Here is a 42,470-nt window from a genome sequence, read left to right on the forward strand (position 1 = left end):
ACCAAAATGGTCTGACTTGCTGAAAGAACGAACGATAATCGGATACGCTCGATTACAAAGACTGAATCAATAAAGACGCAATACAGAATTAAGATCTCGATTGGCATCGATCTACAACTTTTTTGCTTGACGACAATAGCGTGTAGGAACCACCTGACTCCTTTCCGAACTCAGAAGTGAAACTGCTCAGCGCCGATGGTAGTGTGGGGTCTCCCCATGTGAGAGTAGGACATCGTCAAGCGCTTATTCTAAAAGCCCGTCTCTTCGAGACGGGCTTTTTTTATGCCTGGGATTATTTGAAGGGATAGTAAGATAAAAACCTGATACCAGTTCAATACTAGAATCAGGCTATAGCATAGGAAGATAGAAAGGGAAGGCTTATGTTATCGGTTTTTAACAAGGCACCCATTTTCTAATAATTTGCACTGATGTTCAGCTAAAGTCATCCAGAACTCTTTGTCAGGCTTAATCCCCATCGTTACTTCTAAATTTGGTGCCATTAAGAAAGGCTGATTCATTAAGCTTAAAAGGCTGATATGCAGCATTTTAGGGTCTAACTCTGGATTCAAGACGCCATTCTCCTGCATCTTTCTCAACATAGCCTCCATCGGGCGGCACTTTTCTCGAAAGCGCTGCTGGATAAAATCATCCTCCAACGGGCCATCTTCAAAGAGTAGACACTTTAGAATCACAATAATAAAGCCTGGGTACTCCGACATTAGAGAGTAATATTGCTGGAAAAAATCTGAGAAGCTCTCAGGAGGGTTTTCAACACCCTTTATGACTAGCTGATGAAGGGGTTCAAATGTTTCAATAAACATTGCCTGAAATAACCCTTCTTTATTACCAAAGTAATAGTGAATCATCGCCATTGTCGACTGAGCTCGTGATGCAATCTCACGGGTGGTTACTTGTTGATAATTTTTTTCAATAAAGCATGAGCGGGCCGCTGAAATTAGGTTTTCACGCACATTACGTGCACTCTTACTGGTCGGTCGTCCACGTTTCTTAGGTTTTACGGGCTTGAATTCTGCATTCATGAGTAAGTATCTTTTAATCAGTTGATTAAAAACTAGAGTAGAGTATTTGGACTAAAATGCAAAGGGGGTAAAATCCGTTATTATCGAACAATTTGATTGATTTAATCGACCAATCAATCAAGGGGTTAATTATAGGCATTATTGTTGGTATGGAATAATGAGATATAGAAAGAAAGCATAAAAAAACCGCACCCAAAGCAGTTAGTCAAACTGTTCGAGTACGGTTTTCAAATGAAGTTCCTAAAACGGCCTTCATTATTGATTAAGGTTAAACATCCAAGAAGTCTAAGATACCTTCAGCTGCTTTACGGCCTTCATCGATAGCAGTAACAACAAGATCCGATCCTCGAACCATATCACCACCGGCAAAAACCTTTGGGTTAGATGTTTGGTAAGGGAAGCGAGCTTCAGCCTTTGCTATAACACGACCACTGCTATCTATTTCAATGTTACTCTTCTCGAACCAATCGGCAGGACTTGGACGGAAGCCAAATGCGATAAGAATAACATCAGCAGGTATGATCTCTTCCGACCCAGGAATAATTTCTGCACTACGGCGGCCATTAGCATCGGGTTCACCCATACGGGTGCTGACCATTTTGATGCCTTCAACTTTATCTTCCCCAACGATAGCAACTGGTTGGCTGTTAAATAAGAACTTAACACCTTCTTCCTTGGCATTTTTAACTTCTCGTTTAGAGCCGGGCATGTTGGCTTCATCTCGACGGTAAGCACAGGTCACTGATTTGGCTTTCTGACGAATTGATGTGCGGTTACAGTCCATTGCTGTATCACCGCCGCCTAGAATGATGACACGTTTGCCTTCCATGCTGACATAGTCTTCAGGGGATTTTTCATAACCTAGGCAGTGATTCACATTAGAGATCAGGAAGTCCAGAGCAGCATGAACACCAGGAAGTTCTTCACCTGGTAAACCGCCGTTCATGTAGGTGTAGGTACCCATACCCATAAATACAGCATCATAGTCTGACATCAATTTTTCGATGGTAATATCGGTACCGACATTGGTATTGAGTTTGAACTGAACACCCATATCGGTGAAAACTTCACGACGGCGAACCATAACGTGTTTTTCTAGTTTGAACTCAGGGATACCGAATGTCAGCAGGCCGCCAATTTCAGGGTTCTTATCGAATACCACAGGCTTAACGCCGTTGCGTACAAGAATATCTGCACAGGCAAGGCCAGCAGGGCCTGCACCAATAATCGCCACTTTTTTATCTGTCCAAACAACTTTGGACATATCTGGACGCCAACCCATAGCAAATGCTGTGTCGGTAATATACTTCTCAACCGAGCCGATAGTGACGGCTCCAAAGCCACCTTCTCCAAGCGTACAGGAGCCTTCGCACAGGCGATCCTGAGGGCAAACACGGCCACAAACTTCTGGTAGCGAGTTAGTGCTGTGACACAGTTCCACCGCTTCCATGATGTTGCCTTCGGTGGCTAGTTTTAACCAGTTTGGAATGAAGTTATGCACAGGGCACTTCCATTCACAGTACGGGTTGCCACATTCTAAGCAGCGATGCGCTTGGGTTGATGCATCTATCGGCTTAAAGGGAGCATAGATCTCTTTAAACTGATTTTTGCGCACGCCTGCGGCGGTTTTTTTCGGGTCTTTACGACCCACGTCGATAAACTGGAAATCGTTGTTCAGTTGTTCAGCCATAGCAGCCTCACCTCATTCAAAGCCTAAATTCACAAAATCTGCGTTGTTGAAACCTTGGTGCACTGAATCGTTAGAACCCTGATTACTCAGGGCGCTGGCGAGTGCTATCGAGTAGGCTACCTAGGCTAGCTGCTTTAGGTTTAACCAGCCAGATATGACGGTAGTAGTCAGAGAAGTTCGTTAACATCTCTTGACCCCACTTACTGCCGGTTTCTTCAACAAACTCAGCGATTACGCTGCGCAGATGGTTACGGTAGGCTTCCATCGGTTCGGAGTTGATACGGTGAATGTCGACCAACTCATGGTTATATTTATCAACAAAGGTTCGATCCATATCAAGAACATAGGCAAAACCACCGGTCATACCTGCACCGAAGTTATAGCCTGTCTCGCCTAAAACCGTAACCAGACCGCCTGTCATGTATTCACAGCAATGGTCGCCCGCGCCTTCAATAACCGCATGAGCACCTGAGTTACGTACGGCAAAGCGTTCACCAGCCTGACCCGCTGCAAAAAGCTTGCCGCCGGTTGCGCCATAGAGGCAGGTGTTGCCGATAATTGAGGTCTTGTTTGATTCGAATGGGCTGCCTTTTGGTGGCGTTAGAATAATCTTGCCACCGTTCATGCCTTTACCAACGTAATCGTTGGCATCGCCTTCGATATAAAGGTTTAAGCCTTTTGCATTCCACACACCGAAACTTTGACCTGCTACACCAGACAGTTTCAAGGTAAGAGGGTGGCTCGCTAGACCTTTATCACCCCAGCGTTTGGCAATTTCACCGGATAGGCGGGCACCGATTGAGCGGTCACAGTTAGTGACTTTAAAGGAGAACTCACCGCCTTTACCGCTTTCTATGCAGCTCAGGGTTTCAGAAACCATACGCTCAGCCAAAGAGCCTTTATCAAACGGTTCATTACGGGCAACTTGACATGTTTGCGGCGCACCTTCAGGTACAAAATCGTTGTGTAACAAATTGCTAAGATTCAGATTTTGAATCTTAGCCGGTGCCTCTTCATCGCTGATAGCGGTCAGTAAGTCGGTGCGACCAATGAGATCTTCGAATTTACGAATGCCCATTTCTGCCATGATTTCACGTACTTCTTCAGCCACAAATCGGAAGTAGTTTTTAACCATTTCGACGGTACCGATGAAATATTCTTCACGCAACTGTTCGTTCTGAGTGGCAACACCGGTGGCACAGTTATTCAGGTGGCAAATACGCAGGTACTTACAACCCAGTGCGACCATTGGGATGGTGCCGAAGCCAAAGCTTTCTGCGCCAAGAATAGCGCCCTTGATCACATCCAAACCTGTTTTTAGGCCGCCATCAGTCTGAAGGCGAACTTTATCGCGCAGATTGTTGATTCGTAGCGCCTGATGAACCTCAGGTAAGCCCAATTCCCACGGAGACCCCGCGTGTTTGATTGACGTTAATGGGCTGGCCGCTGTGCCTCCATCGTAACCTGATACCGTGATGAGATCCGCATAGGCTTTGGCTACGCCTGTGGCGATAGTGCCAATACCCGGCTCAGATACCAGTTTTACCGAGATCAAGGCGTCAGGGTTAACTTGCTTCAAATCGAAGATTAGCTGGGCTAAATCTTCAATAGAATAGATATCATGGTGTGGCGGCGGAGAGATCAGAGTGACACCCGGTACGGAGTGACGCAGGCGTGCAATAAGAGCATTGACCTTACCACCTGGTAGCTGACCACCTTCACCGGGTTTAGCCCCTTGAGCGACTTTAATCTGCAAGACTTCCGCATTTACCAGATAGTGTGGTGTCACACCAAATCGGCCAGATGCGATCTGTTTGATCTTAGAGTTCTTCAGGGTGCCAAAGCGAACGGCATCTTCACCGCCTTCACCGGAGTTTGAGCGACCACCCAGTTCATTCATTGCCTGAGCTAGCGCTTCATGAGCTTCCGGTGATAAGGCGCCTAGAGACATAGCCGCAGAGTCAAAGCGACGTAAAATTGACTCTGCAGGTTCAACTTGGCTTAAGTCGATAGGATTTGAAATTTTGTTGATGCTTAACAGGTCACGTATGGTTGCTGCTGGACGTTCATTCACCAGTTTGGAAAAACGTTTAAAAGCATCATAGCTGCCGGTTTGAACCGCTTCCTGTACCGCCTTCACCACATCTGGGTTGTAGGCATGATATTCACCGCCGTGAACATACTTTAGCAAACCGCCTTGACCAATTTTCTTACGTGGGTTCCATGCAAGAGTTGATAGCATCTCTTGTTGCATCTGGAAGTGAGCAAAGCCCGCGCCCTGAATACGTGATGCTACGCCCTTAAAGCAAAGGTCGCAGACTTCATCGGATAGGCCAACGGCTTCAAAGAGCTGCGCACCACGATAAGATGCAATCGTTGAAATGCCCATTTTGGATAGAATCTTAAGCAGGCCCTTTTGAATGCCGCGACGGTAGTTCTCACGGATATCAACAGGATCGCCTTGTAATTCGCCGGTACGCTGTAGATCTGCCATTACGTTGTAGCTTAGGTATGGATAAACAGCAGTTGCACCAAAGCCAAACAGAACAGCCATCTGGTGAGAGTCGCGAGCCAGACCGGTTTCAACGATTAAGTTAGAGTTACAACGTAAGCCTTTAGATCCCAAGTGCTGGTGTACGGCACCTGTTGCCATCAACGAATCGATTGGCAGCTTGCCTTTTTCGATCTCACGGTCAGATAGCACCAAAATCACTTTACCAGAACGAACCGCTTCTTCAGCTTGCTCACAAATAGTGATGATGGCTTGCTTTAAGCCGGTGTCTTCAGGGTTGTACTGCAAGCTAAGGAAGTGAGATGGAAAGCCTTTCTCATCCAAGTGTTGCAGGGTTTTGAATTTGCGTGGAGACAGAACGGGTGTTGTTAATACAATACGGTTAGCGTGATCAATGCTGTCTTCAAAAACATTTAGCTCGGTGCCTAGACAGGTTTCCAAGGACATGACGATCGCTTCACGAAGAGGGTCGATAGGCGGGTTGGTTACCTGAGCAAACTTCTGGCGGAAGTAATCGGTTGTTAAGCGGTTTTTACGGGATAATACGGCCATAGGGGTATCATCACCCATGGAGCCAACCGCTTCTTGTCCTTGTTCTGCAAGAGGGCGTAGCACTTGATCGCGTTCTTCAAAGCTAACCTGATACATCTTCATGTGAGCTTGAAGGCTTTCTTGAGACATCGGCTCAAAGTTAGGGCCTTGAATCTCACCTAAGGTTGATTCTAAGAAGGTTGCTTTCTCACGCATCCACTGTTTGTAAGGATGGGCTGATTTTAGACGATTATCGATATCATCACGGTGCATTACTTCGCCGGTTTGGGTATCAACAACCAACATATGGCCCGGTGCAACACGGCCTTTGGCGACAACATCTTCTGGCTGGTAGTCATAAACACCAATTTCAGATGCCAGAGTGATGTAACCGTTTTTGGTGATAACCCAGCGAGCAGGACGTAAACCATTACGGTCAAGCATACATACCGCATGGCGACCATCGGTAAGTACAAGACCGGCTGGGCCATCCCAAGGTTCCATGTGCATGGAACTGTACTCGTAGAATGCGCGTAAATCTGCATCCATGGTGTCGTTGTTCTGCCATGCGGGCGGAATCATCAGACGAACAGCTTTGAATAGATCCATGCCGCCTGTGAGCAATACTTCTAACATGTTATCCATACTGGATGAGTCCGAACCTGTGGTGTTAACCACTTGGTCGATCTCATCAAGATTTAGGGTTTCACTGTTGAAGTTGCTTTTACGAGCATTAGCCCAGCTACGGTTGGCTTCAATCGTGTTGATTTCACCATTGTGAGCAAGGTAGCGGAACGGCTGAGCCAGAGGCCATTTCGGAGCGGTATTGGTAGAAAAGCGCTGGTGGAAAACACAAATAGCGGTTTCTAAGCGTTCATCGTCTAAGTCCTTGTAGAACTTAGGCAGATCGGCTGGCATAACCAAGCCTTTATAGGAAATTACTTGCGAGGAAAGACTGGCAACATAGAATTCGCTGTCATCTTTCAGAGCCATTTCAGCTTTACGGCGTGCGATAAATAACTTAACAGCCAGTTGCTGGGGGTTGAGTCCCGGAGCATCAATAAAAACTTGTTCAAACTGCGGAAGGCAATCTAAGGCCATTGGGCCGCAGACCGAGGTATCAATAGGAACTTGACGCCACCCAATGACGCTGAGGCCTTGAGCCTTGATTTCGTTATTCAGAGCGATGCGGGCATTGTCAGCCTTCGCTTCGTTCTGAGATAGAAAGACCATACCCACGCCAAAGTGTTCAGAAAGATCAGCTGAAAACTGCTCTTTTGCAATGGTACGTAAGAAGGCATCGGGTTTTTTCAGCAGCAAACCACAGCCATCACCTGTTTTACCATCAGCCGCGATACCACCACGGTGAGTCATACAGGTTAGTGCTTCGATCGCTGTCTGCAATAAGTCATGGCTTGCGTCGCCATTCATGTGCGCGATTAAGCCAAAACCACAGTTATCCCTAAATTCATCAGGATGATACAGACCAGTTCTCATAAAGCTAACTCTCGCTAGTACAAAAAATCGTTGTTGTCCGCCTCTGAAACTTCTAGTTTTGTCTTTTAATTTATTGAGTAAGCATCTTCCGTTAGACAGGGTTTCTTAGAGGCAAAGGGATAGGGATTCTACACAGCTAAAGGGATAATCTCAAATATAAGACAGGTTTAGGGGTGAGATATGGTGCTGAATTGCGGTGAAAAGGCGGGGAATATGCGTCTAAAGTCTAAAATAAAAGACCGCTTTAGGCACCTTTGAAAGTACATTTAAAGCGATCTTTTGTTCTGCTGATTTACGTTTAAAGCGACCTTACTTTTTCCGAATATCGGATTGAACGCTTGCCATGCTTCTAGCCCATGGTTTGCGGTCTTTAAGCGGTTTGGCTAGCGCTGGAATACTTGCAATAGCGGCGTCTCGATTATCAAATTTGCCATAGATAACCACAAACCAAGGCTTGTTCTGATAAATGGTTTCAAAGTAATGCACATCTTTTTTACTACTTAATCCATCAATAAAACGAATGGCATTGGCTTCAATATGACTGCCGAGTAGTTGAAGGGTATATAAATTGCTTTTTAGGGCGAGAAGTTCATTTTCTTGCTTGTAGGGGCTGCTAGGTTTTGCAGGCGCTGTTTTTTCTTTTGCTATCGGTGTTTCTTTAACCGGAGGTTTCTCTTTGACAGCAGGCTTCTCAGTAGGTTTTTCAGGTGTTGAGGCGGCAGCGGTTTCTTTTGTAGGTTCCGCTTTAGGTGTCGTGGTTTTTTCCGCTGATTCGGGCTTATCTGGGGCTTGCGTCGTTTCAGGCACTGCAACCGTTTTAGCTGGAGCTGTATCCATGCCAAGAAGTGCTGCATCAGCGTCACGTTTGCTCTGATCATCGCTAACAGGTTCGTCGTCTGGATAGACCGGCTTGATGATGGTGATCGCCTGTTCTTCTTCTGATTCCGCTATCTTAGCTGCGGCCTCTTCTGCCTCGGCCAGTGTTTCTTCTGTTGGGCGAGATAGGCGATTGAGATCCGTCAGTGGCGTGTTCTCTGCAATCTCAGGCTCTGATTGCATACTCATTAGTTCATCTTGGTAAAGATAAGCCGCACCGAGTAACGCTGCGACAATGGATAACGCAGCAACATGCCAGAGAGGAATCGAAGCCCGTTTAGCTTTTGCAGGCTTATCCGCCGCATTAGCTGCCGCTTTTCTCTGTGCTCTTGGTGATGGTTTTTTATCGGCTTTAGGCTGAGCTGATGCCTTAGGCGAAATGCTGGCGACTTTCTTTAAACCCGCAGGATCGCTTAGAGCAAGATTCGCCATGGCGTTGATTTGCCCCGGTACACCACCGCCAGCACGAATAATATCCGCTTTTTGGTGCTCACTAATTTGATCCAGTAATCCCGCTGCACTTAAGCGGTATTCAAGATAAGACCATGACTCTTCCGTTGTTAGCGGTTGAAGGGCGAGATGGTGGCCAATAGCATTAAAGCGCTCTTTAAGGCGAGAGCCTTGCAGTACCTCTATGAGGGAGGTTTCGCCGAGCAATAAAATATGGGGACGCTTTTGATCATCGTCATCGGATAGAAGGATGACCATTAACTCAAGGGTTTCAGGGCTTAGTAAGTGAGCGTCATCAACAATGATTAGGCTGCTATTGCCTTCACGATGCAGTTGGCCGAAGTGCTGCTTGAGGCGTAATAAATATTGGTTCAGATCGCTATTGCTATCAAGGCCCAAGTCTAAGCTTTGGTTGAGCGCCTGCATAAAGGGTTGGGGCTGAATGACCTGTTCGGTGTTGAGTTCACTGATCTGAACCCCTGCATCCATGCCCTCAAGCACCTTACGCTTGATAAGACTCTTACCTGAACCTTGTGGGCCAGTGATTGTGAGCAAAAGGCTACTATAACGGCTCAAGTGACCAATGAGTTCAATAACCTGAGCGTGTTGCTGAGAGGGAAAAAACAGAGACTCCTCTACCACACCATCGGTGACTGAAGGGGTGATATTTGTAAAGGAGAAATTATCCCCAGGCATACCGGAATCCTTATCGTTTCTGTTTTTTCCAAACATAGGTTTTTAATCCCACTTTTCTCATTCAAAGGTTCGACTAAAAGGTATCAAATAGAATTGCTTAGCTAACCCTGAACCCTTGATAATAGGCGGTTATAAATGGGACTGGAAGCCTAAAATATTAAAAAATACCAAGTTTTTTTCCTGCTGTTAGGGTTTGTTGCAAATTTTCCTTGGAAAATGAGCTTGTAACACAGGCTGACCCTAAAGAATTGAGTAATACAAGGCGCAAATTACCATCAAGCACTTTTTTATCCACTAGCATGTGGCTAATAAAAGTTTTAGCGGACATATTCTCAGGAGGAACAACGGGAAGATCAAAGGCCTGTAAAAGCTGCTTTGTGCGCTGATTGTCTTCGGCGCTAATCCAGCCTTCTCTATAAGATAAATCGGTGGCCATCAATAAGCCTGTAGCGACAGCTTCACCGTGAAGCCAGTTACCATAGCCTTGCTCTGTTTCAATGGCGTGACCAAAGGTATGACCAAGATTTAGTGTGGCTCTAATGCCACCTTCTAGCTCATCTTGAGCGACCACATCGGCTTTATTTTGGCATGAACGATAAATGGCTTCCTTGAGTGCGCTGGCTTCTTTTTGTTTTAAAGGCGTGACATTACTTTCTAGCCAGCTGAAAAACTCAGGGTCACGGATTAAACCGTATTTGATAACTTCTGCAATACCTGCAGCTAGCTCACGGTCTGGTAGGGTTTGTAGTGTATCGGTATCCGCTAAAACCAATTGTGGCTGCCAGAACGCGCCAATCATATTTTTACCCAGAGGGTGATTGACGCCTGTTTTTCCGCCGACAGAGGAATCAACTTGGGATAATAGCGTGGTGGGAACTTGAATAAAATTAACACCTCGCTGATAACTGGCCGCCGCAAACCCTGTCATATCACCAATAACACCGCCACCTAGAGCGATAAGCGTACAAGTGCGGTTAAAACGTTGCTCTAAAAGGGCATCAAAAATGGTATTAACGTGATCAAGAGTTTTATAAGCCTCGCCATCGGGAAGGATGACCTCGGCGACTTGAAAATCATCGGCAAGGGTGTTTTTTAATGCCTCTAAATAAAGCGGGGCGACCGTTGTATTACTAACGATCATCACCTGATGACCATGAATATGAGGTGCGATAATATCTAATTTTTGAATTAGCTGGCTACCAATATGGATGGGATAGCTGCGGTTGCCTAGGTCAACATTCAAGGTTTTCATGATTTAACACTCACAAATCTTTTAGCTTTTTAATGATTAGGCGGACAACACTCTTAGGCGATTGCCTGTCGGTTTTGATGATGATATCCGCCGCTTCACGATACAGAGGGTCACGTATTGAGAACAGGTTGGTTAAGACCGCTTTAGGGTTATCATTTTGCAGTAAAGGGCGGTTTTTATCTTTTGCCGTTCGCTGCAACTGCTGTTCTATCGTGGTATGCAAGTAAATAACAGTACTGGCTTGGCTAATGGTTAGTCGGTTTTTAGCGCGCATAATGGCGCCGCCGCCCGTTGCTAATACCATAGGGCCTTGCTCTTGTAGAAGCTCTATAATGGTGTGTGTTTCACGTCGACGAAAGCCTTCTTCACCCTCAACATCAAATATCCACGGGATGTTGGCACCGCTGCGATCTTCAATCTCTCGGTCGGAGTCGAAAAATGGCAGGCCAAGCTCTGCCGCAAGCAGTCGGCCAATGGTGCTTTTACCGGCGCCCATTGGGCCGACCAATACAATGTTATGGTTATAATGGTTATGGTTATAGTGCATCGCGTTATGTGCTGAATGAATCGAGTCAGTTCAGGCTGATGTTATTCTCGATCAGCCTGGGCGTAATAAAGATCAGTAATTCTACTTTTTCCTGTGACTTTTCGGAACGACGGAATAGAGCCCCTAAAAGTGGTATATCCCCAAGCACAGGTACCTTAAAATTCTGATCAAAGGTTTCAGAGGTGTAAATGCCACCTAAAACAATGGTTTCTCCATTGTTGACTAAAACCTGAGTTTCGATGGCGTTGGTATCAATAGCCGGTGCGCCATCATACTCTTGATTGCCCAAGGCATCCTGTGTAATTTTGAGATCCATGATGATGTGTTCATCTGGAGTGATCTGTGGCGTTACTTCAAGCGCTAAAAGAGCATCTTTAAACGCAATTTTTGTTCCGCCAGATGATGACTCCTCTCGATATGGAATCTGCTTACCTGATTTTATCAGGGCTTTGCGTTTATTAGCCGTAATTACTTTCGGTTGAGAGATAATCTCTCCTTTTCCTTCACTGGCTAAGGCCGCTAACTCTAGATCAACTAAAATACTGGCGTCAGCATAGCCAAGTGCAAAGGTACCTGTACCAGGATTTATATTGGTATAGGCTCCAGAGCCTGCTGTCAAATCTACGGCTAAACCGTTGCTTCCAATTGCAGCCGTACCGGCGCTAAGAGACGCATTGCTACTACCTGTCCAGCGAACCCCAAGCTCACGGCTTAAATTGCTTCTTGCAATCACAATACGGGCTTCAATGAGTACCTGCTGCATAGGAATATCGAGCTTATCGATCAATGCCTTTATGGCCTGTAAGGAGCTTGGCACATCTTGCAATAAAAGCGTATTGGTTCGCTCATCAACGAGGGCACGGCCTCGCTTAGACAGTAAGCTGTGATGGCCTTCTCTACCATTAATGATGGCGGCAATATCATGGGCTTTGGCGTATTTAACTTGAATAAATACGGAGTTAAGGCTGGCAAGGTCACGGCGTTCCTGCTCAGCCATAAGCATTTTTCGTTCACGCTCTGCTAGCTCATCGACTGGAGCCACCATTAAAACACTATCCAGCTGGCGGCTTGCAAGTCCTTTGCTTTCTATCACCAGATGTAAGGCTTGATCCCAAGGTACATGCTTTAATCGTAGTGTTATCGTACCTGTAACGCTGTCACTTGCCACAAGGTTGAGTCCAGCGGTGTCTGCAATAATTTGGAGCACGGTACGAGTATCAATATTTTGAAAATTCAGGGAGAGTTTTTTACCCGTATAAGGATAGGGTGATGAAGAAGGAGTAGACGACGGAGACAGCGATAGAGGTGGAAGAGGCGGAGAGTCTACTCCTTGTGGTGTTTGAGTCGCCAGTGATGGGCTTGCTGCGATAATAATATTTACGGTTGAGCCTGTTACGTGAGTTTGAAAAGAAACTGGATTTTTCAGCGTGATAACCAAACGGGTGCGGTTTCCAGCTTGCACTCCGATAATACCTTGTATTTGAGGGTGATTGTACGGGACTCTATTTTTAGGCAAATGACTTTTTGTATTAAACAGGTCAACGATGATGCGTGCGGGATGACCTGTTTGATAGCTCTGAACGTTTGATGCTGGATGGCTTAATTGAAGAGTGATTTTTGTTTGATGGTCTTCCGTGCTCTGTATTTCTACGTGTTCTAAGCTAGATTGACCCTCAGAAGCGGTCTGAGCCAGAGTCTGGGAAGAGAAAGATAGCACCGTGAGGATAGCTGCGAAAAAAAGGCTAAAGATCGGCGACTGCTGATAGAGGGGCGCAGGGTAGCCCTGTGTATTATTTATCTGTGATTTCATCCTTGATCACCATTAATTTAAGCTGTTTTGGGCGCTTAATCCAAACGCCTTGTTCATCCTGAACGCTCTCTTCGATAAAGACTGTATCGCTTTGTATCTTCGTTACTCTACCAAAGTTCTGCCCTAGATATTGGCCTACAATGACTGTCTTGATATCACCTTGCCCGCTGTCAATGAGCGCGGTAGGGGACGCTTCGTCAAAATACTGTAGCGTGCCCACTAATATCAGTGTTTCTAACGGTTGATTTTCTAGTGATGTTTTTTCACGGCTATTATCAGATTGCTTGTGTTGTCTAGGATGTTTGTTCGATGCAGGTTTTTCGTGGGATATTGATGGCTTGGTCGGCTCTGGATGTTTGGCGATGGAGGGAGGTGCTAATACCTCCGGGTCAAAGCTGAAGGGGTCTCGCAGATGCTTGCTTGTATAGGTTTGCCTATCTTGACGCAGCCTTTCCGGTAGCGATTCTATTTGGCCTGATGGGCGAAGACGTATGTCGGCCAGTCTTTTTTCTAGCGATGCGTTTGGCGTATCGCTTTTCCCGATACCCCCATTATTTATATCGCTACTGCTTATATCATGATTATCACTGTTACAGCCGCTCAACAACAAGAGGAGGCTGATAGATGCATAATAAGCTATCGTGGATGTTATCACGGAGAGTTGTTGTCTAATCATTATTATTGGCCCTCGGGTTTGTGGTTTGGATCTGTTTCGAGGGAAGGGCCGTTGAGATGCCGATGGTACGTGGTTGCTTCAACAATCAGTCTTAGTTGCTGATCACTGGGTTCTAGGGTGAAGTCGCCCAGGGTAACGATGCGCTCAAATTGATTGAGGGCAGCAAGGAAGAGCCCTAGGTTATGATAGTGACCGCTAATGGTTAATGTGAAAGGCTGGGTGCTATATTTTTCCAGTGTTTGTTCAGGTTTAAGCTTTAGGCTATGGAGTAGCACATGATGCTGTTGGGCTTTTTCTCCGATGTGCTCGATAAGCTCTGGAATGGATTTATTGACGGGAAGCTGAGGGGTAAGTCTAGAGATTTCCTGCTGAAGAGTGAGTAGTTGCTGTCGATAAGCCGGTAGGTTCGCCCCTTGAAAGGCTTTTTTCTCATAGACCTGGATTAGGTCTGGCTCTTGCTGCTGGATTGAATTAAGGCTTGTTAGCTCTGGCTGTAGGTAGAAAAAATAACCGCTAATTAAGGTGATGAGTAATGTGAAACCATAGATAGCAACTCTACCTAGTGGTGGCCAAGAGCCAGCATCTTTTATATCTATTTCGCTCAGGTCTATTTTTCTTAGCTTTATTTCACTTAGACTTATTTTCCCTAAGTCTATTTTGCTTGAACTTGCCTGTAAGCGCATTGATAGCCGCGATAGCCCTTTTGATGGCTTTGTCGGGTTGGTAGACGATTTATTCATAGCGCCCCCTGCTCTTTTTGAGATGAAGCTATTTGCTGAAGCTGAAGAATAAAATGATTAAAGTTTTGATGGCTTGGGCTGGCGCTGACATCGGTTAATGTTGGATCGTGCAAGCCTTCTATATGAGCGAGTTTGCGCATCAGTTCTGATATCTGCTGGTTGCTTTGAGCTTCTCCTTCAACAAATAGTACTCGGCCTTGTTGTTGTATTTTTTTTAGGTAGATACTAGAGGGTATTATCTGAGGAATCTTATTGAAAATCTGTACGATATAACCTCGGTCAGCCTGTAGGGTATCAAGGGTGTTGATCCAGTCGAGTAACTGCTCTCGCTTTTTTTGCAATGCACGAACATCTTGGATTTCACCATCGAGCTGAGCTATATGGTTTTTAATGAGAGTATTGCGAGCGCTTTGTAGGCTTTGTTGATGGTGAATAAACTGCCCTGAAATAATCAGCAGTATGATGCCTGTGAGCACCGACAAGAGAACCCGCTGCAGAAACTCTTTTTGGCATTGTTGGCGATGTTCCTCTCGCCAAGGGAGCAAGTTAATCCGTGGCATTGTTGAACCCTCTCATGGCTAAGCCAAAGGCAGTCATCAGAGCTGGAGCGTCATGGTCTAGTGCGGCTCTATTGATTCGATCATTAATTGACGCGATAACAAAAGGGTTGGCCACTGAGGTTGGGGTTTTTAGGTGCGTTTGTAATGTTGATGCGAGCCCCTCCGTTGATGAGCTGCCCCCTGTTAGTAGTATATAGTCGATGTGGCGATGGCGGGGTGATGAGTAAAGACGGTAGGCTGTTGATGAATAAAATAGCTGCAGTGCACGATTAATTTGCTGCTGCGCTGTCTGTTGAAATGGTTGAAGGACCTCCCGTGGCAACCCTCCTTTTTTCTTTGCGGTTTCAGCGGCAGCATAGGAAATATTAAAGTGCTGCATTATTCCGTCGGTGAGCTGTTTTCCGCCAAAGATTTGATCCCTAGAGTAGATCGTCTCATCTCTGTGTAACACGCTTAAGTTTGTCAGGGCTGCGCCGATATCGACCACTGCGATTAAAGGGTCTGCTGCCTCAAGGTTTAAATGAGGACGAAGTAATGATACGGCTCTCTCAATGGCGTAGTTCTCCACGTCGATTATCTTCGGTGATAGCCCTCCATGCTCCAAGGCGCTCTGTAAATGCTCAACGGTTTCAAGCCGACAGGCAACGAGTAAAACGTCTTGTTTTTTGGGATTATCCGCTACAGGTTTGACGGGCTCTGTTGAAGGGCTTATAACCTCAAAGTCGATGGCGACTTCATTGATGGGAATGGTTATAAATTGGTCGGCTTCGACGATGATCTGAGCTTCCATCTCTGAAGGTGAGAGACTGGCGTTCATTTGGATTTTTCGAGTAATAACGGATGCCCCAGAGACAGCCGTAATAGTATTGCGAGTACTCGGTTGTATATGTTCAATCATAAGGCGAATGGTTTCGCCGACCTGCACAGGGTCTTGAACTTTGCGTTCAACAACCGCTTGATCAGGCAGGGAGGCAATAGCATAGGTCTCAATTTGAACCCGGCTATTAAAATAACTGAGCTCTAATAATTTGACCGATGAGCTGCTGATATCCAACCCAAGCATATGAGTTTTTCTGCTGCGAAAGAGGCTAAACAAAGGCGCAATCCTTGTGACTTTTGTTTCGTATCACTGCATGTGGTTTTAGGTGTTGTGACCTTTATTATCCTGCCGGTACAGATCTCTGGTTCGTGGTCAGGTAAAGGCCCTTATGCTGTGCCCTATTAATGGGCGTATAAAAATAGAGTAGTGCTATCGATGACTGTCGCATAGATAAATCTTTCCAAATCAAGCTATGCCATTGGAATATCGAGACTCACCCTGCCTATAATGACAGCTTTGCTGTAAAAAGTGCAGCTTGGTGGACGAGTGTCGCTCACCTAGTCAGTGTAGTCTGATTGATGATAGTAAGCGTAGTTTGATTGATGATAAGGGAAATGGCTTCTCCATGGGTGCAATAAAAGGTTTTTTTAAGTGGTTTATCTACTTGCTTGTTGGTGGTGTCGCATTTGGCGTGGCCGTTTCATATAGTGTTGTACTTTATTTAGGACCTCAACTTCCTGATATTGAGCAGCTAAGAAATATTCAGCTACAAACGCCTTTACGCATTTATACTCGCGATGAAAAACTGGTGGCTGAGTTTGGTGAAAAGCGCCGAACTGCGGTGAGCTATGAACAGATACCTCCGTATTTTATTCAGGCTATTTTGGCAGCAGAAGATACGAATTTTTATAATCACTCAGGTATTGATATCAAAGGCTTAGCGCGGGCGTTTGTACAGTTGGCTCAGTCGGGAAGTATTCAGTCTGGCGGCAGTACCATCACCATGCAGGTTGCCCGTAACTACCTTTTAACGCTTGATCAAACATTCACGCGAAAGTTTAAAGAGATTATTCTCTCTTTGCAGATGGAGAAAATTCTCAATAAAGAAGAGATTATGGAGCTGTACGTCAATAAAATTTATCTGGGTAATCGAGCCTACGGTATTGATGCAGCAGCAGAAGTTTATTATGGCAAAGAGTTGAAAGAGCTTAGTCTTGCTCAGCTCGCGATGATCGCTGGTCTTCCTAAGGCTCCTTCTCGGTATAACCCTATTATTAACCCCCGTCGTGCCCTGTTACGTCGAAACTGGATTGTGCATCGCATGTTTAGTTTGGGCATGATTGACGAACAAACCTACCAGATTGCTGTACGCGAACCGATTACTGCACGTTACCACGGCTTAAAACCAGAGGTTGATTCTCCTTATGTGGCGGAAATGGTGCGGGCAGAAGTTGCTGATAAACTTGGCGAAGACCTTTACACCGCAGGGTATCGTGTTTATACGACACTGGACTCAAAGGCTCAATTAGCTGCTAACGATGCCCTTGTCAAAGGTCTACTTGCTTACGATAAGCGCCACGGCTGGAGAGGCTCTGTACAACGGGATATTCCTGCAATGCTTGAGAGTGATGATCCAGAAAATCTATCGCTAGAAGGTGAGCTGGATCTTGGTATTGATGCGGAGCTTGATGAAACAGGCGCACCGATCATTAGTGAGGATACTAGTAACTGGCAAAAAGTGCTGCGTTCCACGCCAACCTATGGTGACCTGAAGCCTGTTGTTGTTTCAACGGCAGAAGAACGTTTTCTTCAAGTCGTCACTGAAGATGGCTCTTATATTGAAGTGTCGTGGGATAACGTTACTTGGGCTAAACCCTATCATAATATTTATTGGAAAGGCCCAAGCTTGAAAGCAACATCAGACATTTTGAAGCGAGGGGATTTAGTTTATATCGAACCGCTTGGTGATGGCTGGCAGCTTTCTCAGGTACCGAATATTCAGGGCGCATTTGTTTCGCTATCCCCTGAGGATGGTCGTGTATTGGCGCTCATCGGAGGCTTTAACTTCTATCAGAATAAGTTCAACCGAGCTTATCAAGGTGCCCGCCAGGCTGGATCTATTTTCAAGCCTTTGGTTTACACCGCGGCTCTAGAAAGTGGTTTTACTGCGGCAAGTATCATCAATGATGCGCCGGTGGTTTTTAACGATAAAGGCTTAGAGTCAACATGGCGGCCGAGTAACTCAAGCGGTAAGTTTTACGGCCCAACCCGCCTGCGACATGCGCTTTATAAGTCTCGAAACTTAGTTTCAATTCGGATTTTGCGCTCCATTGGTATTTCTAATGCTATTCGCTTTGCAGAAAAATTTGGACTGGATGCCAATAAACTACCCCGAGACCTTTCGTTGGCGCTAGGGAGTGCGGCGCTATCGCCTTATCAAATGGCGATGGTCTATGCCGTGATCGCTAACGGCGGCCATAAGGTGAGCCCTTATTTTATTGATCGCATAGAAAATAGTGACGGTGAGGTACTCTTCCAAGCAGAACCTCTAAGGGTTTGCCGTGATTGCAATGCAACAGATGAGCGCGTACAGGTAGAGGGTCGTACTTACCGTGTTGCACCGCGTATTGCCGATGAGCGCAGTATTTATATCATGCAGACCATGCTTAAAGATGTTATCAAACAAGGTACAGGGCGTAAGGCAAAATCCTTAGGACGCTCAGATATTGCGGGTAAAACTGGCACAACCAACGAACAGAAAGATGCTTGGTTCTCAGGCTTTAATCAGGATGTGGTTGCTGCAACATGGGTTGGCTTCGATCAGCCTCGTACCATTGGTGAGTACGGCAGTAAGGCTGCACTACCTATCTGGGTTGATTTTATGGATGAATTTCTAGCCGGTAAGCCTGAGAGCAGTATGCCTCAGCCACCAGGGCTGGTAACGGTAAGGATTGATCCAGAGACGGGTAAACGCGCAAGGCCAGGCCAGACCGATGCATTATTTGAAGTGTTTCGTGTCGAGAATGTACCGCAAGAAGAGTTTGTTGCACCAACGGCCAGCCCTTCCGATCAGTCTGAAAGTGATTCAGGGCTTCCGGTTTCACCCTCTGACGACGCTATAGCCCCAGAGGCTTTGTTCTAATAAGCCATTAACGAAAAACGGCACCCTTGTGAGGTGCCGTTTTTTTGTGCCGGAACAAATGTCGATAGGACATTTTCAAGCTTAAAAGCATCTGAATATCAGGTGCTTTATTTTATAAGCTGTCTTACAGAGGGTAGTGCTCTGGGTATGGCAGGCGAGCAACACCAGAATCTACCGCAGCTTTAGCAACCGCAGCAGATACCGCGCCTAATAGACGTGAATCAGTTGGCTTCGGAATGATATAGTCTGTGCCGAACTCAAGTTTGATGCCGTCATAGGCGTCGATAACTTCCTGAGTAACAGGCTCTTTCGCTAGGTCTTTGATCGCATGAGCTGCGGCAATTTTCATCTCTTCGTTAATACGGCTGGCGCGAACATCTAATGCACCACGGAAGATGAATGGGAAGCCCAGTACATTGTTTACTTGGTTTGGATAGTCTGAGCGACCTGTTGCCATGATTAGATCGTCACGAGTGGCGTTTGCCAAGGCTGGATCGATTTCAGGATCAGGGTTAGAACAAGCAAATACGATTGGCTTAGGTGCCATTTTCGCTAGTTGATCTGCTGCCAGTAGATTCGGGCCAGATAGGCCAACAAATACGTCGGCACCATCGATGGCATCATCTAGGGTACGCTTGTCAGTATCGTTAGCGAACATCGCTTTGTATTGGTTAAGATCATCACGACCTGTATGAATGACGCCTTTACGGTCAACCATATAGATATTTTCGATCTTAGCACCACAGCTAATCAGAAGCTTCATACAGGCAACGGCTGCTGCACCGGCGCCAAGACATACAATTTTAGCTTCTTCAATTTTCTTACCTTGAATTTCCAAGGCATTCAGCATGCCGGCTGCCGTTACGATAGCCGTACCGTGCTGGTCATCATGGAAGACAGGAATGTCGCACTGTTCGATTAGTGCACGCTCAATCTCAAAGCACTCAGGTGCTTTGATGTCTTCCAGGTTAATACCGCCCCAAGTATCGGCAATGCGAGCAACGGTATCAATGAAAGCCTGTGGGCTCTCTGCATTAATTTCGATATCGACAGAATTAATATCTGCGAAACGCTTAAATAGAAGGCTTTTACCTTCCATTACAGGCTTGCTGGCTAGAGGACCTAAGTTACCTAGACCCAGAATCGCGGTGCCATCAGAGATAACCGCTACTAGATTGCCTTTACCCGTGTAGCGGTAGGCATTCTCAGGATCTTTTGCGATTTCACGCACAGGCTCAGCAACGCCTGGGCTGTAGGCCAAAGATAGGTCGCGCGCGGTTTCCGCTGGCTTGGTGATTTCTACACTTAATTTGCCCGGAATTGGATTGGCATGGTAGTCCAGCGCAGCTTTTTTCATTTCATCTGACATTTTTTTAGTTCCGGTTGTTTAGGGTTTAGCACTTTAGAGGATATAGAAAAAAAACCAGCCGAACAAGATGGGCATTAAACAAAAGTCAAAGAACTTTTTTTACAAAAAAGCGGCTTTTTTATGAGTAAAAACACTATCTAAATCAGCATGTTGTAATTTGACTACTGTTGTTTTTCGGCGAGATGTAAGTGCTTGAATTTAGATGTTGAGTGCTTAACGCTAGAGGCTGAGTGCTTGAGCCTAGGAATTGGATGATTCGTTGTAGGATTAAAAGACATAAAAAAAAGCAGCCCGAAGGCTGCTTTTTACCGAAAAAGAAAGACTTATGCTTTCTTGATACGGCTTGAGAAACGCTGCTTGAAGCGATCTACACGACCACCAGTAGAAGCTTGTTTCTGCTTACCGGTGTAAAACGGGTGACACTGAGAACAAACATCCAAGTGCAGCGGCTTATTCAGCGTTGAACGCAGTTGGAAAGTGTGGCCACAGCTGCAAGTTGCAGAGATGTCGTTGTACTCTGGGTGAATACCTTGTTTCATTTTAAATAAACCTCAATAAGTTTGAACCGCCACTTGGTCTTGCCAAGCACCGTTCAAGGTTTGTATAGAAAACCGGTTATCTTAGCAGGCGTTTCATAATAACAGATGCGAACATCTAATAGGATGAGCCTTATAAGAAGGTGAGGCATAATAGCAGAGTTTTTCTTTGAGGCAAGAGGTAAGCATGACCTCGTTATTTGATGATGAGCTGCCGGTTATCCGTGTGGCGTTACCTGTGCCGTTAACACGCTGTTTTGATTATATTTTACCCCCGAACTTACAGCATGAGTATCTACCTCTTGGTGCTCGCGTTCGCGTGCCTTATCGTAATAAAACGATGATTGGTGTGGTGATGGCACGGCAGGTAACTCCCGATATTCCGATAGAAAAGCTGAAACCGCTGATTGAATTGATCGATGATGCATCACTTCTGGACGATCATCAGCGTGCTTTAGCCCAGTGGTTGGCGCGTTATTGTCACGGTCCTATTGGCGATGTTATTAGCTTGATGCTACCTACGTTACTACGCCAAGGTGCAGCGGCCCATATCCAAGAGGAGACTTACTGGCAGGCAACGCAGAGTGGTCGGGTGCTTGCGCCGGATAAAATGAGTCGGGCGCCTAGGCAGGCGGAGCTACTGCGAGCATTACAAAAACATCAGCAGCCTGTTGCCGCCACTATGCTGCGTTCTCTTGGTTTTACCTCGGCGCAGATGGCTGCTCTGGAAGATAAGGGGCTGGCAGAGCGCTATAAACAGTCCCGTCATCTTGAACCCCATGATGATGGTAAGCCAGTGCTGGCCGAAATACCGCTGCAGTTGAATAATGAGCAGGCGGAGGCTGTTAATGCGGTGTTAGATAAATTAACGCAGCCAGAGGTTTTTCTACTTGAAGGAATTACCGGTAGCGGCAAAACAGAAGTGTATCTTCAGATTATTGAGGCCGCACTAAAGCAAAATCGACAAGTGCTGGTTTTAGTACCTGAGATTGGTTTAGCTCCTCAAACGGTGAATCGATTTAAAAAGCGCTTTGCGGTGCCTGTAATGACCTTGCACTCTGGTCTCAGTGAAAAAGAACGTTTGGATGCTTGGTTGCTCGCTCGAGATGGTCGAGCGGGTGTTTTAATCGGTACGCGTTCAGCATCAATGACCCCTTTTAAGGATTTAGGGTTGATTGTGGTTGATGAGGAGCATGATGCTTCCTACAAGCAAGGTGATGGTATTCGTTATTCTGCCCGTGATCTGGCTATTGTGCGCGGTAAGATGCTGGGCTGCCCCGTTGTTCTTGGTTCTGCAACGCCCTCACTTGAAACCCTGCACAATGCCATGGAAAAGCGCTACCACTGGTTAACGCTTAAACAGCGAGCAGGTGCTAAGGTACAGCTGCCAGATATTTATCTGCATGATATCCATAATAAAAAATTAACCAATGGGATTGATGGGCGTTTATTGCAAGTGATGCGCACGCACTTGGAGCAGGGTGGACAGGTGCTTGCTTTTATTAACCGCCGAGGCTTTGCTCCCGCATTGATGTGCCATGACTGTGGCTGGGTTTCTGATTGTACATTTTGCGATGCACGTATGACCCTTCACCGTGAGCCGCCAAGACTACATTGCCATCACTGCAATACGGTGAGTGGGATTCCTCTTCAATGCCCTAAATGCTTTGCAACAGAGTTGAAACCGGTGGGATCTGGCACGGAGCGCATGGAAGAAACCCTTGAGCAGGCCTTTAAAGATTGGCCGGTGTTTCGGGTTGATCGTGACACGGTTAGCAAAAAAGGCATGATGGAAAAACTGCTGGAGAAAGTGCAAAAAGAGGAACCCTGTGTCTTAGTGGGGACTCAGATGTTAGCAAAAGGGCATCATTTTCCTGCGGTTTCCTTGGTGGTTGTGTTGGATGCTGACGGTGGTTTTTATAGCTCAGACTTCCGCGGCCTTGAGCGTATGGGGCAATTATTAACTCAGGTGGCTGGGCGGGCTGGGCGGGAGCAACGCAAGGGTAAAGTTGTGGTGCAAACCCATCGGCCAGAAGACCCGCTGTTAAAGCTGCTTGCTCGACATGATTACAGCGAGTTTTCACGTTGTTTGTTGGAGGAACGTCGGGAAACGCTTCTCCCTCCTTACTCTTTTATGGCGATTATCCGAGCGGAGGCCAATCAAAGTGATTTGGTTTCAAGCTTTCTGGCTGATGTGGTGCAGGCCGCTGAGCCGGTGATCACCCAAATTGAAGGACTGGAGGTTATCGGGCCGCTACCCTCCCCAATGGAGCGTCGCTTTGGTCGCTATCATATGCAAATTTGGCTGCTGTGTAGTAAAAGAGCACCGCTGCATCAGGGGATCGCCTGTTTGTTGGATCTTATTAATCGTCATCCTATGCAGCGTAAAGTACGCTGGTCTTTGGATGTTGATCCACAGGAATTGATTTGATCACAGGTTAACCTTTATAAACCTTAATCCATCTTTTACCTGATATTATGGAAAAGCATAGTTTTGTGGTTAACAGATGCATGAATAAAGATGATAATAGTGGGTTATTACTTTATCGCGAGTAAGTAACAAGTAACGGTCGCGAGTGAATAACGCCCAGTAGGCTGAATGTTCTTGAAAATAGTCAGCCTGTCAATTTCTTGGTTAGCAGATCCGGATTGAAATGAAAGAACATATTGCTGAATTAATTAGTGCCGCTATCGACTCTCTGAAACAGCAGGACATTCTGCCTGCTGACCTATCGCCACGTATCATGGTGGAAAACGCCAAAGATAAAGCCCACGGTGATTTTGCGACAAATATCGCATTAATGCTGGCTAAGCCAGCGGGTTGTGCTCCCCGTGAGCTGGCGCAAAAGCTGGTTGATGCACTACCTCAAAGCAGCAGTGTGACTCAGGTTGATATTGCAGGCCCAGGTTTTATTAACTTCTTTGCTAGCGCTGCGACGATCACTGCGGTTGTGGCCGATGTGCTGAGCCAAAAAGACGCTTTCGGTTTAAGTAAAGTCGGTGGTCATCAAAAAATACAGGTTGAGTTTGTTTCTGCAAACCCAACAGGGCCGCTGCATGTTGGGCATGGTCGAGGTGCGGCCTATGGCGCTACGGTATCTGATTTCTTGGCTGCGGCAGGCTTTGATGTTTACCGAGAGTACTATGTTAATGACGCTGGCCGTCAGATGGATATTTTGGCGACAAGTGTCTGGCTGCGGTACTTAGAGTTAGAGAGCTTAGAGTTAGAGAGCGAGGGGCAGAACGGCATCGCGTTTGATTTCCCAAGCAACGGCTATAAAGGCGGCTATATTCTCGATATCGCTAAGAAAGCACAGGATCAGTTTGGCGATCGCTTGGTTCGTTCTGCAGCGGATGTGTTTTCAGGCGTAGCTGCGGATGAGCCACAAGGTGGCGATAAAGAAGCGCATATTGATGGCCTTATCGCACAAGCCAAAGCACTTTTGGGTGCAGAAACCTATGATGTTATGTTTGATATTGCCTTGGAGGATATCCGTGGTGATATTGAAAACGACCTAGGTGAGTTTGGTGTTGCGTATCAAAACTGGTTCTCTGAGCGCTCGTTAACCCGCGGGGGTGATGTTGAAACAGCCCTGAAGAAATTAACCGATGCCGGGCATATCTATGAAGAGGGTGGTGCCCAATGGTTCCGTTCCACCGCCTTTGGTGATGACAAAGACCGTTGTGTGGTACGTGATAACGGCATGACCACCTACTTCGCCTCTGACATTGCTTATATGCATAATAAATTTGAGCGTGGCTTTGACAAGTTGTTGTATGTATTTGGTGCAGATCACCATGGTTATCTGCCACGTCTAAAAGCTGTTTGTCAGGCGCTAGATTATCCGTTAGAAAAATTGGATTTCCGCCTGGTACAATTTGCTATTTTATACCGTGGCTCTGAGCGTGTTCAGATGTCGACCCGCTCCGGTTCTTTTGTGACACTGCGCGAACTGCGTGAAGAAGTTGGTAACGATGCGGCTCGTTTCTTCTATGTGAGCCGTAAGTCTGATCAACATATGGATTTTGACTTGGATCTGGCTAAATCGCAGTCTAAAGATAATCCTGTTTATTACATTCAGTATGCTCATGCTCGTGTTTGCAGCGTTATGCGTAAATTGGCAGAGCATGAATGGGACTTTGATCAAGAGGCAGGTCTTGCTGCATTAGAACTGTTGGATAGTGATTACGAGAAGAACTTGATGGTAGCGTTGGCTCGTTATCCTGAAGTACTGGAAAATTGTGCGCTGCACTATGAGCCCCACGTTATGGCTCAGTTTATGAAAGAGCTCGCATCAGATTTCCACACTTGGTACAACGCCCTTAAAGTATTGGAAAATGATGCTCAAATCCGTAATGCCCGATTAGCACTAAGCGAAGCTGTGCGCCAAGTGTTAGCAAATGGTTTGGGGCTGCTGGGTGTGAGCGCACCGGAGGAGATGTAAGTATTATGAGCAGGGATTTCGCCAAAAAAACATCGGCTAACAAGCGGGGCGGAGCTTCACCGCGACAGGAAGATGCACCGGTAACTCAGCGTCGAGAGTTGCCGCCATGGAGCTGGCTGATTTTTGGTGTGGTTTTGGGTTTTGGTCTTGCTAAATGGCAAGGCTCTGGCTCTGAACCTCCTGCTCTTCCCCGTATGGCTGCGGTACCTGCTGAACCTGCAGCCGTAGTGCCACCTGATGATAGCGTTGCACCACAGGATGAAGAGCGTAAGCGTTTTGATTTTTATAATCTTCTGCCTCAGCAAGAGGTGACAACAGCACCTGTTGAAGAATATCAGTCAACGCCCCGTGATACGGAGAATGAAAACTTACCTGAATATATTCTTCAGGTCGGTTCGTTCCGTGCGAAAGCAGATGCTGAGCGACTTGTCGCTAAGTTAAAAACACAAGGGCATGCACCAATGATTGCCAGCACCGAAACGGCAAGTGGTACTTGGCATCGTGTGCGCATTGGCCCGTTCAAGGATAGACGTAAGTTGAATATGGCTCAGGATGCGATGGCTAGAGATAATATCCAGTCTTTGTTGATTCGTTTACCTCAGTAATCAGTTCTTGATGCACTGATTATTTTAAGCCGTTAAATCTCTTATTTTAGGGATTTAACGGCTTTTTGCCGACTATTCTCTCTTTTTTCCTGTCGTTAACGCTTGAAATTCCCTTAGGTTGCCTCCACCTATTTTTGTTCTAGAGGGTGGATTACCTTTTTAATTTTAAGCTTGCAAGGTATAAGCCTTTTTAACCCAATTTGGAGTAGCAGATGACAACGATTGTAGCTGTGCGTCGTGATAACCAGGTCGTACTCGGTGGAGACGGCCAAGTTTCCCTAGGCAATACCGTAATGAAAGGTAATGCTCGCAAAGTACGCCGTCTGTATCGTAATCAGGTTTTGGCAGGATTTGCCGGTGGCACAGCAGATGCGTTCACTTTGTTCGAGCGCTTTGAATCTCAGCTAGAAAAACATCAAGGTCAATTGGTGCGAGCCGCTGTCGAAATGGCGAAAGATTGGCGTACTGACCGAGCGTTACGTCGCCTAGAGGCGATGCTGATTGTGGCAGATACCACTGCAACATTAATTATTTCAGGCACTGGCGATGTCGTAGAGCCAGAGCATGGTGTTGTCGCGATTGGCTCTGGTGGTAACTATGCACTGGCCGCCGGTCGTGCATTGCATGAAAATACAGCATTAACCGCGCAAGAGATTGTAGAGAAAAGTCTTGCGATGGCCGGTGATATTTGTGTCTTTACCAATCACTCGCCAACCATTGAAGAGCTGTCTTGGTAGTGATTCACCTGCATCCTATGTTGCAAGTCTCTTGGGGGTAGCCAGTGTTATCGGCACCAAGATTTAAAAAAACTACGTATTAAAGGGAAGATATTATGTCTCAGATGACGCCCCGTGAAATTGTTTCAGAGCTGGATCGCTTTATTGTTGGTCAATCCGATGCGAAACGTGCCGTTGCTATTGCGCTGCGTAATCGCTGGCGCCGTATGCAGCTTGACCCAGAGCTGCGCCAAGAAGTCACCCCCAAAAATATTCTGATGATTGGCCCTACGGGTGTAGGTAAAACCGAGATTGCTCGCCGTTTGGCTAAACTGGCTAATGCACCTTTTATTAAGGTTGAAGCCACCAAGTTTACTGAAGTGGGTTATGTCGGCCGTGATGTTGAAACCATTATCCGTGACTTAACGGATATGGCGATGAAAATGCTGCGTGAGCAAGCCATGAAGAAGGTGCGTTCGGGAGCAGAAGAGGCCGCAGAAGAACGTATTCTTGATGCGCTATTGCCACCTGCACGGGCGGGCTTTAATGAGGAGCCTGCCCCTGATAGTTCTACACGCCAAGTATTCCGCAAAAAGCTGCGCGAAGGTGAACTCGACGATAAAGAGATCGAAATTGATGTGACTGCGCCTCAAGTAGGCGTTGAGATTATGGCTCCTCCAGGTATGGAAGAGATGACCAATCAGCTACAGAGTATGTTCTCGAATTTGTCGAATGAACGCACCAAGAAACGTAAGCTGAAAGTGAAAGATGCTCTGCGTCAGGCGACGGATGAAGAAGCCGCGAAGCTTGTAAATGAAGATGAGTTGAAATCACAGGTTGTGGATACGGTTGAACAAAACGGTATCGTCTTTATTGATGAGATTGATAAAGTCGCCAAGCGCGGAGAGTCGGGCGGTGCTGATGTTTCCCGTGAAGGTGTGCAGCGTGACCTGCTACCCTTAATTGAAGGCAGTACTGTTTCGACCAAGCATGGCATGGTGAAAACGGATCATATTTTATTTATTGCCTCTGGTGCATTCCATCTGAGCAAACCTTCAGATTTGATTCCTGAGCTGCAAGGCCGTTTACCGATTCGTGTTGAATTAAGCGCATTAACGCCCGATGACTTTAAACGTATCTTGACCGAGCCTAGCGCAGCATTAACGGTTCAATATGTTGAGTTGATGAAGACCGAAGGCTTAAGCATCGAATTTACCGAAGATGGTATCAGTCGGATTGCTGAAATCGCTTATCAAGTTAACGAAGGCACAGAAAACATCGGTGCCCGTCGTTTGCATACCGTGATGGAGCGTTTGCTTGAAAGCATCTCCTTTGATGCGGCGGAAATTAAAGATACTGTTGTGATCAACAGCGCCTATGTCAGCAAGCAGCTGGATGATCTGGCAACGGATGAAGATTTAAGTCGCTTTATTCTTTAGAGTAAGTATTAATTGCTATCCAGAAGGCCGGTTTATACAACCGGCCTTTTTATTGCCTAATTAGGCAGAGTCGCTTTTATGGCCCGTTAGGCCTGAGAGGTTAATATGAGTTCTGAGAAAAACACCCTCGTTCCCAGCAAAATAAACTATCGCAAAACGGCAAACCTGCTTGAACTGCATTATAGCGATGGCACTTTGCTAGAGCTTGAAGCTGAGTTGTTACGGGTCTATTCGCCGTCGGCTGATGTGCGCGGCCACGGTGAAGGTAATGAAGTTCTGCAAACAGGCAAGAAACGAGTGACTTTACTGGATATCAAGCCTGCGGGAAGCTATGCGATAAAGCTTTGCTTTGATGACGGCCATGATACCGGTTTGTATGCTTGGGAATACCTTTATGAGCTGGGTATTCACAAAGAGGCATTTTGGAAAGATTACCTGCGCCGTATTGAAGAAGCTGGCGCGAGCCGAGAGCCGTCACTGATCTCAATCAAGCAATTGTAAGCACTGATTGTTATAGGGCTGATTGTTACAGGGCTGAGCATAAGCTCGTCAGACAAAGACAAATCGCGCCGTCCGGTTTACAATGTCGCCAATTTTGAAAGCAAAGGTTTCGTCATGTCAGAGACAGAAAAGGAAGGTCAAAACACCCATTTTGGTTATAAACAGGTGGGCGTTGAAGAAAAAGAAGGCAAAGTTGCTGAAGTTTTTCATTCAGTTGCTGCAAAATACGACCTGATGAATGACCTGATGTCGATGGGGATTCATCGACTGTGGAAGCGTATGACCATTGAAATGAGTGGTGTACGCCAAGGGAATAAGGTTTTAGATATAGCCGGTGGTACTGGTGATCTGACGCTCAAGTTTTCCCGCCTCGTCGGTAAAAGCGGTTGCGTGGTACTGGCGGATATTAATGATTCCATGCTGAAAGTGGGTCGGGATAAGTTGCTCGATAAAGGTTGCAGCGGTAATGTTGAGTTTGTTCAGGCTAATGCCGAAACATTGCCCTTCCCTGATAATACGTTTGACTGTATTACGATCGCCTTTGGTCTGCGCAACGTGACGGATAAAGATAAAGCGCTGCGGTCGATGACTCGGATTCTTAAGCCGGGTGGTCGATTATTAGTGCTAGAGTTTTCTACACCAACCAATCCTGTGATGAGTAAAATCTACGATACGTATTCGTTTACGGCTCTGCCGTTTATGGGGCAACTGGTTATTAATGATTCTGAAAGCTACCGCTATCTAGCCGAGTCAATTCGTATGCATCCTGACCAAGAAACGCTGAAGGGGATGATGGAAGATGCGGGGCTTTCCCGTGTTGAATATCACAATATGACCAGCGGCATAGTGGCTTTACACCGTGGCGTAAAGCTTTAAGGTGATGGTGAAGCCGTTAAACAGCCTGTTGGTTCATGGCTTATTAGAAAGTGCTGAACAGCTGGTTAATCCGCTTATCAAGCGAGATGCTTCAGCGGTGTTTCAACTGGGGCGCCTCTCTGGACGGGTCGTTCGTCTGCGCTGCACTCAGCCAGAAATAGCCGTGTTGATTTGGCCTTCTGGTGAAGGTTTGCACATTGAGCGCGATACCTCGGTTGATTCTGATGCAAACGAAGAGCCGCCTCAGATTGTTGATGCCGAGATCGAAGGAAGCCTAGAGCACTTCATGCGATTCATGCTCGCCTCTGAACAGCGCGAAGCTATGCTTTTTGAAGGCGTGTTAACGCTACGCGGAGATACAGGGCTTGTGCGTAAGTTTCAGCAGGTTATTGCCAGCCTTGATCTTGATATCGCCTCGATCAGTGAAAAGTGCATAGGCATTGTGCCCACGGCCATTATCGGTGAGCATCTGGCTGGATTAATACGCTGGAAACGTTCTTTGGTTTATACCGGAGCCCTTGATCTGCAGGAGTATTTGCAAGAGGAGATGGCGCTATTGCCAACCAAGGCTGAACAGCAAAGTGTTGCTGATGGCATATTAAATACGAGGCGTCGTATTGATCGCCTTGATGCTCGTGTGCAGCGGCTACAGCAGCAGGTTTTATCATTGATGGTTACTGGAACTATTGCTGGAAATGCGTCTATTGCATCACACACCGCTACAAGCTCTGAATCAACGTCCTCTTCAGAATCTTATTGATAATCGGAGTCACTGTGTCCCGTCTGCTTCGTCTGTTAAAAATTATATTTGTCTTCAGTCGTTACCGGTTAGACAGCCTGATTCCTGAGGATCGTCTACCTTGGTTTGCCGTGCTTCTGCTGCGTTTAAATCCTATGCGATTATTGCCGATCGGTAAAAAAAGCCGAGGCGAGCGTCTGCGTTTAGCGCTGGAAGAGTTGGGCCCTATTTTTGTGAAGTTTGGCCAGATGCTCTCAACGCGACGGGATCTGTTACCGGACGATGTTGCTGACGAATTGAAGAAGCTTCAGGATCAGGTGCCTCCTTTTCCCAGTGTTGTCGCGGTTAATGAGATCGAGTCTTCCCTTGGTTTATCCGTAGAAGAGCTGTTTAAATGCTTTGAACGTGAGCCCATGGCCTCAGCATCGATGGCTCAGGTACATGCTGCTCAATTGAACACGGGGGAGCAGGTTGTTGTTAAAGTGATTCGTCCCGGTATTCGTAAAATACTCGGGAAAGATGTCAAGTTGCTTTATACCCTAGCCCACAGCTTGAATTATTGGGTGCCGGAAGCACGACGTTTACATCCTGTTGCGATCGTCTCGGATTATGAGTCCACGTTATTTGATGAGCTGGATCTACAAAAAGAAGCGGCGAATACCTCACAGTTGCGGCGCAACTTTGAAGGCTCTCCAGCGCTTTATGTGCCCCAGGTGTATTGGGAGCTTACCCGTCGCAATGTCATGGTGCAGGAGCGTATCTATGGTATTCCCGTCGCGGAAGTTGATGCGCTGATCGCAAATGGCACGGATATGAAAAAGCTTGCGGAACGCGGTGTTGAGGTGTTTTTTACTCAGGTTTTCCGTGATAACTTTTTCCATGCGGATATGCACCCTGGCAATATCTTTATTTCAGATAAAACCCCCCATGATCCGCAATATATCGGTATTGATTGCGGTATCGTGGGTAGTCTGTCGGAGGAAGATCAGCATTATCTTGCGCGTAATCTTCTCGCCTTCTTTCACCAAGATTATTACGAAGTGGCTCGCCTACATATTGAATCTGGATGGGTTGGTGAAGGCACTCGGGTGAATGAGTTTGCCACGGCTATTCGTGCTGTCTGTGAACCGATTTTTGAAAAGCCTTTAAAAGAGATCTCCTTTGGGCAAGTGCTGCTTGGCCTATTTCAGACCGCACGTCGTTTCAACATGGAAGTGCAACCTCAGCTGGTGCTGTTACAGAAGACGCTGTTAAATATTGAGGGGCTTGGGCGACAGCTATATCCCGATCTTGATTTATGGAGCACGGCTAAGCCTTATCTGGAAAACTGGATGAAGCAGCGCATGGGGCCGAAGGGGATATGGAAGAATATCCGCACCCAGTTCCCTGATTGGATGGAGCAGATGCCAGAAGTGCCAAACATGGTATATGGCGCTTTGGATCAGATTCGGAAAACAGAAGAGCGGCAGCTGCGCCAAGAAGCGCTACTGCAAGAGCTGGTGACGTCATCGGAAACCCGCAGTAAACGGAAATCATCGTCATTAGGCTGGTTGCTACTTGCCTCAGGTGTTTTTGTTGCCTCGGACGGCCTGCCTTGGTTGCTACAATTGCCGCTAGAAGCTCAGGCTTTAATGGCCTTAGGTGTGTTTTTTCTGATTCGTCGCTAACGAATCAGAAAAGTATACCGCTTGCTTTAAGCATGGTACGCCATGAAAAATTCTATTATGCTTGGCTGATCCTTAAGCTTGTTGCTCAGAATCGTACCGTTACTCTGAACTTGGCTTATTAGTAAGTCTTTATAAATCAATTGGTTAGAAAGAAAAATAGTAGATAGGGCTGATGATTATGAGTGATGTACTACAACAACTCGGTGATATTTTAGCTGAACGCCGTAATGCGGACCCTGACACTTCTTATGTGGCTCAGCTTCACGATAAAGGCTTGAACAAGATTTTAGAGAAAGTTGGTGAAGAAGCGACGGAAACAATTATTGCGGCGAAGGATGCTGAGCGCTCTGGTGATGTGAGTGATGTAGTTTATGAAACTGCAGATCTTTGGTTCCACAGCTTGGTTGCATTATCGCATCTGGGCCAACCTCCTCAGGCTGTTTTAGATGAGCTGGCTCGCCGCTTTGGCATGCCAGGTATCGAAGAAAAAGCATCTCGTCAGAAGTGATCGTCAGTGTCTAACGACATGATGTTGATTTAATAAACTGGAGTAAAGATTATGTTGGGTGGTATCAGTATTTGGCAGTTATTGATCGTTCTGGGCATTATTATCCTGATTTTCGGAACCAAAAAATTGCGTAACGTTGGTAGTGATTTAGGTGGAGCTGTAAAAGGCTTTAAAGAAGCGGTTAGCAACCCTGACCAAGATGCGGAAAAGAAAGATGATCAAGTCGTTATCGCGAAAAATGCAAGCGACGAATCTGATCACGTTATCGACAGTACCGTTGAAAAATCTGAACAGAAAAAGTAACTGGGTGAGCCCCGAATATGTTTGATATTGGTTTTTTTGAACTTATCGTTATCGGTATTCTGGCACTATTGGTGTTGGGTCCCGAGCGTCTGCCAAAAGCAGCCCGTACTGCGGGTATGTGGATTGGCCGTATCAAGCAAGGGGTTAGCTCGATTCAGCAAGAGGTGAATCAGCAACTCCATATAGAAGAGATGCAGCGTCAGCTTGAAGATAATCGCCGTAAACTTGAAGAAACGCTACGCCAACAAGAACAAAGTATTACAGAAAGTTCGGGGCCTAAGGCATCGAGCATCCCTGAAAGTAAGAATACAGATAATAAGGATACAGCGGCTGATAGTGAACCAGTGGATAAACCTGAGGTAATAAAGGTTCGTCCGGAAGATGAAGGGCCTTTTGGTACTTCTGCACCGGATATGGTTACGTCTTCCGATCAGAAAGGTAAGTTATGAGTCAGACCGAACCTGCGCAACTACCACCGGTTATTCCTGAAGAAGGCAAGCATGCCCCGCTTATTGAGCACCTTATTGAGTTAAGAGGCAAATTACTACGATCAGTCGTGGTGATTTTATTGGCTTTTTTGGCGTTGTACCCGTTCTCAAATGACCTGTATTTGATTGTTTCTCAGCCATTACGTGAATTATTACCTCCAGGTACGCAGATGATTGCAACGGAAGTTGCATCGCCTTTTTTAGCACCCTTTAAACTCACGCTAGTTACAGCGCTGTTTGCGGCAATTCCTTACGTGTTATATCAGGTGTGGAGCTTTATTGCTCCTGGACTATATAAACATGAGAAGAAGATAGCATTACCGCTGTTAGCATCCAGTATTATCTTGTTTTACTCTGGTGCAGTGTTTGCTTATTACGTCGTTTTCCCGCTAATTTTCGCATTTTTTACGTCAGCTGGACCTACCGATATTGCAGTAATGACCGATATTAACTCCTATCTGAATTTTGTACTGAAGCTATTTTTTGCCTTTGGGGTTGCCTTTGAAATTCCTGTCGCAACTTTTATTCTGGTTTGGACCGGTATTACAACCGTGGAGACTCTTTCACAGAAGCGCCCCTATGTGGTTATCTTTTGTTTTGTCATTGGTATGTTGTTGACTCCGCCGGATGTTATCTCTCAAACCCTGCTCGCACTGCCTATGTGGCTGCTGTTTGAACTTGGTATTTTAATGTCTCGCTTAGTCAAAAGGTCGGCAGAAAAAAATATTAATGAAGTACCTGAAGAAGAGTCGCAGTAAGCGGCTCTTTTTTATCTTCCTGCTCTTTGCCTACGCCTTCTTTTTACCTCCTTTTTTGTTCCTTGTTCACTCCGGTTGGATAATTTCCATGTAAGTGTTTTTTCTTTTTCGTGTAAGACATCTCTTATAGACTCTCTCCGTTGTTGTAGATCAAATTAATTTATCTCAATCTAGTTTTAAATAGATGCCTATATAATTGTGATTTGTGAATCTACTGTTTTGCTGACATTTGATCGTCAGCCCTCTCCATTTTGATATAAGGATCTTTTTGGTCATGGTTGATCAGAGCAAAATCCTCTATGAGGACGATGAGCATCAAGTCGTTTGGTTTGGGTGGGAAGATCTTGAACACGAGTCTTTGGTTCAGTCTAATCAGCTTTTGATTATCAATGCTGATAATGCTTATTTGTTGGACCCAGGTGGCGCTTTTATTTTTTCTGATGTGGCTACAGAGGTGAGTAAGTATGTGCCTCTAAGCCAGATTCGCTATATTCTCGCAACCCATCAAGACCCTGATGTTTTATCCTCAATTACTCTTTGGTTGAAAGCGACCAATGCACGTCTTCTCGTTTCACGTTTGTGGATTCGCTTCGTTTCTCATTTCGGTTTTAGCGATAACTCACGCTTAGTTGCGATTGAAGACAACGGTAAGCAGATTCGCTTAGGTGAAGATGAATATATCAAGTTGTTGCCAGCTCACTTTTTGCATAGTGAAGGTAATTTCTGTTTTTATGATACTCGCTCTAAAACGCTTTTCTCCGGTGATATTGGCGCTGCTGTTTTCCCAGGGGGAGAACGATATCTTGAAGTAGAGGATTGGACGTCTCATTTGACCTATATGGAAGGCTTTCATAAGCGATATATGGGTAATAACGTAGCGACTCGACGATGGGTTGCCAGCGTTCGAGGTCTAGATATTGAACGCATTGTGCCCCAGCATGGTGCCATTATTCCTAAGCAGTTTGTTCCAGTATTTTTTGATTGGTTAGAAGAGCTGAAGTGTGGCACTGACCTACTGGATCAGATTTATGATAATGCGCTGTCCTAATGGATTTAGGGCAAAGAACGTAAAACAATAAGAATGAGGTGGGCGATGCCTGAGCAAATTACCCGAGTTGATGAAAGTAAGGTCCTGTTCGAGGATGATGAGCATCAGGTGGTTTGGTTTGGATGGGAGGAACAGGAAGGTGCTGATTCTTTCGTGCAAACCAATCAATGCTTAGTGGTAAATAACGACAAAGGTTATTTCTTTGATCCTGGCGGTACTTATGTTTTCCATCATGTATTGGAAAACATTATGCGAGTAATCAATCCGCGCCAGATTCGTTATCTTTTTGCGACGCATCAAGACCCTGATGTTTGTTCTTCTATTCCCTATTGGATGAAAACGACGGATGCGGATTTACTCATTTCGCGTCTTTGGTTACACTTTGTTTCACACTTTGGGATGGAAGATGTTGAGCGTGTGGTTGCCGTACCCGACGGCGGCGGACGTATCAGTCTCGATACTGGAGACTACATCTCGATGGTTCCCGCTCACTTTCTGCATAGTGAAGGCAACTTCAGCATCTACGATAGCCGCTCCAAAATTCTCTTTTCTGGTGACATAGGTGCCGCAATATTTCCACCCGGAAAGAGAACAATGTTTGTGGAAGATTTTGATGAACACCTCCCTTTTATGGAAGGTTTCCACAAACGTTATATGCACAGTAATGCTGTGTGTGCTCGTTGGGTTGAGCAAATAAGAGCAATGGATATTAAAATGATTGTTCCTCAGCATGGTGCCATCTTCCCTGAAGATCAGATCGAAAATTTCTTAAATTGGTTTAGTGAGCTGCGCTGTGGTGGTGATTATATTGAGCAGATCTACAGGGATGAACGCTTTTAAGAGCTACTAGGCTCAGCAGGATGTATGCCTATGATCATGAAGGATTTTGAGCTCAGCTCTATTTCATCAGACGAACTTGTGATTAATAAGCCAGTCCCATGGCCGGTTTATGATGAGTTTGGAAAATTGCTGATGGCTAAAGGTTCAGTGATTAGAACTGAGCGTCAACGCGATATTTTGATGCGCGTTGGGCTTTATGCCCGTGAAATCAGTAACGAAGATGAAAAAGATGAAAGGCTTAAGCCCGTTAGTTTTAACCGGCAAGTTAACCCTTTTGCAGAATTTGAAGATATTTGCTTAAGGCTTTCTGAGCTGTTTCAGTACATTGAGAAAAAAGAGAATCCACCAGAAGATGCGGTTTTTAAGCGGACAATGGGGATTGTTACTTATTTGCAAGGTCTGGTCGCTCATGATGCAGATGCCATGATTGGCGCTGTTCATTTAATCGACAGTTTCCCCTACCATATCTTGCACCCTGTCCAGTGCGCTATTTTGAGTGAGGTCATAGCACTGCGATTTGAGATTGACCAAGAAAAGCGTTTGTCGATGCTAGCGGCAACACTAACCAGTAACATCTCGATGAATGCCTATCAGGTTAAGCTGCATCAGCAGCGCAAGCCTTTGACGGAGCAGCAAAGAGAAGTCATTGAGAAGCACCCTGATGTGAGTGCTTCTATGCTAGAAACATCAGGAATTAATGATAGCTATTGGCTTAAGCTCGTTCGTTGCCACCATGAACGGCCTGATGGTAGTGGGTATCCAAAAGGTTTGAAAGCCGATGCACTCCCTATTGAGGCAAAAATAATTGCTTTGTCGGATGTGTACTGTGCCATGGTGACACCGCGGCCATATCGTGAGTCTGTTACTTACAAAGAGACTCTTCGGGAGTTATTTGTGCAGCGTGGGCGAAGTGTTGATGAGCGGCTAACGACAATTTTCGTTCATGAGCTAGGGCTTTATCCGCCTGGTGTTTATGTGAAGCTGCAAAATGGTGAGCTAGCGGTTGTTGTTGGGCGTACTCATAGCCCAAAAGAGCCATTAGTTGCCAGTGTTCGAAAGGCTGACGGTGATATCTTTTTAAACCCTCGTCGTCGAAATACAGGGATTAGGGAGTTTACAATTAGAGCGACCTGCTTGCAGAAGGAACAAGTCGCGGTGAACCCTGCAGCTCTATGGGGTATACAGGCGCTGCAGGTGCCGAAAAAACGAATGATGTGATCAGCACATGCTGATCACTTTATTCACTAGTTTTGATATGCCCTGTTCTGCTTCTGCGATCCGTTTCGCTTCCATGTAGGCTGGGGTAGTGACGACTTTATGGTTGTGATCAACAACGATGTCATCAACATTGCAGCCTATATGAATACCTCCCATGCTATCAATTTCTCCCGCAGGCCCTGCTTGGTGGCCGATCGTACAGCTAATACCGTTGCCTAATATTTTTGGTAGTAACGTTGGCGCTATACAGATCATGCCGATTGGTTTTTCTTGCTGATGGAAGCTGCGTATTAGAGCGGCAAATGGCTCGTATATCTCGCAATTGCCTCCTTCTAAAGCAAAACTGGACAAGTTTTTTGCAACGCCAAAGCCACCAGGAACAATTACGGCATCAAAGTTATCCGCATTAGCTTCAGAAAGAGGATGTACGTCACCTCGATTGATACGGCTTGCCTCGGTAAGTACGTTTCTTTTTTCATCGACAGCATCACCTGTCCGATGATTAATGACATGATGCTGTTCAATATCTGGAGCGAAGCAAACGACGTTTGCATTATTGTTATCCAGATGAAGCAGCGTCAAGGTTGCTTCAAAAATTTCGGTGCCATCAAACACACCACAACCTGCGAGAATAACCGCGATATTTTTTTTGCTCATAGCTTACTCCTGATTGATTTTAGGAAGTCCTTGTTGAATTTATAAAGACTAGTCGTGATTGAATGTGATTCAACTTCTTTTTTGATGGACTTGTTAGGATTTTATTTTTTGCTTTAATGCGGCGCCTAGTAACCAAATAAAATTATTAGTGGGCAAATCATCTGATTTAGGTTGACCTATCAACATTTTTTGATAGCCGTCTGCTGGCTGAGCGACATAGCTTGAGAAGACTTTATCCCAAATGCTTAAGTTAAATCCAAAGTTACTGTGCATTTCCTTTGCTTTAGTAGAATGGTGCACTCGGTGCATGTCTGGAGTTACAGCCAGTATGCGTAGCATGCGGTCAAGGGGTTTAGGTAGGGCTATGTTGGCATGGTTGAATAACGCCATACCATTAAGTAGTATTTCAAATATGATCACGGCCATAGCTGGTGCCCCAAGGAGAATAATCGCGATATTTTTGACCAGTATCGACAAGAAAATTTCGATAGGATGGAATCTTAACGCTGTGGATAGGTCATAATCTTTATCGTAATGATGGATGCGATGTAGGCGCCACAGGATAGGAATTTGATGAAAAATTCGGTGTTGCCAATAGATTAAACAATCTAAAATAATGACAGAAAAAATGATGGTCAGTGGTGATGGCAAGCTGATGTTGTTAAATAAACCTAAGCCTTGTTCTTGAGACCAATTTGCGATGGTAACAGGCAGTATCAAAGCAAAAATAAAGCGCATAATTAAGCTATCTAGTATCACTAAACCAAAGTTTGTTATCCAACGTTTAGCAACAGACTGATTTGGCTTCCTCCGTGGGAATAACCACTGGCCAAGGCCAAGCATGATAATTAGCCCGATAAAAATGGCTAGCCGAATAGTGGATTCTTCCATAGGTATTTCCTAAGTTTGATGGTTAGGTTAAGTGTTAATGATCAATATATTGCCTTTCTGCAGAGGTATATTGATTTGCAAGGTAAGTCTAATGTTTAATTGATCTATTAACCTTACGTTTGATTTATATCGTTTGGATTTTGTTTTTGCCATTGTCGCTTGATTTTATAGTGAGAGGGTATGACCATTGTCCTTACTTTTAATGGTGAACTCTGTCTCTCTGAAATAGATCTGTCATAGATAAGGCGGATAATTTTGAAGAGGCAGGTGATTCTCCTTTTTTCTTGGAGAGCTATACATAGTGTTTAATTCCAGCCAGCGTTCATTTCCGACAACTCGTATGCGCCGCATGCGGGTTGATGATTTTTCCCGTCGTCTTATGCGTGAAAACAAGCTCAGTGTCGATGACCTGATTTATCCCGTTTTTGTTCTCGATGGAGAGAATCGTCGTGAGGCGGTTGCTTCAATGCCTGGTGTAGAGCGTCTTAGCCTTGATCTGTTGTTAAAAGAAGCTAAAGAACTTGTTGCGTTGGGTATCCCTGCTATCGCACTATTTCCTGTATTGACTCAGGATATTAAAAGCGAGTTTGCTGAAGAAGCATTCAATGCAAATGGCTTAGTTCAGCGCACGGTAAAAGCACTAAAAGACCAGCATCCAGAGTTAGGTATTATTACTGATGTTGCCTTGGATCCTTATACGATTCATGGACAAGATGGCATTTTGGATGCGGCAGGCTACGTGCTTAATGATCGAACGGTTGAAACCTTGGTAAAGCAGGCGCTATCTCATGCGGAAGCCGGAGCTGATATTGTGGCCCCCTCAGACATGATGGATGGGCGTATTGGTTCGATTCGCAAGATTCTTGAGCAGGAAAATCTCGTTAACACTCGTATTCTGGCATATGCGGCTAAATACGCATCTGCCTATTACGGCCCTTTCCGCGACGCTGTCGGCTCTGCTGGCAACTTAGCTGGCGGTAATAAATTCAGCTATCAAATGGATCCTGCTAATTCTGATGAAGCCTTGCATGAGGTTGCGTTGGATTTGGCTGAAGGTGCCGATATGGTGATGATCAAGCCTGGTATGCCTTACTTGGATATTGTTCATCGTGTAAAAACAGAACTAAAAGTGCCGACTTTCGTTTATCAAGTCAGCGGTGAATATGCCATGCACATGGCTGCATTTCAGAATGGCTGGCTATCAGAAGAAGCCGTTACTTTGGAATCTTTGATGTGTATGAAACGTGCTGGAGCAGATGGGATCTTAACCTACTTTGCCAAGCGCGCTGCAATTTTGCTGCAGGGCTAATTGAAGGCGGGGGAGGCCAGTGAAAACTACGGAGAGTATTACATGGATCAAACTAATCAAACAGACCTACCCTCGGCAGAGGATCTTTACACTCAAGATGGTGGCATAGGACGGCCAATTTTGAGGATTAACCGGTCAGACAGTGGCACCCGTGGCAAAACAGCGGAAGAGAGTGATAATGCTATTAGTCTTGACAGCCCTGAGCTGTATATCAATCGTGAATTGAGCCATCTGCAATTTAATATTCGTGTTCTAGAGCAGGCGTTGGATGTATCCCACCCTCTTTTGAACCGGTTGATGTTCCTACTGATTTTCAGTAGTAATTTGGATGAGTTTTTTGAAATTCGAGTTGCAGGTTTAAAAAGGCAAGTTGCGTTTAGTCGTGAAAAAAGCGATGCCGATGGTATGATGCCTCAAGAGGTGATTCGCCAAGTTAATGATATTTGCCATGAGCAGATTGAGCGTCAGTACCGCATCTTAAATGATGAGCTGATTCCTGCGATGGAAAAAGAAGGTATTCGCTTTTTACGTCGCCAGAGCTGGACTAAGAAGCAAGCTGAGTGGGTTAAAGATTTCTTCCGTGATCAAATACAGCCCGTGATTAGTCCTATTGGACTTGATCCTTCGCACCCATTCCCGCGTTTAGTGAATAAAAGCCTTAACTTTATCGTATCGCTCGAAGGTAAGGATGCTTTTGGACGTGAAGGCGGATTAGCTATTATTCCAGCGCCGCGCTCGTTGCCCCGCTTGATTCGTGTGCCGGATGATATTAGTGATGAGGGCGATAACTTTGTTTTCCTGTCTTCAATGATTCATGCTCATGCGGAAGCCTTGTTCCCTGGTATGAAAGTTAAAGGTTGCTTCCAATTCCGCTTAACACGAAATGCTGACCTCATTGTTGATCCTGAAGAGGTCAGTGACTTAGCCAGTGCTCTGCGTGGCGAGTTGTTGTCGCGACGTTATGGTGACGCGGTTCGTTTGGAGGTTGTTGATAACTGCCCTCAAGACTTGATTGATGTACTGCTGAAGCAGTTTGGTTTAAGTGACCAAGAGCTTTATAAAGTTAATGGCCCTGTGAATCTAACACGTCTAATGGCTGTTATGGGTGAGCTAGACCGCCCCAATCTTATGTACCCTCTTTTTACTCCTGGCACAGCAAAACCGTTGCGTCGAGGTAATAGTATTATCGAGGCGATGCAGCAGAATGATATTTTGCTACAGCATCCGTTTGAGTCATTCACTCCTATCATTGATTTATTGCGCGAAGCAGCGCGAGATCCTGATGTTTTAGCGATTAAGCAAACGCTTTATCGTACCGGTGCAGACTCTCAAATAGTTGATGCCTTGGTCGATGCTGCGCGTAATAATAAAGAAGTAACGGTCGTTATTGAACTGCGGGCTCGATTTGATGAGGCGGATAACTTGCAATTGGCTAGTCGTTTGCAAGAGGCTGGTGCCGTCGTTATTTATGGCGTTGTTGCTTATAAAACCCATGCTAAAATGATGCACATTGTTCGCCGCGAAGGTAATAAAATTCGCCATTATGCGCACTTAGGTACAGGTAACTATCACGCGAAAACGGCCAAGCTCTATACTGACTATAGCCTGCTTACAAGCGATCCTTCTCTTTGTGATGATGTTCATAAAGTCTTTTTGCAGCTTTCAGGCATGGGTAAAACCCTCAATATGAAGAAGTTGCTGCATGCTCCGTTTACTCTGCAGAAAACTCTGGTAGAGAAGATTGAGCGCGAAGCAGTGCTTGCTGAAAAAGGCAAAGGTGGTCGATTAATCTTTAAATGCAACTCGCTAACTGATCCTAAAATGATTAAAGCACTCTATAAGGCGTCTCAGGCTGGCGTGCAGTGTGACTTGATTATTCGTGGTATGTGTTGCTTGCGTCCTGGTGTTGAAGGTGTATCAGAAAATATCAAGGTTCGTTCAATTGTTGGTCGCTTCTTGGAACATACTCGAGTTTACTATTTCGAAAATGGTGGCGAGGAAGAGGTTTACTGTGCAAGTGCAGACCTTATGGAACGCAATCTTTATAAACGGGTTGAGACATGCTTTCCCATTACCGCGAAGAAACTTGCTCAGCGAGTGATTAACGACCTAGAAACCTACCTTCTAGATAACTGCCAAAGCTGGACCTTAAAAACAGATGGCTTATACCTATCATCTGCCGCAAATAGAGCCGAGGGAGCAGAAGAAATTAGTGCTCAAGAGACGCTGATTGATGCTTACACGCAGAGAAGTTGATTAGCTATTTAGCACTGTAGATATAAAGCCCGATTCTTGGAGGTTTATTTAAGAATCGGGTTTTTTGTTTTTATCGAAATAAAGCCTTGCACTCTCTTAGTTTGTGGGTATAATTAGCCCTCGTTGTCACAGAGCAAGTCTCTCGGCAACGGTTAACACTTTGTTTTCTATCACTTTTCTCCATAGGCAACGTTGAAAAGAGTTTTGAAAGTTTTGATTTAAGTGTTGACACCGAGGATTGCCTCTGTATAATACGCAGCCTCAGTTAAGCAAGTCGATTCGCTTCGAGCGCTTCTTGTCTAACAGCTCTTTAAAAATTCAGTCAGATAATTCGTGTGGGCGCTTGCCGAGACGATCTTGGAAAAGTCACAAGATCATCAAGGTAAGCTTTCAAATCTCGAATCAATTCATTGATGTATTGTTTGTTCGCAAACAATACTGTGTATTGCGTTTAAGTTGTTA

General features: G+C 45.6%; 34 protein-coding genes and 1 rRNA gene. 20 read left to right on the forward strand and 15 right to left on the reverse strand.

Annotation, left to right across the window (positions count from 1 at the left end):
• Nucleotides 1-125 precede the first annotated feature (125 nt).
• Nucleotides 126-241, forward strand: a 5S ribosomal RNA gene (gene rrf / locus G517_RS0111190).
• A gap of 142 nt (nt 242-383) precedes the next feature.
• Here the strand turns inward: rrf and G517_RS0111195 are convergent.
• The 11 genes from G517_RS0111195 to pilM form a co-directional block, all read right to left on the reverse strand.
• Entirely contained in the window at nt 384-1,040 is a 657-nt protein-coding gene (locus G517_RS0111195; protein WP_028304483.1) for a TetR/AcrR family transcriptional regulator, read from the reverse strand.
• A 268-nt stretch (nt 1,041-1,308) separates the two neighbouring features.
• On the reverse strand, nt 1,309-2,730 hold the full coding sequence (locus G517_RS0111200) for an FAD-dependent oxidoreductase (RefSeq protein WP_028304484.1): 1,422 nt from the start codon (nt 2,728-2,730) through the stop codon (nt 1,309-1,311).
• Between the two features lie 82 nt (nt 2,731-2,812).
• Nucleotides 2,813-7,270 (reverse strand): glutamate synthase large subunit, encoded by a 4,458-nt coding sequence (gene gltB / locus G517_RS0111205; protein ID WP_028304485.1) that lies wholly within the window; start codon nt 7,268-7,270, stop codon nt 2,813-2,815.
• Nucleotides 7,271-7,579: 309 nt separating this feature from the next.
• A complete protein-coding gene (locus G517_RS0111210; protein WP_028304486.1) occupies nt 7,580-9,292 on the reverse strand; it encodes an AAA family ATPase in 1,713 nt (570 codons plus the stop codon).
• Nucleotides 9,293-9,449: 157 nt separating this feature from the next.
• Entirely contained in the window at nt 9,450-10,544 is a 1,095-nt protein-coding gene (gene aroB, locus G517_RS0111215; RefSeq protein WP_028304487.1) for a 3-dehydroquinate synthase, read from the reverse strand.
• Between the two features lie 10 nt (nt 10,545-10,554).
• A complete protein-coding gene (aroK, locus tag G517_RS0111220; RefSeq protein ID WP_036591300.1) occupies nt 10,555-11,091 on the reverse strand; it encodes a shikimate kinase AroK in 537 nt (178 codons plus the stop codon).
• Between the two features lie 25 nt (nt 11,092-11,116).
• Entirely contained in the window at nt 11,117-12,901 is a 1,785-nt protein-coding gene (locus G517_RS18830; RefSeq protein ID WP_051206337.1) for a type IV pilus secretin PilQ, read from the reverse strand.
• Complete coding sequence (locus tag G517_RS0111230) at nt 12,882-13,577, reverse strand: pilus assembly protein PilP (protein ID WP_028304489.1); 696 nt, start codon at nt 13,575-13,577, stop codon at nt 12,882-12,884. Before G517_RS0111230 ends, G517_RS18830 begins: the two co-directional genes overlap by 20 nt.
• Before the next feature lie 2 nt (nt 13,578-13,579).
• Nucleotides 13,580-14,317: a type IV pilus inner membrane component PilO gene (locus G517_RS0111235; protein WP_028304490.1), complete on the reverse strand. Its 738-nt coding sequence runs from the start codon at nt 14,315-14,317 to the stop codon at nt 13,580-13,582.
• On the reverse strand, nt 14,314-14,877 hold the full coding sequence (locus G517_RS18835; protein ID WP_051206339.1) for a PilN domain-containing protein: 564 nt from the start codon (nt 14,875-14,877) through the stop codon (nt 14,314-14,316). Before G517_RS18835 ends, G517_RS0111235 begins: the two co-directional genes overlap by 4 nt.
• Nucleotides 14,864-15,973: a type IV pilus assembly protein PilM gene (pilM, locus tag G517_RS0111245; protein ID WP_028304491.1), complete on the reverse strand. Its 1,110-nt coding sequence runs from the start codon at nt 15,971-15,973 to the stop codon at nt 14,864-14,866. Before pilM ends, G517_RS18835 begins: the two co-directional genes overlap by 14 nt.
• Before the next feature lie 262 nt (nt 15,974-16,235).
• On the opposite strand from pilM, the gene G517_RS0111250 reads away from it, so the two are divergent.
• Nucleotides 16,236-18,839: a penicillin-binding protein 1A gene (locus G517_RS0111250; RefSeq protein ID WP_051206341.1), complete on the forward strand. Its 2,604-nt coding sequence runs from the start codon at nt 16,236-16,238 to the stop codon at nt 18,837-18,839.
• Between the two features lie 124 nt (nt 18,840-18,963).
• Here the strand turns inward: G517_RS0111250 and G517_RS0111255 are convergent, their stop codons facing one another.
• On the reverse strand, nt 18,964-20,208 hold the full coding sequence (locus tag G517_RS0111255) for a malic enzyme-like NAD(P)-binding protein (protein WP_028304493.1): 1,245 nt from the start codon (nt 20,206-20,208) through the stop codon (nt 18,964-18,966).
• Between the two features lie 323 nt (nt 20,209-20,531).
• The gene (gene rpmE, locus G517_RS0111260; RefSeq protein WP_028304494.1) at nt 20,532-20,747 is read right to left on the reverse strand and encodes a 50S ribosomal protein L31; all 216 of its coding nucleotides are present in this window, start codon (nt 20,745-20,747) and stop codon (nt 20,532-20,534) included.
• A gap of 184 nt (nt 20,748-20,931) precedes the next feature.
• Here rpmE and G517_RS0111265 point away from each other — a divergent pair, with 184 nt between their 5' ends.
• The 16 genes from G517_RS0111265 (at nt 20,932) to G517_RS0111340 (ending at nt 36,895) form a co-directional block, all read left to right on the forward strand.
• Nucleotides 20,932-23,175 (forward strand): primosomal protein N', encoded by a 2,244-nt coding sequence (locus G517_RS0111265; RefSeq protein ID WP_051206344.1) that lies wholly within the window; start codon nt 20,932-20,934, stop codon nt 23,173-23,175.
• 223 nt (nt 23,176-23,398) lie between these two features.
• Nucleotides 23,399-25,189 (forward strand): arginine--tRNA ligase, encoded by a 1,791-nt coding sequence (argS, locus tag G517_RS0111270; RefSeq protein WP_028304496.1) that lies wholly within the window; start codon nt 23,399-23,401, stop codon nt 25,187-25,189.
• Nucleotides 25,190-25,194: 5 nt separating this feature from the next.
• Nucleotides 25,195-25,794: an SPOR domain-containing protein gene (locus G517_RS20180; RefSeq protein WP_051206345.1), complete on the forward strand. Its 600-nt coding sequence runs from the start codon at nt 25,195-25,197 to the stop codon at nt 25,792-25,794.
• 212 nt (nt 25,795-26,006) lie between these two features.
• A complete protein-coding gene (hslV, locus tag G517_RS0111280; RefSeq protein WP_028304497.1) occupies nt 26,007-26,531 on the forward strand; it encodes an ATP-dependent protease subunit HslV in 525 nt (174 codons plus the stop codon).
• A gap of 95 nt (nt 26,532-26,626) precedes the next feature.
• Nucleotides 26,627-27,949 (forward strand): ATP-dependent protease ATPase subunit HslU, encoded by a 1,323-nt coding sequence (gene hslU / locus G517_RS0111285; protein ID WP_028304498.1) that lies wholly within the window; start codon nt 26,627-26,629, stop codon nt 27,947-27,949.
• 105 nt (nt 27,950-28,054) lie between these two features.
• Nucleotides 28,055-28,450, forward strand: a complete 396-nt coding sequence (locus G517_RS0111290) for a gamma-butyrobetaine hydroxylase family protein (protein ID WP_028304499.1) — start codon at nt 28,055-28,057, stop codon at nt 28,448-28,450.
• 114 nt (nt 28,451-28,564) lie between these two features.
• Complete coding sequence (ubiE, locus tag G517_RS0111295) at nt 28,565-29,326, forward strand: bifunctional demethylmenaquinone methyltransferase/2-methoxy-6-polyprenyl-1,4-benzoquinol methylase UbiE (RefSeq protein WP_028304500.1); 762 nt, start codon at nt 28,565-28,567, stop codon at nt 29,324-29,326.
• A 4-nt stretch (nt 29,327-29,330) separates the two neighbouring features.
• Nucleotides 29,331-30,086: a ubiquinone biosynthesis accessory factor UbiJ gene (locus G517_RS0111300; RefSeq protein WP_028304501.1), complete on the forward strand. Its 756-nt coding sequence runs from the start codon at nt 29,331-29,333 to the stop codon at nt 30,084-30,086.
• Nucleotides 30,087-30,100: 14 nt separating this feature from the next.
• Nucleotides 30,101-31,732 carry a ubiquinone biosynthesis regulatory protein kinase UbiB gene (gene ubiB / locus G517_RS18845; protein ID WP_084632181.1) on the forward strand — a complete coding sequence of 544 codons (1,632 nt, stop codon included), beginning with the start codon at nt 30,101-30,103 and terminating at the stop codon, nt 31,730-31,732.
• A gap of 178 nt (nt 31,733-31,910) precedes the next feature.
• A complete protein-coding gene (locus G517_RS0111310; protein ID WP_028304502.1) occupies nt 31,911-32,240 on the forward strand; it encodes a phosphoribosyl-ATP diphosphatase in 330 nt (109 codons plus the stop codon).
• A gap of 51 nt (nt 32,241-32,291) precedes the next feature.
• Nucleotides 32,292-32,543: a Sec-independent protein translocase subunit TatA gene (tatA, locus tag G517_RS0111315; RefSeq protein WP_028304503.1), complete on the forward strand. Its 252-nt coding sequence runs from the start codon at nt 32,292-32,294 to the stop codon at nt 32,541-32,543.
• 17 nt (nt 32,544-32,560) lie between these two features.
• Nucleotides 32,561-32,992 (forward strand): Sec-independent protein translocase protein TatB, encoded by a 432-nt coding sequence (gene tatB / locus G517_RS20185; RefSeq protein ID WP_051206347.1) that lies wholly within the window; start codon nt 32,561-32,563, stop codon nt 32,990-32,992.
• Entirely contained in the window at nt 32,989-33,789 is an 801-nt protein-coding gene (gene tatC / locus G517_RS0111325) for a twin-arginine translocase subunit TatC (RefSeq protein ID WP_028304504.1), read from the forward strand. The genes tatB and tatC overlap by 4 nt, the downstream gene beginning before the upstream one ends.
• A gap of 274 nt (nt 33,790-34,063) precedes the next feature.
• Nucleotides 34,064-34,837, forward strand: coding sequence for an oxygen-binding di-iron domain-containing protein (locus tag G517_RS0111330; protein WP_028304505.1), 774 nt, complete (start codon nt 34,064-34,066; stop codon nt 34,835-34,837).
• A 45-nt stretch (nt 34,838-34,882) separates the two neighbouring features.
• Nucleotides 34,883-35,677, forward strand: coding sequence for an oxygen-binding di-iron domain-containing protein (locus G517_RS0111335; protein ID WP_036591304.1), 795 nt, complete (start codon nt 34,883-34,885; stop codon nt 35,675-35,677).
• Between the two features lie 30 nt (nt 35,678-35,707).
• Complete coding sequence (locus tag G517_RS0111340) at nt 35,708-36,895, forward strand: HD-GYP domain-containing protein (RefSeq protein WP_028304507.1); 1,188 nt, start codon at nt 35,708-35,710, stop codon at nt 36,893-36,895.
• On the opposite strand, the gene elbB is transcribed toward G517_RS0111340, so the two are convergent.
• Complete coding sequence (gene elbB / locus G517_RS0111345) at nt 36,896-37,552, reverse strand: isoprenoid biosynthesis glyoxalase ElbB (RefSeq protein ID WP_028304508.1); 657 nt, start codon at nt 37,550-37,552, stop codon at nt 36,896-36,898.
• 93 nt (nt 37,553-37,645) lie between these two features.
• Nucleotides 37,646-38,443 carry a sterol desaturase family protein gene (locus G517_RS0111350; protein WP_028304509.1) on the reverse strand — a complete coding sequence of 266 codons (798 nt, stop codon included), beginning with the start codon at nt 38,441-38,443 and terminating at the stop codon, nt 37,646-37,648.
• Between the two features lie 298 nt (nt 38,444-38,741).
• On the opposite strand from G517_RS0111350, the gene hemB reads away from it, so the two are divergent.
• Nucleotides 38,742-39,752 carry a porphobilinogen synthase gene (gene hemB, locus G517_RS0111355; RefSeq protein ID WP_028304510.1) on the forward strand — a complete coding sequence of 337 codons (1,011 nt, stop codon included), beginning with the start codon at nt 38,742-38,744 and terminating at the stop codon, nt 39,750-39,752.
• A 42-nt stretch (nt 39,753-39,794) separates the two neighbouring features.
• Nucleotides 39,795-42,008 (forward strand): polyphosphate kinase 1, encoded by a 2,214-nt coding sequence (gene ppk1, locus G517_RS0111360; RefSeq protein WP_028304511.1) that lies wholly within the window; start codon nt 39,795-39,797, stop codon nt 42,006-42,008.
• Nucleotides 42,009-42,470: the final 462 nt, after the last annotated feature.

It is taken from the genome of Oceanospirillum maris DSM 6286, from assembly GCF_000422865.1.
GTDB lineage: Bacteria > Pseudomonadota > Gammaproteobacteria > Pseudomonadales > Halomonadaceae > Oceanospirillum > Oceanospirillum maris.

What these genes read in the sequence shown, in the direction of transcription:
- G517_RS0111195 (WP_028304483.1), bottom strand. Translation starts at nt 1,040, where the DNA reads ATGAATGCAGAATTCAAGCCCGTAAAACCTAAGAAACGTGGACGACCG.
- G517_RS0111200 (WP_028304484.1), bottom strand. Translation starts at nt 2,730, where the DNA reads ATGGCTGAACAACTGAACAACGATTTCCAGTTTATCGACGTGGGTCGT.
- gltB (WP_028304485.1), bottom strand. Translation starts at nt 7,270, where the DNA reads ATGAGAACTGGTCTGTATCATCCTGATGAATTTAGGGATAACTGTGGT.
- G517_RS0111210 (WP_028304486.1), bottom strand. Translation starts at nt 9,292, where the DNA reads ATGCCTGGGGATAATTTCTCCTTTACAAATATCACCCCTTCAGTCACC.
- aroB (WP_028304487.1), bottom strand. Translation starts at nt 10,544, where the DNA reads ATGAAAACCTTGAATGTTGACCTAGGCAACCGCAGCTATCCCATCCAT.
- aroK (WP_036591300.1), bottom strand. Translation starts at nt 11,091, where the DNA reads ATGCACTATAACCATAACCATTATAACCATAACATTGTATTGGTCGGC.
- G517_RS18830 (WP_051206337.1), bottom strand. Translation starts at nt 12,901, where the DNA reads ATGAAATCACAGATAAATAATACACAGGGCTACCCTGCGCCCCTCTAT.
- G517_RS0111230 (WP_028304489.1), bottom strand. Translation starts at nt 13,577, where the DNA reads ATGATTAGACAACAACTCTCCGTGATAACATCCACGATAGCTTATTAT.
- G517_RS0111235 (WP_028304490.1), bottom strand. Translation starts at nt 14,317, where the DNA reads ATGAATAAATCGTCTACCAACCCGACAAAGCCATCAAAAGGGCTATCG.
- G517_RS18835 (WP_051206339.1), bottom strand. Translation starts at nt 14,877, where the DNA reads ATGCCACGGATTAACTTGCTCCCTTGGCGAGAGGAACATCGCCAACAA.
- G517_RS0111255 (WP_028304493.1), bottom strand. Translation starts at nt 20,208, where the DNA reads ATGTCAGATGAAATGAAAAAAGCTGCGCTGGACTACCATGCCAATCCA.
- rpmE (WP_028304494.1), bottom strand. Translation starts at nt 20,747, where the DNA reads ATGAAACAAGGTATTCACCCAGAGTACAACGACATCTCTGCAACTTGC.
- G517_RS0111265 (WP_051206344.1), top strand. Translation starts at nt 20,932, where the DNA reads ATGACCTCGTTATTTGATGATGAGCTGCCGGTTATCCGTGTGGCGTTA.
- argS (WP_028304496.1), top strand. Translation starts at nt 23,399, where the DNA reads ATGAAAGAACATATTGCTGAATTAATTAGTGCCGCTATCGACTCTCTG.
- G517_RS20180 (WP_051206345.1), top strand. Translation starts at nt 25,195, where the DNA reads ATGAGCAGGGATTTCGCCAAAAAAACATCGGCTAACAAGCGGGGCGGA.
- hslV (WP_028304497.1), top strand. Translation starts at nt 26,007, where the DNA reads ATGACAACGATTGTAGCTGTGCGTCGTGATAACCAGGTCGTACTCGGT.
- hslU (WP_028304498.1), top strand. Translation starts at nt 26,627, where the DNA reads ATGTCTCAGATGACGCCCCGTGAAATTGTTTCAGAGCTGGATCGCTTT.
- G517_RS0111290 (WP_028304499.1), top strand. Translation starts at nt 28,055, where the DNA reads ATGAGTTCTGAGAAAAACACCCTCGTTCCCAGCAAAATAAACTATCGC.
- ubiE (WP_028304500.1), top strand. Translation starts at nt 28,565, where the DNA reads ATGTCAGAGACAGAAAAGGAAGGTCAAAACACCCATTTTGGTTATAAA.
- G517_RS0111300 (WP_028304501.1), top strand. Translation starts at nt 29,331, where the DNA reads ATGGTGAAGCCGTTAAACAGCCTGTTGGTTCATGGCTTATTAGAAAGT.
- G517_RS0111310 (WP_028304502.1), top strand. Translation starts at nt 31,911, where the DNA reads ATGAGTGATGTACTACAACAACTCGGTGATATTTTAGCTGAACGCCGT.
- tatA (WP_028304503.1), top strand. Translation starts at nt 32,292, where the DNA reads ATGTTGGGTGGTATCAGTATTTGGCAGTTATTGATCGTTCTGGGCATT.
- tatB (WP_051206347.1), top strand. Translation starts at nt 32,561, where the DNA reads ATGTTTGATATTGGTTTTTTTGAACTTATCGTTATCGGTATTCTGGCA.
- tatC (WP_028304504.1), top strand. Translation starts at nt 32,989, where the DNA reads ATGAGTCAGACCGAACCTGCGCAACTACCACCGGTTATTCCTGAAGAA.
- G517_RS0111330 (WP_028304505.1), top strand. Translation starts at nt 34,064, where the DNA reads ATGGTTGATCAGAGCAAAATCCTCTATGAGGACGATGAGCATCAAGTC.
- G517_RS0111335 (WP_036591304.1), top strand. Translation starts at nt 34,883, where the DNA reads ATGCCTGAGCAAATTACCCGAGTTGATGAAAGTAAGGTCCTGTTCGAG.
- G517_RS0111340 (WP_028304507.1), top strand. Translation starts at nt 35,708, where the DNA reads ATGATCATGAAGGATTTTGAGCTCAGCTCTATTTCATCAGACGAACTT.
- elbB (WP_028304508.1), bottom strand. Translation starts at nt 37,552, where the DNA reads ATGAGCAAAAAAAATATCGCGGTTATTCTCGCAGGTTGTGGTGTGTTT.
- G517_RS0111350 (WP_028304509.1), bottom strand. Translation starts at nt 38,443, where the DNA reads ATGGAAGAATCCACTATTCGGCTAGCCATTTTTATCGGGCTAATTATC.
- ppk1 (WP_028304511.1), top strand. Translation starts at nt 39,795, where the DNA reads ATGGATCAAACTAATCAAACAGACCTACCCTCGGCAGAGGATCTTTAC.